Below are 56,720 nucleotides of genomic sequence, written 5' to 3' on the forward strand. Positions count from 1 at the left end.
CTAGGCTGTGTTCTTAAAGTGATGAAGATATAATCTCACATCTTCTCAACAGCTTAAGATCCATTCCGTGTCCCGCCGTTATCAGCTGACTGATGCACAATGGGGGCTTATCGAGCCCCAGTTTCCTTCTCGAAGCCTGATCGGGCGCCCTACCCGTGAACCGCGCCAAGTGCTCGATGGCATTCTCTGGATACTCCACACCGGAGCTCCTTGGCGAGACCTTCCAGAACGTTTCGGACCATGGAATTCGGTCTACAACACCTTCCGGCGTTGGCAGGATGCAGGCCGGATTGATGCCATTCTGGAAGCGCTGCAACTCAAGCTCAATGAAGAAGGGCTCATCGATTTCGACCTGTGGTGCCTGGACGGCTCCAATGTCAGAGCATCCAAAGATGCTGCCGGTGCACGTAAAAAAACACCTCAATGAATCAAGCCCTTGGCCGTTCGCGGGGAGGTTTCGGCAGCAAAATTCACTTGGTCACGGACCGTCATGGCTTACCACTGAGCTTCTGCCTGTCACCGGGGCAATCAGCAGAAATCAGCTATGCAACAAGCGCGTTGGCCATGGCGAGGATACCAACGTCATCAGGTCGCTACCGAACACGGCCAGCGCATCTTGCCGCAGACAAGGCCTATAGCAGCAAAGCCTTTCGAGCCGAGCTACGGCGGAGAAGGATAAAAGCGGTCATTCCGCAACGCAGCGACCAGCAACGGCGCCATAAGGGGCGTCCATTGGTACTGGACAAGGTGCATTACCGCAGGCGCAATGTCGTGGAGCGGTGCTTCGGTTGGTTGAAGAAGTTTCGCCGGTTTTCAACGAGATATGAAAAGCTAGCCAAGAGTTTTGCAGCCTTTATCAAACTGGCTTTTTGCCTTCGCTACTTGCGCGAGTTATGTGTGGACAGAAAACCAGCATTTTGAGAACACAGCCTAGAGCGAGTGCAATGCGTCGTGGATGGACTGGGCCAGCTCCTGGCTGATGCCGGGCACCTTGGCGAGTTCGTCCACCCCGGCTTTTTTCACCTCCTGCAAACCCCCCAGGTATTTGAGCAGCGCCTGCCGCCGTTTCGGCCCCACCCCGGGAATCTCTTCCAGGGTACTGGTGGTGCGGGCCTTTGCCCGCCTGGCCCGGTGGCCCGTGATGGCAAAGCGGTGGGATTCGTCGCGAATGTGCTGGATGAGGTGCAAAGCGGGCATGTCCGCCGGCAAATGCAGCTCTTCGTGGCTGTCCCCCAGGATCAGGGTCTCCAACCCCGCCTTGCGGGTCACCCCCTTGGCGATGCCCACCAGCAGCGGGTATTTGCCGCCGAGAAACTCCAGCTGGCGCGCCAGGATCTCCTCCGCGCGGCGCAACTGGCCGAGACCGCCGTCGATGAACAGCACATCCGGCACCTTGTCCGGCTCCTGCTGCTTGCCAAAGCGACGCTCCAGCGCCTGCTCCATGGCGGCATAGTCATCCCCGCCGGTGATACCGTCGATGTTGAAGCGGCGGTATTCCGAGGAGAGCGGCCCCTCCCGGTTGAACACCACGCAGGAGGCCACGGTGCGCTCCCCCATGGTGTGGGAGATATCGAAGCACTCCATGCGGGCGATGGGGCTCTCGAGCTCCAGCAGCTCCTCCAGCTGATCGTAACGGGCGGTGATGGTGCTCTTGTGGGCGAGGCGCGAGCGCAGCGCGGTCTGGGCGTTGATGGAGGCAAGCTTGATGAAGCGGGCCCGTTCGCTGCGCGTCCGGCTCACCACCCGCACCTTGTAGCCGGCGGTCTGGCTCAGGGTGTCGGCGATGACGCTCTCATCCTCCAGCGCCACGTCCAGCAGCACCTCGCTCGGGATCTGCCGTCCCCCCTGCCCCGACAGATAGAACTGCAGCAGGAAGGATTGCACCACCTCGTCAAGCGGGGTATCGGCCGGCACTTTCGGGAAGTAGCTGCGCGATCCCAGCACCTTGCCCTGGCGGATGAAGAGCACGTGGATGCAGGCGGTCCCCTGCTCGAAGGCCACCCCCACCACGTCGAGCTCGTCCAGCACGTTGCCGCTCACAGACTGCTGCTCGGTGACCCGGCGCAGGGCCTGGATCTGATCCCGGTAGCGGGCCGCCTCCTCGAAGCGCAGATCGCCGCTGGCGGACTCCATCTTGCCCACCAGTTCGCCGATCACCTGCTGGTTCTTGCCCGCGAGGAACAGCTTGGCCAGCGCCACCTGCTGGGCATACTCGGCCTCGCTCACCAGCCCCGCCACACAGGGGCCGGCGCAGCGCTTGAGCTGGTAGAGCAGGCAGGGGCGGGTACGGTTGGCATAGACGGCATCCTCGCACTGGCGCACCGGGAAGATCTTCTGCATCAGGTGCAGGCTCTCGCGTACCGCGCCACCGGAGGGGTAAGGGCCGAAATACTCCCCCTTCACCTTGCGGGCGCCGCGATGGACGCCGATGCGCGGGTGCCGATGGTCGGTGATGATGATCCAGGGGTAGGACTTGTCATCCCGCAGCAGCACGTTGTAGCGCGGCTGGTACTGCTTGATGAGGTTGTGCTCGAGGATCAGCGCCTCGGTCTCGGTGTGGGTGACCGTTACCTGCACATCGGCAATCTGGCGCACCAGGGTGCGGGTCTTGATGCTGTCGACGTTGGCCCGAAAGTAGGAGGCGAGCCGTTTCTTGAGATCCTTGGCCTTGCCCACGTAGATGACGGTGCCGCCGCTGTCGTACATGCGGTAGACACCGCTCTGGTGGGTGACGGCACTCAGGAATGCCTTGCTGTCAAAATGGGGCTCGGGAGAGAGGGTCATCGGCAACTCGACTCAACGGATGAATGCAAAAAGACGGGGAGAGCATACTGCCCACAGCCTGCAAAAAGCAAAAGGCGGCCGGTGCCGCCTTTGGTGTCCACACGCCCCCGTTACAGGGTATCGGCATCCAGCATGCCATAACGAATGGCCAGATGGGTCAGCTCCACGTCACCGTTGATCCCCAGCTTGCTGAACAGGCGGTAGCGGTAGCTGTTGACCGTCTTCGGGCTCAGGTTGAGTTGCTCGGAGATGTCGGTCACCTTCTGCCCCTTGGTGATCATCATCATGATCTGCAGCTCCCGCTCGGAGAGGGACTTGAAGGGGTTCTCGTCGGCGGAGGCGAACTGGCTCAGGGCCATCTGCTGGGCGATCTCCGGGGAGATGTAGCGCTGACCGGAGTGAACCAGGCGAATGGCGTGGATCATCTCGTCCGGCGCGGCCCCCTTGGTGAGGTACCCGGCGGCGCCCGCCTGCATCACCTTGGTGGGGAACGGATTTTCTGAATGAATGGTCAGCACTATGATGCGTACATCGGGGCGGATCCGCAGGATCTTGCGGGTCGCTTCCAGACCGCCGATGCCCGGCATGTTCATGTCCATCAGGATCACATCGGGGTGATGTTGCCGACAGAAGGCCACCGCGGTTTCCCCGCTCTGCGCCTCGCCCACCACCTTGATCCCGCGGACGTCTTCCAAAATGCGTCTTATCCCTGTACGCACCAACTCATGATCATCGACCAGGAATACATTAATCACCCAAACACCCCGTTTTTTATCTCGTTATATGCCAGTTAGGGTTAACACGGCGTCTTGCATCATAACCAAACTCGATGATTTGGCAAACCATGGGCGGGAAAAGTTTGAAATTGCTCGTAAAATCCGTTTTAAATCAAATTATTATACAAAGAATCAATTAAAAAACGGCGCCCTGGGGCGCCGTATTGCATCAAAGCCGTTCCGCCAGCCTCAACCGGCCAGCAGCGCTCGCACCTTGTCGAGATCGGCCTGGGTGTCCACCCCCACCGGCGGGGCTTGCAGCGCCTGGGCCACGTGGATCTTCTCCCCGTACCAGAGCACCCGCAGCTGCTCCAGGGCTTCGACCTGCTCGAGCACGCTCGGTGCCCAGTCCACGTAACGCTGGATGAAGCCGGCGCGATAGGCGTAGATGCCGATGTGGCGCTGGTAGTGATCGCCAATCTGCTCGCGGCTCTGGGCAAAGCGGTCCCGATCCCAGGGGATGCTGGCGCGACTGAAATAGAGGGCATACCCCTCCCGGTCGGTCACCACCTTGACGGCATTGGGATTGAACGCCTCTTCGGCATCCCTGATCGGCACCGACAGCGTCGCCATGGGCGCGCTGGCCGCGGCCAGGTTGTCCGCCACCTGGCGGATGATGACGGGGGGAATGAGGGGCTCGTCCCCCTGCACGTTGACGATGATGGTGTCGGCGGCAAAGCCGTAGTGACGGCACACCTCGGCCAGACGCTCGGTGCCGGACTGGTGATCCGGTGAGGTCATGCACACCTCGAACCCGGCAGCGGCGGCAAAGGGAGCCAGAGCCTGCTGCACCCGCTCGTCATCGGTGGCGACGATCACCCGATCGGCGCCCGATTGCAGGGCCTTCTCCACCACGTGCTGCACCATGGGCTTGCCGTGAATGTCGGCAAGCGGCTTACCCGGCAGCCGGGTGGAGGCGTAACGGGCAGGAATGACGACGACGAAACTCATGGCTTCAGCTCTTCCAGCGCCAGGTGACGGGCCCGGTTCTCCAGCAGCACCGGGATCCCCTCCTCCAGGGGATAGGCCAGTCTGTCGAAGCGGCAGATGAGCTCCTGAGGGCCCTCGGCGTGCGCTTGATAGTGCAGTTTCCCCTTGCAGACCGGGCAGGCGATGATGTCGAGCAGTTTAATATCCAGTGCCACAACGAAACTCCTTTAACGATTTCCCACAGGCGATCTTGCCTGGCATGTCAATGTGCAGGGCCAGCCCCCGAGTCCGGGCGCTGGCCGTCTGTTCCAATCCGGTGGCGCCCCGTCAGGGCGCCTGGTGCCTGTCCCCTCTTCCGGGCTGCGGACCCAGGGTGCGCAGCAGCGCCTCCCCCAGGGCATCGGGCAGCTCGGCGCTGACCGGCAGATACCACCAGTTGTCCGGGGCAAAGGGGCGGCACTTGACCGCATCCTTCTCGGTCATCAGCAAGGGGCGCTGGCCGAAGCGGGCCAGCAGCTCGGCGGCGTCGAACGCCTGGTGATCCCCGTAGCCGACGCTCTGCACCAACTCGTAACCAAGGGCGGTCAGGGTGGCGAAGAAACGGGGGGGATGACCGATGCCCGCCAGGGCATCCACCGGCCCCGAGAGGGGGGCCGTGAGAGGCGCATCGTCGCACACCCGGCGCAGGGTATCCGGCACCAGGCGCATGGCGTACTCGCCACGGGCGGGTTCGCCGCCGTTGCAGATGATGGCTTCTACCCGCTTGAGGCGGGTCGTGGGCTCGCGCAGCGGCCCCATGGGCAGCAGACAGCCATTGCCAAAGCGGCGCGCCCCGTCCACCACCACCAGTTCGATGTCACGGGCCAGGGCATAGTGCTGCAGGCCGTCGTCGGTGACGATGATGTCCACCTCACCGCTTTGCTCCAGCAACCGCACCGCATCGGCCCGTCTGGGGGCCACCGCCACGGGGCAGCCGCAGCGCCTTGCGATGAGCACGGGCTCATCCCCGGCCTCGGCCGGGGTGCTGCTCTCATCCAATCGATAGGGGTAATGGGGCGCCTTGCCGCCATAGCCGCGGCTGACCACGCCGGGGCGCCAGCCCCGGGCCTGGAGTTGTTCCACCAGCCAGACCACCACCGGGGTCTTGCCGTTGCCCCCCACCGAGAGATTGCCCACCACCACCACCGGCAGGGTGGCCCGATAGGCGCGGAACCAGCCCCGGCGATACCCCAGACGGCGGACGCCGCTGATCAGGGCAAACAGCAGGGCGAAGGGGGCCAGCCCCCAGCGCCAGAGGCTGTTCCCGTACCAGAGTCTGGCCAGCATCAGCCCTGGTTACCCGTGGCTGTATTACCAAACTGAATGGCCCGCAGCTGGGCATAAGTACCATGCATGTCCATCAGGGTTTGGTGGTTGCCGCGCTCGACGATGTGTCCCTCGTCGATCACCAGGATCTCGTCCGCCTTCTCGATGGTGGAGAGGCGGTGGGCGATCACGAGGGAAGTGCGCGCCTTGCACAGCTCGTCGATGGCCGCCTGGATGTGGCGCTCGGACTCGGTGTCCAGGGCCGAGGTGGCTTCGTCCAGCAACAGCACCGGGGAGTCCCGCAGCAGGGCGCGGGCGATGGCGATGCGCTGGCGCTGGCCGCCGGAGAGGGAGGCGCCGTTCTCGCCGATGACGGTGTCATAGCCTTCCGGCATCTTGCTGACGAAGTCGTCCGCATGGGCGATGCGGGCCGCCTGCTGGATCTCGTCGCGGCTGTACTTCTCTTCCGCCGCGTAGGCGATGTTGTTGGCCACGGAGTCGTTGAAGAGGTGCACGTGCTGGGAGACCAGGGCGTACTGCTTGCGCAGCTCGCTCAGGCGGTATTCGCGGATGTTGACGCCATCCAGCAGAATTTCCCCCTCTTCGATGTCATAGAAGCGGGTCAGGAGGCTCGCGATGGTGCTCTTGCCGGAGCCGGAACGACCCACCAGGGCCACCGATTTGCCTGCCTCCACCTTGAAGCTGATGTTGCGCAGCGCCGGTGTCTCCTTGGTCGGGTAGGTGAAGGTGACGTTGCGAAACTCGATTTCACCTCGGGCACGTTCCAGGGTACGGGTGCCGGTGTCCTGCTCCGGGGTGGAGTCCAGCAGACCGAACAGGCTCTGGCAGGCGGTGATGCCGCGCTGGAACTGGTTGTTCACGTCGGTCAGGCTTTTCAGCGGCTTGAGCAGCATCATCATGGAGGTGACCATGACGGTGAAGGTGCCCGCAGTCAGGGTCGCCTTGACGCTGTCGATGGTGGCGACATAGAGGAAGACCGCAAGGGCCACGGAGGCCACCATCTGGACGATGGGGCTGCCGATGGCGTCGGCGGCGACCATCTTCATGGTCTGCTGGCGCATCCGGTTGCTCACCTGGTAGAAGCGCTTGTCCTCCACCTCCTGGCCCCCGAACATCAGCACCTCTTTGTGCCCCTTGAGCATCTGCTCGGTGGAGGTGGTGATGTCACCCACCGCCTGCTGGATGTGGCGGCTTATCTTGCGAAAACGTCGGCTGATGATGCTGATGAGGATCCCGACCAGGGGCCCCACCACCAGGAAGATCACCGACAACTGCCAGGAGTGCCAGAACATCAGGCCCAGCAGGCCGATGACGGTGGCCCCTTCCCGCACCAGGGAGACCAGGGTCGAGCTCGCGGCGGACGACACCTGACCGGCGTCATAGGTCACCTTGGAGAGCAGGTTGCCGGTGTTCTGGCGGTCGAAGAAGCTCATGGGCATGGCCATCAGGTGGCTGAACACCTGCTGCTGCAGGCGCATCACCACGTGGTTGCCGACCCAGGCCATGCAGTAGTTGGAGAGGAAGGCGGCGCAGCCGCGCAGAGCCACGATGCCGAGGACGAAGAAGGGCATCCACTTGAGCACGCTGCTGTCGTTGCCGTTGAGCCCCTGATCGATAAGCGGTTTGATGGAGTAGACGAAGGTGGTATCCACGGCCGCGTAACCCAGCATGCCAATGATGCCGCCCACCAGACCCAGCTTGCGATCCCGGACATAACCGAGCAGGCGCTTGAAGACGGTCCAGCTCTCTTGTGAGGTTTCTTGTTGCATGAATAGCCGTTAATAAGGGAAATGACGGGCTATTCTAGCCAAACCTTGGAGCTACACCAAGCGCCGCTGGCGCGATGGCTACAACCCGGGTCACAAATGAAGGCCGCCCCTTGCCGGGCTGGCTCACCGGATCCTCACTCCCTTCCCCATACCTGCGGCTGCCACCAGGGGCCGCCACGCCGGTACCAGGGCCCCTGCTCCCGCTCGGCCCGGATCCTGAGCCCCGCGTCCCCCGGCTCGATCAGGATGGCGCCCGCCTCCCCCGTGACCCACTGCCGCGCCCCCTGGTATCGCGCCACCACCTCGGGGCGGGGAAAGCCCCACTGGTTCATGAAGCCTGCGCTGTGCACCACGAAAGCAGGTTTCACCGCCGCCACGAAGGGAGCCGTGGAGGAGGTGCGACTGCCATGATGCGGGCTCACCAGCAGGGTACTGGCCAGCCCCGCGCCCTCCACCTCCTCCAGCGCCAGCAGGCGGCGCTCCGCCTGCTGCTCGATGTCGCCGCTCAGCAGCAGCCGATGACGCCCATCGTCCAGCTGCACCACGCAACTGTCGTTGTTGCGCCCCGCCCCGGCTGCCAGGGGCCAGAGCACCCGCACATCCAGCCCCTGCCAATGCCACTGCTGACCTCGGCGGCAGGCCTGGGTAGCCGGTGTAAAGGGGAAGGAGGAGAGCTCCCGGCGCACCGCCATGCTCTGCAGCAGAGCCTGCCGGTTGCCCGCGTGATCCCTGTCTCTGTGGCTGATGATCAGGGTGTCGATCACCCGGATGCCGAGCCGGTTGAGCAGGGGCAGGATGGCCGCATCCGCCATGTTGTAGCCCCCGGGGTAGCGATCCCCGGTATCAAACAGGATGGCCCGCTCGCCCCGGGTGACGAGCACCGAGAGCCCCTGCCCCACGTCCAGCACCCGCACCTGCCAGGAAGCGGGAGCAGGCCAGAGGGCGAGCAGCAGGGCCGCCGCCACCGGTCCCCCCAGGGCGCGCCCTCCCGGCAGGTGCCATCCCGTCCACAGCAGGATCAGCAGGGCGCTGGCGGGCATCAGCCAGCCGGGCACCGGCCACCAGAGCTGCAGGCGATCCGCCAGCTGCGTGAGCCCCCACAGCACCCACTCCAGGCCGAAGGCGGAGACCCAGAGCAGGCCGTGGGCCAGCAACGTGGAGAGGGGCGCCACCAGCACGCCGATGAGCGCCAGGGGAATGATGACAAGGCAGAACAGCGGCAGTGTCAGCAGATTGAGCAGAAACGCCAGGGGCGCCATCCCCTCGAACAGCAGCAGTTGCAGGGGCAGCAATCCGAGCAGCAGCAGAAGTTGCAGCCGCACCAGGCCGGGGCGATCGTGCAGCAGGCTCGCCAGCAACAGCAGGGCCACCGCCAGAAAAGAGAGCCAGAACCCCGCCGAATAGAGGGCGAAAGGGTCCCACAATGTCAGCACCACAAAGGCCCACAGCCAGATCCGGTGGCTCGGCCAGTCCCGCTTTAGCCAGCGCAGCAGGCTCCACACCAGCACCATGATGAGGGCACGCTCGGTGGCCACCGCAAACCCCGCCAGCCAGCTGTAGGTGGCCGCGAACAGGAGTGACACGCAGATAGCCCCGCGCAGCCCGAACAGCCGCCCGAGCCACCAGCCGAGTACCGCCACCAGGGCGATATGCTGGCCCGAGATGGCGATGATGTGGGTCAGGCCGCTGCCGCGAAAGAGTTCCCACTGGGCATCCGTGATCCCCCCCTGTTCCCCGAAGGTGAGGGCCGCCAGCAGGGGGGCCTGCGCCATCCCCTCCCAGGCGCGACTCGCCGCCGCCAGCCAGCGATCGCGCACACCCGGGGGTACGGCATCCAGGGCGATGACCCGGCGCAGGTTGCCGGTGGCGGTGATCCCCTTGCCAAGGAGCAGGCGCCGCCCATCCATCCCCGCTTCGTTGGCCAGGCCATGGGCCGGCTTGAGAGAGGTCACCAGGGTGACGCGGCTGCCGGCAGGCAACGGCGGCAACACCTGATAGGCATTGACCCGCACCAGGGGTGGCACGATGAGGGGGCGATCGTCCAGGGTGTCGAGGCGCACCAGCAGGCGCGCAAATTTATCCCCCTCTTTCTCTCCCGAAGACTCCGTACTTTGCACGTGTGCGGTTATGATGTGGCTCGTTTTTTTGCCAAGCTGATCCAGCCAGGCAAGCCGGTAGTGCAAATTCACCTGCATCCAGAGGATGCCGAGCAGCAGAAACAGCAGCCGCCAGCAACGACCACCGGCGAGGGGGAGCGCGAGCAGCAGCATCAGGCCACCCCATTCCCATGAAGGCAGCCATGGCCAAAGCAGTGAGGAGCTTGCCCCCAGGGCAAACGACAACAGACGCAGATCCATGGAGCAAGTATTTAGCAAGGTTCAGAACATGCCCAAACGAATCATACAGCGCTGGCTACCCGACCCGGCGACCCTCAAGGAACACAAGCACTTGCGACTCTTTGGCAAGCTGCTGCTGGACGCCAATCTCTGGCATCTCAACCGGCGCTCCGCCGCCGGTGCCTGTGCGGTCGGCCTCTTCATGGCCTGGGTGCCCCTCCCCTGCCAGATGCTGCTGGCCGCTGGCGGCGCCATCGCCTGCCGGGTCAACCTGCCCCTCTCGGTGGCCCTGGTCTGGCTCTCCAACCCCCTGACCATGCCACCGCTGTTTTATGGCGCCTATCTGGTGGGCTGCCAGCTGCTGGGGCAACCCTCCCAGCACATCGAGATCACCTTCACCTGGGCCTGGCTGGTGTCGGTGTTCGAGACGGTGGCCCCGCCGCTCTTGCTGGGCTCCCTGGTGCTTGCCCTGCTGAGCGCCCTCGTCGGCTATCTCCTGGTTCGCGCGGGCTGGCGCCTGAGCACGGTGCGCCAGTGGCAAAAACGCAAGGTGGCGCGCCCATGCTGAATCGCTGGTTGGCCCGCTTCAAGATTGACCCCGATACCCTGCGCCAACAGAAGTGGTTCGCCCTCTTTGGCGAGCGACTGCTGACCCCCGCCCTCTGGCAAGGGGGAACGCGGGCCCTCTGTGGCGCCGTGGCGGCCGGGCTGTTCGCCAGCTGGGTCCCCATGCCCATGCACTCCCTGGTGGCCGTCGCCCTGGTGCTGGCGTTCAGCTTCAACCTGCCGCTGGCCCTCTTGGCGGTCTGGTTCAACAACCCGCTGACGCTCCCCTTCATGTACCTCTACGCCTATCGTACCGGTTGCCTGGTGCTGAACGAGACGCCAGCCCCCTTCCATCTCACCTGGTCCCTGCACTGGCTGGAGCAGGAGGCAGCCACCCTGGTGCCCCCCTTCCTGCTCGGCAGCCTGCTGCTGGCGGTGCTGAGCGCCGCCGCCGGCGCCTTGCTCACCCTGCTGCTGTTACAACTGGGCAAGCTGACCCGCCCCCGCTAGGTTGCCAGCACGCCGTCCTTGTCTCGGGCGGCGTGCCTTGCCATCGTCTGCCTCTGCCACCACACTCCTTGTAACCCGTTGTTTTTCGACCCCCATTCGAAACAAGGAGCCCACCATGGCCGAACCGCTCACGCTGGCCCATGCCAATGGCCACCCCCTCTCCCTGCTCCCCGCCATGGCCAATCGCCACGGCCTCATCACCGGGGCCACCGGCACCGGCAAGACAGTCACCCTGCAGGTGCTGGCGGAGGGGTTTTCCCGCCTCGGCGTGCCGGTCTTTCTGGCCGACGTGAAAGGGGATCTGAGCGGCCTGGGCGCCGCCGGCACCCCCTCTGCCAAGCTGGATGCCCGTCTGGCCCAGCTCGGCCTTCAGGCACCCGACTTTGCCGCCAGCCCCACCCTGTTCTGGGATCTCTTCGCCGAAGAGGGCCACCCGGTGCGGGCCACCGTCTCCGACATGGGGCCTCTGCTGCTTGCACGCCTGCTCGGCCTCAACGACACCCAAAGCGGGGTGCTGGAGCTGGTGTTCAAGGTGGCGGACGACGAGGGGTTGCTGCTGCTCGATCTGAAAGACCTGCGGGCCATGGTGCAGTTTGCGGGGGAGCACGCCAAGACCCTCACCACCCGCTACGGCAATGTGTCGACCGCCTCCATCGGCGCCATCCTGCGCAACCTCCTCACCCTGGAGAGCGCGGGGGGCGATCACTTCTTCGGCGAGCCCATGCTGGACATCCAGGATCTGATGCAGACCGACGAGGCGGGCCACGGCCATATCAATGTGCTGGCCGCCGGCAAGCTCACCCAGTCCAGCCGCCTCTATGCCTGCTTCCTGCTCTGGCTGCTCTCCGAGCTGTTCGAACAGTTGCCCGAGATAGGGGATCCGGAAAAGCCCGTGCTGGTGTTCTTCTTCGACGAGGCCCACCTGCTGTTCAAGGATGCGCCCAGGGCGCTGCTGGAGAAAATTGAGCTGGTGGTGCGCCTCATCCGCTCCAAGGGGGTGGGCGTCTATTTCGTGACCCAGAGCCCGGCCGACATCCCCGACAGCGTGCTGGGGCAGCTTGGCAACCGGGTGCAGCACGCCCTGCGCGCCTTCACCCCGAGCGATCAAAAGGCGGTGCGCATCGCCGCCAACACCCTGCGGGCCAACCCGGCCTTCGACGCCGCCGGAGCCATCACTGAACTGGGGGTCGGGGAGGCGCTCATCTCCCTGCTCGACGAGAAGGGGCGGCCCAGCGTGGTGGAGCGCGCCTTCATCGCGCCCCCGGCCAGCCGCATCGGCCCCCTGAGCGCGGCCGAGCGCCAGGCGCTTATTCAGGGCTCATTGCTCTACGGCAGATACGACACCCAGGAGGACAGGGAGTCCGCGTTCGAGCGGCTTCAGGAGGCATCGCCCGCCGCCGGTGACGAGACCGCTTCCCCACAGACCGACCAGGGCGGCGGTCTGCTGGATGCCTTGAATGGCATCCTGTTCGGTCGCACCGGCCCCCGTGGTGGCCAGCATGACGGGGTGGTGCAGACCGCCGCCAAGAGCGTGGCCCGCACCCTCGGCAACGAGGTGGGACGCCAGCTGATGCGCGGGGTGCTCGGCTCCCTGCTGGGGAGCAGCAAGCGGCGCCGCTGATGCCTGAAAATGAAAAAGCCCGCCGATACGGCGGGCTTTTTATTGCTGAAGCAAGGCGCTTGGCGCAGATGCTTCTCTCTTACAACACCTTGGCGATGGCGTCGCAGAGGGGATCAATGTTGGCGCGGGTGATGCCTGCCACGCTGATCCGGCCGGAGCCGACGATGTAGATGGCGAATTCGCTCTTGAGGCGCTCCACCTGATCCTTGGAGAGACCGGAGAAGGAGAACATGCCGTTCTGTTCGCGGATGAAACTGAAATCCTGGTTCACCCCCCGCTCGGCCAGCTTCTCCACCAGCAGCTCACGCATCTCGCGAATGCGCACCCGCATGGCGGCCACTTCTTCCACCCACTCCGCATAGAGGGCCGGGTCGCTCACCACGGTGGTGACAACGGCGGCGCCGTGTGACGGCGGGTTGGAGTAGTTGGCACGAATGACGGTCTTCACCTGGGTGAAGGCGACGTCGGCCACCGCCTTGGTCGCGCAGACCAGGGTGAAGGCGCCGACCCGCTCGTTGTAGAGGCCGAAGTTCTTGGAGAAGGAGCTTGCCACCAGCAGCTCGTCGTGGCACTCGGCGAAGATGCGAAGGCCTTCGGCATCCTCTTCGATACCCCGGGCGAAGCCCTGATAGGCGAAGTCAAAGAGCGGCAGCCAGCCGGCGGCGGCACTCTGCCTGGCCAGGGCGCGCCACTGCTCGGTGGTGGGGTCGATACCGGTCGGGTTGTGGCAGCAGCCGTGCAGCAGCACCAGATCCCCCGCCTGCGCGTCAGACAGGGAGGCCTGCATGGCGGCGAAGTCGAGCCCCTTGGTGGCGGCGTCGTAGTACTTGTACCACTTGACGGTCAAACCGGCCGCCTGGAACACGCTGACGTGGTTCGCCCAGGTGGGATCGGAGATCCAGATGGTCTTGGCGAGATTGTTGCGTACCACGAACTCGGCGGCGATGCGCAGGGCACCGGTACCGCCCGGCGCCTGCGCCGTCTTGGCGCGGCCGCTGGTCACCAGGGCGGCATCACGGCCGAACAGCAGTTGCTGTACGATGCGGCCGTATTCGATATTGCCTTCGATACCGAGGTAGTTCTTGGTCTTCTCGTCGGTCAAGAGCTTCTGCTCGGCTTGCTTGACGCAGTGAAGGATAGGAGTGGCACCGGTCTCATCCTTGTAGATACCGACCCCCAGATTGATCTTGTGGCTGCGAGTGTCGGCACGGAAGGCTTCGGTCAGGCCCAGGATCGGATCCGCTGGGGCGGCAACAACCTTTTCAAACATGGTATTCCCTGTAGTCCGTTGAGTTCGTTGGCTGGCAAAGTAGGTTGGCAAACAAAAGCGCCCGTCCAGGGAGCGCTTCGTCAGCTCTTTATACCACTGCCTTCCATAGGGGAAAACCGCTTTCTCGGCGCCGCCTCAACCAATCCCGTGCCAATCCGGTGCCAGGGCACACACCTCGACCGACAGACCCCGATTCGACTCCACCAGATCATTGCACTGCGCCAGCAGCGCACGGGGGATACGGCTCGGCTCCCAGGGCCGGCCATCCCCCAGGGGAGCCCCGTAAGCCGCCTTGATGGGCACCAGATCCCGGGGCAACCACCAGCTCGCCGGTCTCCCCAACCGCTGGGCCAATGCCAGTACTCTGTCGACCCCGACCGGATCCAGGGCAGTGAGGTGGCTCCAGAGGGTCTGGGGCGGCAAGGCAGCGATCAGGGGCTCCAGCGTGCCGGGATCCTCGGCGGGATACCAGACCAGCAGCGCGTCGGCGGGCAGTGGCAACTCGGCGAAGGCACCGACGGCATCGGTCGTGATCACCCGCTGTATCTCCCCCTCTCCCCAGAGGATCTTGCCAAGCTGCGCCAGGGTGCGGGCTGGCAGCGCCACCTCCCCCAGGGTCTGGAGCCAGGGGGCGGCATCCAGCAGGGTGCCGCCGCTGAGAAACAGGCTGAACGGCCGTGCGGCCCGCAGACGAAGGGGCAGATCACTGCAAAGCCGGATCCCCTTGTCTTCGAAGTCAATCTGCTCGATGGGGCTGAAATGACCCTCCCCCTTGCGATACAGGGCCGCCAGCACCCGCTCGTTGACCCTCTCCCCCAGTTGCCAACCGTGGGATTGCAGCCACTCCTCGGGTTCCGGCGGGGCACTGGCCATCTTCGCCAGCATCAGCTCCCGGGTCAGATAGCGGTGCCCGGCAGGGGTGAGCTCATAGTGATGATTGCCAAGGGCCAGCAGCAACTGGTTGTCCCGAAGCATGCCGATGAGCGGCTGCCATTGACGACCGCGAACAGCCTGGGAGCCGCCGCTCAGCAACTGCTGTGCCAGCGCGCGCCACTCGGGGTGGGTGAAATCGATCAAAGGCATCCTTCCCTGTCGGCCAATCTGCTTCAACAAATTGAATAATCTAGCGATTTACCAGAGGAGAACCAAGGGGGCAAGGAAGACAACGTGATATGGCGCAGGGCCAGAGGACGAAAAGTAGTGAAGGGGCCAAAAAACAGAACGGCCAAGCAAGCTTGGCCGTTCATCAACTAAATCAGCGCAGAGGCTAGATTAGAAGTTGTATTGCAGGGCAACAGTGAACTCGTCGTCCTTGTCGTTGATACCCTGGATTTTGTACTCGGTGTACGCCTTGAACTTGGAAGTGAAGTTGTACTGCACGCCCAGCAGGGTTTCGTCGACGATGTCTTCGTAAGAAGAACCGGCGGAGTTGGACAGTACCTTGCCTTCGGCGAAGTTGTAACCGGCCAGGAAGGTCCAAGCGTCAACGTTGTAGGAAGCAGCCAGCTCGTAGCCACGGCCCTTGTCCTTGTTGTTGCCTTGGGTGGTGTTGTCGTAGCTCAGGTCACCCTGGGTGTACATACCGGCGAAGTAGAAACCGTTGATGGCGTAGTGTGCGCCCAGGGCCCACTCTTTCTTGTCGCCAGAAGCGGTGCTGACGGTGCTTTCCAGGTCGGAGTAAGCGTAACCGGCGTTCAGGCCCAGACCGAAGTCGAAGTCATAGCCAGCAGCAGCGGCGTAGCCGTAGTTGCGCTTGACGTTCGGACCGTAGACGTCGGTTTCCTTGATGCCTTGACCGATGTCAGTAACCTTGACGGCTACGTCATCGTTGGTCTGGTAGGACACTTTGCCCTTGAAGCCACCGAAGGTGTTGGAGTAGATGATCTGGCCTTCTTGACGACCGTCGTAGAAGTTACCTACGTCACCCCATTCGTTGAAGATATCGGTCGGCTCCAGCACGTCGTAGAACGCGGTGTCGGTCTGGCCGAAGATGATCTTGCCGTACTGGGTACCGTCCAGGCCGACGTATACGTGACGGGAGTTGAACTTGTTGTCAGAGTTTTCGGCGGATACTTGCCACTCGGTCTTGGCGATACCGGACCAGGTGTTGTTCAGGCCGACTTTGCCGGACCAGCCCAGACGGGAGGAACCAACCAGTTCAGCGTCGGTATCGTCGTGTTCACCGTAGTAGTTGGCTTGAACACGGCCGTAAATGTCAAAAGAGGTGCCGTCTTTGTCGTAAACGACAGCAGCGTTGGCTGCGGATGCGAACAGAGCCGGGATAGCAATAGCCAGAATTGTCTTTTTCATAGTTTCCAATGCCTACTGTAATTAAACACTAAGTCCTTGTTATTCCCTGTGTTAGCGATGTTCTTTGCATCACTATGGCGCCGAGACTATCACCGGGTTTTCGAATCCGCAATGAAAAAACTTGGAACTTTTTATGAAAACCATAGTCACAGGGAAAAATTTGTGAGCTGAATCTCACAATGTTTGCCCCATCAGGGAAAACGTTTACAGCGATACTCTCTGCCTGAATCCCTCTTTTTTGGTGGTTTATTGCAACCCCCTGTTCCCTCATAACATATGTGCAAAGCCGGGGCTGACCCGACTGCTTCTCCCCTGCCTCGACCCGGGCCGCCTGTTGCGGGTATCCTGTTGCCATCCACACCGACACGGCCACACCTTCTTTATGCTATCGACTCGCCTCAAAGCCACCATCCGCAATACCTATCGCCAGATTGCCGATGGTTTACCCGGTTTTGTGCCGCGCAAGGAGCAGAATTTCCTGGTTGCCGAAATCGCCAAGACCCTGACAGGAGAATATGACAGGAGTCGCCGCATCCTGGTGGCCGAGGCAGGCACCGGCATCGGCAAGTCCCTCTCCTATGCCCAGGGGGCCATACCAGTGGCACGGCTGACCCAGAAGAAGCTGGTGATCTCCACCGCCACCGTGGCCCTGCAGGAGCAGCTCATCCACAAGGATCTTCCCTTTTATCACCGTCACAGCGAGCTACCGTTTCGTTTCATGCTGGTCAAGGGGCGCCAGCGCTACTGCTGCGAGCACCTGCTGGAGCAGGCGGCAAACGGCAGCGAGATGGCCAATTTCGAACTCGACTTCGGCGCATTGAGCAAACACAAGCCATCGGATGCTGACAAGGCGTGCTACCAGGGGCTGTGGCAGGCCTACACCGAAGGCAAGTGGGACGGGGATCGGGACAACTGGCCCAAACCCATTCCGGACCCGTGCTGGGATCGCATCGCCGCCGACCGCCACACCTGCAACAAGGCCCTGAGCCACCATCAGCACTGCCCCTTCCACCGCGCCCGCAACGACATGGACGCAGCAGATGTGCTGGTGGTCAACCACGCCCTGCTGCTCTCCGACCTCACCATGGGGGGCGGCATCATATTGCCGCCGCCGGACGAGTGCATCTATGTGCTGGACGAAGCCCATCACCTGCCCACCATCGCCCGGGATCACGGCGCCGCCAGCGCCAGTATCAAGGGATCCCGCCGCTGGCTGGAAAAGCTGGTGCAAAGCGCGGGCAAGCTGGCCAGGACGCTGAACAAGGAGAGCCTCCTCGACCCCCAGCTCAAACTGCAGGATGCCCTGGCCTCTCTCCAGCCGGATCTCAAGGCCCTCGAGCAGTGGCTCACCAGCAATGACCACCTCTTTGGCGGCGAGCCCCACCACAGATTCGCCGATGGGGTGCTGCCGGATCCCCTGCCCATGCTGGCGGAAAACCTCAAGGAGGCGAGCAAGAAGGCACTGAGGGCGCTGGACAGAATGCAGGGGGCCATCGGCGAGGCGCTCAAGGATGGCGAAATCCGTCGCAAGGAGGCCGAGCCTCTGCTGGCGGAGAGCGGTTTTCACCTGCAACGGCTCGAGAGCTTCTGCGCCCTCTGGGAGATGCTGAGCCGCCATGTTCCCACCGGCAAGACCCCCCTTGCCCGCTGGATGGCCAGAAGCGAGGACGGGGACATCTGGCTGCACGCCTCCCCCATCGAGGTGGGGTATCTGCTGGAGGAGTGGCTCTGGTCCCGCTGTCTCGGGGCCGTGCTGGTGTCGGCGACCCTCACCGCCCTCTCCTCCTTCAGTTATTTTCGCCACCAGGTGGGGCTCAAGGAGCATGACGGCACCCGCTATCTGCGGCTGCGCTCCCCCTTCGACTACCACAAGGCCGAACTCTATCTGCCCAAGATGGCCCATGAACCCAGTGCCCCCGCCTTCACCCAGGAGTTGATCGATACCCTGCCCCGCCTGCTGGCAGGCAAGGAGGCCAGCCTGGTGCTCTTCTCCTCCTATCGCCAGATGAACGAGGTGGCGGTGGGGCTGCGGGCCAAGGGGATGTCGCTCCTGGTACAGGGGGAAGCGTCCCGCAGCGCCCTGCTCCTCTTGCACAAACAGAAGTGCGACGGCGGCCAGGCCAGCATCCTCTTTGGCACCGGCAGCTTCTCGGAAGGGCTGGATCTGCCCGGCCACTACCTCACCAACCTGGTGATCACCAAGCTCCCCTTCGCGGTGCCCAACTCCCCCGTGGAAGAGGCGACCGCCGAGTGGATAGAGCAGCGCGGCGGCAACCCCTTCCTGCAACTGACGGTGCCGGAAGCGTCGCGCAAGCTCATCCAGGCCTGTGGCCGCCTCATCCGAAAAGAGGCGGATCGGGGGCGGGTCACCATCCTGGACCGGCGCCTGCTGACCAAGCGCTACGGCAAGGGGCTGCTGGACGCCCTCCCCCCCTTCACCCGACGCATCGAGTGACACGGCTGACGCCCGCCATGCGCTCCCCTGTCCCTCATGTCAGGAGGGGGCAGGAAGATAGAAGAGCACGCTGCCCGCAGGGCTCGGGGCAGCGGGATCCACACCCCGCACACCGGAAGGCGCCATAAACGGCTATTGCCGCTGTGGGGCAAACCTGTAAAAATGACTCCCTATTTTTCAGTGGGCAATTGCCTGACTGTTCAAGGAGATGAAATGAAACTGACTGTTCTGGTACCGGCCCTGGCTGGTCTGTTGTGGGCAGGTAGCGCCCTGGCCGCTAGCCAACTGGAAATTACGAATCCCTATGTCATCCAGCTGCTCGATGGCGAACCCGTCAACCCCCAGCTGCTCGACAAAGCCACCGTCTTCTCCCTGGAGCCCGGCAGGCACCAGGTCGTGGTCGCCTTCGAGGGCAACTACTCCAGCCGCAGTGAAACCAAGCTGGTCACCGCCGAGCCCCTGGTGATCAACTTCACCGCCGCCGACAACCAGCAACTCTTCCTCGACTTCAAGAAGCCCCGCAAGGAAGAAGAAGCCAAGCGTTTCGTCAAGGAACAGAACGTCGTTCTGAAAGACAAATCCACCGGCCAGGTCCTGAAATCCGAGCAGTTCGTCATGCCGACCGTGGGTGGCTTCCAGCTGACACGTGACTATCAGCAGGAGCTGCTGAAGATGGGCAAGGCCTTCAACCAGCCCAAGACCGTTTCCGTCTCCACCGCCGCCGTGATGGCTGCCGCCAGCGCACCGGTGGAAGTGGCCCCGAGCAAGGCCATGAGCAACCCGGAAGCCCTGACCCAGCTGCAAAGCTGGTACAACAAGGCCGATGCGGAGACCCGCAAAGCCTTCCAGATCTGGGTGATCCAGCAGCAGTAAGGCGCATCGCACGCCTGCATCGAGGGGAGCCTGGCTCCCCTTTTTCATACCCGTTCATGGCCGATGCTTCATGTCACTGCGCATCTTCTATCACCCCCACTACTCCGCCCTGACGCTGCCCGAGCGTCACCGCTTCCCCCTGGCCAAGTACCAGGCGCTGTTTGAACGCCTCGTCGCCCTCGACTATCCGCTGGCACAGGCCGCCCCTGCCAACCGTGAGCAGATAGAGAAGGTGCACGATGCGGCCTATGTACAGGCCGCCCTCGCCGGCACCCTCGATGAAGGGGCCATTCGCCGGCTCGGCTTTCCCTGGTCTCCCCTGCTGATTGAACGTACCCTGCACTCGGTCGGCGCCACCCTGGCCGCCAGCCGCCACGCCCTTGCGCAGGGCTGCGGACTGCAGATCTCCGGCGGCTACCACCACGCACACCGGGGGTTTGGCAGCGGCTTCTGCCTCTTCAACGATCTGGTGATCGCGGCGCGAACCTGCCTGGACGAGGGACTCTGCGAGCGGGTGCTGATCGTGGATCTCGATGTCCATCAGGGAGATGGCAGCGCCGCCCTGTGCACGGGCAGCCGTGACATCATCACCCTCTCCCTGCACGGGGAACACAACTTCCCCCGCCACAAGCCGGCCTCCCATCTGGACTTTCCCCTGCCAAGCGGCATGGAGGACGACGCCTATCTCGAGACCCTGGACCAGGCCCTCGCCCTGGCTCATCGCCTCTACGCCCCCGACTTCATCCTCTATCAGGCCGGGGTGGATGTGCACCGGGACGACGAGCTGGGCTACCTCTCCCTGAGCGACTCCGGCGTGCGCCAGCGCGATGCCATGGTCTTTGACTCTGCGCTTCGCCACGGGCTGCCCATCACCGCCGTACCGGGAGGGGGTTACCGGCGAGACTGGCAGCAGTTGATCCCGCTGCACCTCTCGCTCTTTGAAGTAGCAAGACACCGGTTTGGTTGAGCGGCACCACCCGGCCCATGACGAAAAAGAGGCGACCCTTGGGTCGCCTCTTCTATATACGTGCGCAGGGATGATGACGCCGTCTGCCCTCAGGCATGGGCCATCGGCGTCGGGTGCTCGCCCATCTTGCGCAGCAGCATCAGCAGATAGACCAGGGAGACCCCGGCAATCACCATGAACAGCAGATGATCCGAGTAGTGCTGCATCAAGAGCGCCGTCAGGGTCGGCCCGAGCAGGCTGCCGATGGTGTAGCTCAGCAGCAGCGCCTGGTTCATGGCCACCAGTTGATGCTGCTCCACCTTCTCGCAGGCCCAGGCCATGGCCACCGGATAGAGCGTGAAGCCCGCGGCCCCCAGAATGAACAGCGTCGGCCCCATGGCCGCGTTGCCGAGCATCGCCATGGCCCCCAGGATCACCACCAGCACCTGTACCCGCAGCACCGGCAGGCGCCCGAAACGATCCGCCAGACGCCCCACAGGCCATTGCCCCAAGATGCCGGCGCTCACCATCACCGCCATCCAGTAGCCGATGGCCCCGTCGCTCACCCCCTGGTGGTTCAGATAGAGCGGCATCAGACCATAAAGCACCCCCAGCACGATGCCGGAGAGGATGCAGCCGTTCACCCCCAGACGCGCCTGACGCAGGCGCAGCATCGGCCAGACCGGAGTCCTGGCCTGGTGGTTGCCTGACGGACTGGCGATGCGGGTGAACAAGAGCGGCAGCATGGCCGTCAACACCAGGGCAGTCACCCAGGGCAGCACCGCCATCAGCGACGTCGGTACCTTGCTCACCAGCAGTTGCCCAAGCACAGTGCCCACGTAATAGACCATCATGTAGGCGGCCAGCAGACGACCCCGATTGCGGGCGTTGCCGCTGCACATCAGCGCGCTCTCCACCACCACCCAGATCATGGCGCAGCCGACTCCGGCGATGAATCGCCAGGCGAGCCAGCTCCAGAACGCCAGGGTAATGCCGAGCCCGACGCAGCCTGCGGCAAAGAGCGCACTGGCCAGGTAGTAACTGCGATTGAAGCCGCAGCGGGCGATGAGTCTGCCCGCCAGCAGGGTTCCCAGCAGGTTGCCGGTGAAATAGGAGGAGCCGACCATGCCGACCTGCCAGGTGGGCAGATGCTCATGGGCGAGCCAGAGCGGCACCAGGGTATTCAATACCGCGATGGTCAGGGTCAGCAACAGCAGGCCACAGAGCAGGAGCAGCACCGGGCGGGAGTATGTGGTCATGGATAGAACCGTGGGGAGAGGCAAAATGCGAGCGCATCATGCCACCGCCTGTGCCTTTGTCAATCGGCACTGAGGCCGGGTCGCAAGGTTTTTCTGCCCACCGTGATGGCAACGCGGCACGGCCCTCCCCTGACGGGAGCCTCATCCCCTTGATTGGCCGGCACCTTGGTCATGATGAGGGGAAGCGGGCGGTTGAATATCGACTCTGTGCCTCCCTCACGCCAGAGCGCCATGACCAGAAGAGGCGGCCCAGGGCCGCCTCTTCTTGCTATCAAGCACAACCTATCGTGCACAACGCCGGTCAGCGCTGACGCTTTTTGGCGTACTTGCGACGAGCCCGGGCCTGGCGCTCCTCTTCCCGCTCCGCCTTCTCCCTGGCTTTCTGCTCAGCCTCGGCCTGGGCTTCCACTATCTCGACGCTCACCATCTCTGGCGTCTCCAGGGAGATCCGCCCCAGCATGCCGGACCGGAATTCATTGACCAGGATTTCCGAGGCCTTGTGCAGATCCGCAAGCCCCCCCTTGCGCATGAAGCCGCGCTGACGGGCAATGAGATCCAGCAGCTCGATCTCGGTCTCCGGCAGCTCGCTCAGCTGGTAGCGTGCCTTGATGCGCTCCGGATAGGCCTTGATGAAGTAGTCGGCGGCAAACATGGCGATGTCGGCGTAATCGAAGACGGTATCCTTGATGGCCGCCGTGATCGCCAGTCGATAACCGCAGGAGGGCGGGTTGAGCTTGGGCCACAGGAAGCCAGGGGTGTCCGTCAGGATGACGTGGTTGTCGAGCTTGATCCGCTGCTGGGACTTGGTCACCCCCGCCTCGTTGCCGGTCTTGGCGATGATGCGCCCCGCCAGGGTGTTGATCAGGGTGGACTTGCCCACGTTGGGGATGCCCATGATCATGGCGCGCACCCCGCGCAGCTCGAAGTTGCGCTCCGGCAGCATCTCGTGGCACAGGGTCAGCAGTTGCTTGATCATCGTAGGCTCCTGCTGGGTCAGGGGCAGAGCCTTGATCCCCTTCTCCTGCTCCATGTGGGCCACCCACAGCGCGGTGATCTCGGGGTCGGCAAGGTCTGCCTTGTTGAGCACCTTGATCACCGGCGTCTCCCCGCGCAGCTCCGGCACCAGGGGGTTCTCGCTGGAGAAGGGGATGCGGGCGTCGAGCATCTCGATGATGACATCGACCTGGGGCATGACCTCTGCAATCTCTTTGCGGGCCTTGTGCATGTGGCCGGGGAACCAGTTGATGGACATATCCGTTACTCTCTCATTGGCATGCGGTCCCCTCTCGGGGCTGCGGGCGCTCGGGGTTGCGGGTGCGTGGTGATGCGCCAGACCGCTGGCACTCATCGCAAGGGGGCGCATTTTACCTGCTGCGGCCCCGATTTGACAGGCTATTCTGGCCGGGTGTTGTCACCCGGGTGGCCGGATGCCCACCACGCCACCGGGAGGTGAGTGGCAAAACACAATCAACATAACCCATTGATATAAGATAACATTTGCAAGGCGCTTTCACCGTATTGTCATCTCTCTTCACTAAAAGTGTCATCTGCCCCCTCTAGGCTGCGCTCAGGTTTCACAAGGAGCGAACCCCAATGAGAAAGATGGCAGGACTTGCAGTGATGATAGGCGCCGCCCTGGCCGCCGGCTGCAACTCCAACAACGACAGCAACACCCCGGAATCCAGCGCCAAGAACGTGATCTTCTTCCTCGGCGACGGCATGGGTCTCAACACCCTCACCGCCTCCCGGATCTATGGCGTCGGCGAAGAGGGCAGCCTCACCATCGACACCCTGCCGGAAACGGCCTTCATCAAGACCTTCTCCCACGATGCCCAGGTGACCGACTCGGCCCCCTCCATGGCGGCCTACATGACCGGGGTCAAGAGCAACAACGGCGTCATCAGCATGGACAGCGACGCCACCCAGGAGAGCGATTGCAGCCAGAGCGGCGGCAAAGCGGTGACCACCCTGCTGGAGCTGGCCAAGGCCGATGGCCGCGGCACCGGCGTGGTCACCACCACCCGGGTCACCCACGCCACCCCGGCCGCCACCTATGCCCATATCTGCAACCGGGATCTGGAGGCTGATATCGCCGTCCAGATGGTGCCGGGGGGCAGCGGTTACAACAGCGCCCTGAAGGAGGGGCTGGACGTGGTGCTCGGGGGCGGCAGCAGCTTCTTCCTGCCCAGTGCCGACAAGGGCAAGCGGACCGATGGCCGCAACCTCATCGACGAGATGAAGGCGAAGGGCTATCAGTTTGCCGCCACCCTGGACGAGCTGAACCAGGCCGATGCGAGCAAGCCGCTGCTGGGCCTGTTTGGCTCAAGCCACATGAAATATGACCTGGACCGGCCCGCCAGCGAGCCGTCACTGGCCCAGATGACCCTGGCTGCCATCAAGCAGCTCAAGGGCAAAGAGAAGGGCTACTTCCTGATGGTGGAAGGGGGGCGTATCGACCACGCCCTGCACGACACCAACGCCAAGCGCGCCCTGCAGGATACCCTCGCCTTCGACAACGCCATCCTGGCCGCCATCAATGAAGTGAAGAAAACCGATCCCGAGCTGAAAAACACCCTGATCGTGGTCACCGCCGACCATGACCACACGCTTGTCCTGAATGGTTATGCCAAGCGCACCGGCAAGACCACGGCAGGCAATGCGGGCGTGCTCGGGCTGGTGAAGAACTACGAGACCGGCGAGCCGAGCAAGGATAGCGATGGCATGCCCTACACCATCATCGGCTTTGGCAACGGCTACAACCGGGTGGACGGCCCGCGCAGCAGCGTGGCGGCCCTCGACGACGCCACCACCTCCGCCGACGACTATCACCAGGAGGTGGTGGTCAAGGTGGGCGAGATAGGCAACGAGACCCACGGCGGTACCGATGTCTTCCTCGGCGCCATCGGCCAGGGAGCGGAGCGCTTCCACGGCTCTCTCGACAACACCGCCGTGTTCGGCAAGATCAAGGCTGCGGCCAAGCTGTAAGGGATTATCAGGATGAACATCACCATGAAAAAGACGCTGGTCTGCACCGCCCTGCTCGGCACGCTTGGCGGCCTCTCCCAGGCGCACGCCGCCGATGCCAAGAACGTCATCCTCTTTATCGGTGACGGCATGGGCCCCACCGTGCTCACCGCCACCCGCCTGTTCAAGGTGGGGGAAGAGGGGGATCTCGAGATGATGAAACTGCCCCAGAGCGCGCGCATCAAGACCTTCTCCCACGATGCCCAGACCACGGACTCAGCCCCCTCCATGGCGGCCTACACCACCGGCGTCAAGATGAACAACGAGGTGATCGCCATGAGCAGCGACACCAGGGCCGTGGCACCGTCCAAGGATGCCAACGGCAACAAGGGCATCAACAACTGCACCAGCGACAACGGGAGCCCGGTGCCCACCCTTCTCGAGCTGGCCAAGGCGGCGGGCAAGTCGGTGGGGGCCGTCACGACCACGGAGCTGACCCATGCCACCCCGGCGGCGACCTATTCCCATATCTGCCACCGGGATGCGGCCTACGCCATCGCCGAGCAGGCGGTACCAGGCGGAGCCGGCTTCAACCAGGCGCTGGGGGATGGGGTCGATGTGCTGATGGGGGGCGGCGCCAACCACTGGACGCCCTACAGCGCCAGCAATAAGGGCGGCCGGGCCGACGGCCGGGATCTCACCGCCGAGCTGACCGCCCGGGGCTACCGCTATGTCACCACCAAGGATGAGCTCTCTGCCGTCAACTCGGGCAAGGTGCTGGGGCTGTTCAGCACCAAATCCCACCTCGACTACGAACTGGACCGCGTCGCCAAGGGGGCGGCCAGTACCCAGCCGTCCCTCTCCGAGATGACCGCCAAGGCGATCGATCTGCTCAGCCAGAACAGCCAGGGCTACTTCCTGATGGTGGAGGGGGGGCGTATCGACCACGCCCTGCACGCCACCAACGCCAAGCGATCCCTGACCGATGCGGTGGCGCTGGACGAGGCGGTCAAGACGGCCCTCGGCAAAGTGGATTTGAGCGATACCCTGATCGTGGTTACCGCCGACCACGACCACACCATGACCATCAACGGCTATTCCGCCAAGGGCAACAAGGTGCTGGATCTGGTCAAGAACGCCGATGGTTCGACCCAGAACGACGCGGACGGCAAGCCGTTCACTACTCTGGTATTCGGCAACGGCCCCAACCGCCAGGACCAGCGCCCCACCCTCACCAGCGATGAGGTGATGGCGGATGACTACCTGCAGGAGACCGGGGTCAAGCTCGGCTCCGAGACTCACGGCGGCGGCGATGTGATGCTGTTCGCGGGCGGCGCAGGCAGCAGCCAGTTCAAGGGCACCCTCGACAACACCCGGGTGTTCGGCAAGCTCAGGGAGGCCCTCGGCCTGTGATAAAGGGGCCCGGCACTGCGCCGGGCACCTTTTCCGTCGAGCGAGAGACGATGATGAAATATCTGCTTTCTTTATGGCTGCTGGGCAGCGCCCTCTCCTTCCCCCTCCTGGCCGACGAGGTGCCCGATCTGGCCGCCCGCATCCGCTACGTGGACAGGGTGACCGGCAGCGACGGCATCACCCGGGAGAGCCAGTGGCAGGAGAAGTGGCTGCGGGTCGGTGACCAGGTGTGGAGCCAGCGGCTCATTCCCGTTCCCCTGGCCCGTGCCTATCACGCCACCCACGATGCCCGCCCCGGCCACAAGCACTTCACTCACCAGATGGCGGCGCGCTGGGTCACCCGCAGCGAGGGAGACGCACTCCAGTTGCGCTACGCCGATGCCTGGCACAACCAGCTGGTGGAGGTGCCGCAGGAGGAGTACGGTCAAGTGGCCTTCAAGCCCGACTGGCCGCGGATCCGCCACCTCATCAACCCTTCCCTGTTAGAGGGAATGACACCGCTGGATGAGGCCGCCCCCGACCAGGCGAACTGGTATGAGACCCGCGAAGGTCGCCAGCGTACCCGCATCCTCTGGTCGAGCCGCTGGCAGTTGCCCCTGGTGGTGGAGTCGGCAAGCCTCGACGGTTATCGCAGCTACCGGATGGAGGTGACGCTCAAGCCGCTGCCAAAGACCCTCCCCTGGCAGCAACTGGCAGGGTACCAGACCCTGGATCTGCGGGATTTCTTCGACTGATCCCCCCAGGCGGCAATCGCCTGGCTGACATGACGTAACGGGATGTTACACTCTCTGTACTCATCCCGGACCCGAACATCCATGCGCCTTGTTACTCTGCTTCTTCTGCTCTCCCCTCTGATCGTCTGCGCCTTTTCGGCCCGTGCCGTGGTCGTCGTGGCCGCGGACATTCCCCCCTATGTGATCCGCGCCCAGCAGGGTGCGCCGAGCGGCATGGCCATCGAGGTGCTGGAGGAGGCTGCCCGCCGCCTCGGGGAACCGCTCGAGATCGAGTTGATGCCGCTGGCTCGCGCCCTCAGCCAGGCCAGCCACCGCCCGGATGTCCTGTTGTTGCCCCCGGCCCGAAATCCCCAGCGCGAACCACTGTTTCTCTGGATTGCCCCCCTGCTGGAGGAGGCCTTCGTGCTGGTCAGCCATCGCCGTCACCATCCAGCGCCGCTCTCCATGAAGACGCTGCCTGGCCTCACCGTTGGCGTGATGCGTGGCTCCCATAGCCAGAGCCTGATCCAGCCGCTGACAGGGGTGACCCAGGAGCTGGTCACCGAGGAGGTCAGCAACGCCAGCAAGCTGGCGCGCGGCCGCATCCAGGCCTGGGCGGTGGCCTGGAACACCGCCCGTTACAACCAGCAGCGGGCGGGTCTGCCGCTCCCGGATCTGGTGCGGGGCGAGACCTTGCAGCAGAGCACCCTCTACCTGGCCGCCAGTCCCCGCTTCTCCCGCAGCGAGGCGCTGCGCTGGCGCCGGGTCATTCAGGAAATGAGGGAAGATGGCAGTCTCGCGCGCATCCTGCACCAGTACGATTACCAGGCTCCCTGATGAGAAAGTCAGCCCAATTGCCAAACCACCCCAGAATGGTTATGGTATCTCCATGAAAGCAATCATGATTTTTTCCAGTACGCTCACACCCCGCTGAGCCCCCGCCCTCGCCCCGCTGCGCGAGTCGCTCGGGGGCATCGCTTTTGCTGTCTGCTTTTTACCCTTGCACCGTTTTTTGTCGACCAGTCTGCCCGTCATCCTGGTCCCTTCAGTCATTGATAAGGAAATACCCTATGAAACAGCCTCATCTCGTCATCTCCAGCCTGGATCTGGATCGCATCGAACAGCTGCTTGGCAACCACCCCCAGCACCTTGCCCTGCAAGAGGAGCTGGATCGCGCCGAGATCCGCGAACCCGCCGACATGCCGCCGGACGTGGTGACCATGAACAGCACGGTGCGCTTCAAGATGCAAAACAGTGGCAACGACTTCTGCCTGACGCTGGTCTATCCAAAGGATGTACAGGGGGACGAATCGAAGATCTCCGTGCTGGCGCCAGTGGGCAGCGCCCTGCTGGGGCTCAAGGTGGGTGACAGCATCGCCTGGCCTGGGCCGGCCGGTCGCACCATCCAGGTGGAGATCCTGGAAGTGGTCTATCAGCCGGAACGCGCGGGGGAGTTGCACCGCTGACAGGCTGCCATTCAGATCTGATGCGACCAGGTGGCTGACTCGGTATGCCTTTGTCCGGTCGGAGCCGACGGCAACCGGCCGGGCATGACCTGACGGGGGATCAGGCCCCCTGACAGATCCGGTTCTTGCCCTCCCGCTTGGCCTGATAGAGAGCGCGATCTGCCTGGCTGAACAGGGTGTCAAAGTGCCATTCACGGGCGCTGGGCACCCACCCCAGGCTGGCCGTCACCCGGACCCCCTTCAGCCCCAGCGTTTCTATTCCCTGGCGGATCTGCTCGCAGCGCGCCTGCTGGGCCAGGGGGTCCCGCTCGGGCAACAGCAACACAAACTCTTCCCCGCCGAAGCGGCTGGCCACCAGATCCCGCTGGCCAGCAAGATAGCGACCCACCGCCTCCAGCACCCTGTCCCCGGTCTCGTGACCGTGGCGATCGTTGATCTGCTTGAAGTCGTCGAGATCCAGCACCACCAGCGCCCCCTGCTTTGCCATCGTCACGCAGTGATCCATGAAGCCGCGTCGGTTCAGGAGGCCGGTCAGGGGATCCTGGCTGGCCTGTCGCCGCAGGGCCAGGGCCCGGTACTGGGTACAGAGCAGCAGCACCCCGAAGGTCGACAGATAGTTGCCCATCAGCATGGAGAGGAAGGGGAGCACATTGACCACATGCTGATCCATCAGGACCCGCACCTCGCCGCCGAGCAGGGCCCCCATGCGCACCAGATTGAAACCGTAGAGCAGGATGTTGACCACGGTGAACACCAGCACCGCGGGCAGATAGTCAGGGTAGCCATGGCGCCATATGAGCCAGACAATCACCGCCCCCACCATCATGTAGCTCAGGCAGGCCAGCAGCACCCGGGGGGCCATCTTGTCGTTGAAGATGACGCTCCAGCAGAGGATCAGCAGGTAGACCAGCATGAAGAGGGTGAATGCCCGCCAGTTTGGCGGCTCCCCGAAGAAGCGCTGGATGGCGAGTGGCATCAGGGCGAGGCAGAAGGTGATGAGCAGGTTGGCCAGCCAGATCCCCGCGATATGGGGGGCAAATGCCTGCATGAAGAAGAGCGATTGCGCCGCCAGGGCACAGAGGCTGGACCACCACCAGAGCCCGAGACCGGGTATTTCCCTGTGGGTCCACCAGATGATGGAGAGGGTGATGAATCCCAGGCTGTAGCCCCCGAGGGCCATCAACATCAGGGTAAATACGTCCAGATTGAGCAGAATTGAGGCGTCCATTCCCGAACCTTCCAATGGGGATGGCTGAGTATATGGGAAGCCCATGACAAGACACAGAGGGAGCCTATGGGCCGGGCAAAAATATTTGACCGGCTCGCACGCCCCATTCCCCGTGAAGCGTGCCGGACAACGCCCTGTCTGTGCCCGGATTTTCCACCGAGACGGCCGCCGGATATTTTGCACTTGAACCGGCGCCATTAGATAGATATGTTGTTTTCATGTGGTTTTATGAGTCACCACGAGGGATAAAAGTCTCCATAACTTATTGAGTCTTCTGGCACAAACAGGTTTTGGTACATTTTTCATCCAACGAACCATTCATAGAATCTCATATGGGGCTTTTGCCCCGACCAAGACAATAATCCTGTCTTGCCTGCTGCCGGATGCAGCAGTCTCTTGTGCCATGGAGTCGCACGGGAGCAGGTTCAAGGCCGACCACATTTACGACAGAGACGTCATTTATGATCAAAAAACTCATTCTCTTTACCCTGCTGCTGTGCGGGCTGGCCAACGCCGCGCCCACTTCCACCCTGGATGCCGTGCTGGAACGCGGTGTGCTGCGGGTCGGCTTCGATGCCGGCTATCAACCCTTCGAGATGACCAACAAGCAGGGCCAGTACATCGGCTTTGACGTGGATCTTGCCAAGATGGTCGCCAAGGAGATGGGCGTGAAGGTGGAGTTCGTCAACACCGCCTGGGATGGCATCATCCCCGCGCTCTTGACCGACAAGTTCGACGTCATCATGGGCGGCATGACCGTCACTCCCCAGCGCAACCTGCGCGTGAACTTTGCCGATCCCTACATCGTCGTCGGCCAGACCATCGTGCTTCGCAAGGACAAGGCGGGCGAAATCAAATCCTTCCAGGACCTCAACGATCCCAAATACAAGATCGCGGTCAAACTCGGCACCACCGGCGAGCAAGCGGTCAAGCGCATGATCCCCAAGGCCACCCTGCTGCAGTTTGAAACCCAGGATGACGCCAAGCTGGAAGTGATCAACGGCAAGGTGGATGCCTTTGTCTACGACCTGCCCTACAACGCCATCTTCGCGTCCCAGAACCAGGGCGCCGTGGTGCACCTCGACAAGCCGTTCACCTTCGAGCCGCTGGCCTGGGCCATCCGCAAGGGGGATCAGGACACCCTCAACTGGTTCAACAACTACCTGCGCCAGATCAAGGGCGACGGCAGCTACGACCGTCTCTACAAGAAGTGGTTTGAATCCACCGCCTGGCTGAACCAGCTCAAATAACCTCTCAAAGGGGCGGCATGCCGCCCCTTCACGCAGACTCCCCACACGATAACGACAAAAGAGGTTGTGACAGTGATCAACCCCAAACTCACAAGACAGATGGAAAAGAAGCCCAATCAGCTGCTCTGGCACGGGATCTTCCTGCTGCTGGTGCTGGCCGCCATTTTCGGCATCTACAAGGCAGTGCAGGCAGTGGATTACACCTGGCGATGGGAACGCATTCCCCAGTACATCGCCTATCAGGCAGAACAGAAACACTATGCCGAGTTTGACGGCACCGTGGTCGCGGACAAGGGACAGCTCTTCCTGCAAGACGATCTCGACCCCAGCCGCCGTCAGGCCATCGCTCCCAAGGGCTCCCAGCTGGCTGAAGGGGATACCGTCTTCCTCGGCGATACCTTGGATGTGCAACTGAGCTGGACCGCCGGCCCCATCGCCTGGGGCGTCTGGGTCACGGTCAAGCTCTCCCTGGTGGCGGGCATCTTCGCCATCCTGCTTGGCACCCTGGCCGGGCTCGCCCGCCTCTCCCCCAATCCGGCCCTGCGCAACCTGGCCGTGACCTATGTGGAGCTCATCCGTGGCACCCCGTTGCTGGTGCAGATCTTCATCGTCTATTTCTTTATCGGCACCGTGCTGAACCTCGACCGATTCACCGCTGGTGTGGCGGCGCTCGCGGTCTTCACCGGCGCCTACGTGGCGGAAATCGTGCGCGCCGGCATCAGCTCCATTCACAAGGGGCAGATGGAAGCGGGCAGAAGCCTTGGCATGACCTCGGCCCAGACCATGCGCTACGTCATCCTGCCCCAGGCCTTCAAACGGGTGCTGCCACCGCTCGCGGGCCAGTTCATCAACCTCATCAAGGACTCCTCTCTGGTCTCCGTCATCTCCATCACGGATCTCACCAAGGCGGGGCGCGAAGTCGTCAGCTCCACCTTCAGCCCGTTCGAGGTGTGGTTCACCGTGGCTCTGCTCTATCTGGTGCTGACCGGCACTCTCTCCTTCCTGGTGCGTCGTCTGGAGGTGAAATATGCGCGCAGCAACTGATCCCGTTATCAAGACGCCATCGGTGTCGAAACGTTCTGCCATCACCGGCACTCCCTGCCCCTTCCCGGTGCGTCGTCTGGAGGTGAACTATGCGCGCAGCAACTGATCCCATCATCAAGGCGACCGGTGTAGAGAAGTTCTACGGCACCGAGGTGCACGCCCTGAAAAACGTCAGCACCCAGGTGGCCGAAGGGGAAGTGGTGGTGATCGTGGGGCCGAGCGGCTCGGGCAAGTCCACCTTCCTGCGCACCCTCAACCAGCTGGAGACCATCAACGATGGCAATATCGTGGTCGACGGCATCAGCCTCACCGAACCCGGGGATGTCAACAAGCTGCGGGAAGAGGTGGGCATGGTGTTCCAATCCTTCAACCTCTTCCCTCACCTGACGGTGCTGGACAACATCACCCTGGCCCCCCAGAAGGTGAGAGGGCTCTCTCGCCAGGAGGCTGAGGAGCGGGCCAAGGCCCTGCTGCTCAAGGTCGGTCTCTCCAACAAGGCCCAGAGCTACCCCTCCCAGCTCTCCGGCGGCCAGCAGCAGCGGGTGGCCATCGCCCGGGCGCTCGCCATGCAGCCGCGCATCATGCTGTTTGACGAGCCCACCAGCGCCCTCGACCCAGAAATGGTGGGAGAGGTGCTGGACGTCATGAAGGGGTTGGCCCGCGAAGGGATGACCATGGTGGTGGTGACTCACGAGATGGGCTTTGCCCGGGAAGTGGCGGACAGGGTGCTCTTCATGGAGAGCGGCGAGTTGCTGGTGGACGAGAAACCCGCCGACTTCTTCGACAATCCCCCCTCCCCGCGCCTGCGCCAGTTCCTGAGCCAGGTACTCTGACGAGCGCACCGATATTGGCAATCCGGTAAAGGGGCAAACCCGGGCTCGATCAACCGCGCAGCGGTGTCATGCAAATCAAGAAGAGGGAGCCCAGGCTCCCTTTTTTGTTCCAGGTGGCTCGCCCTAGAATCGATACATGCCCGTCAGGCCGGCGAAGTGCTGCTCGGGCAGCACCACGGGTGCCAGCAGCCAGCGATCCGTCCCGTAGGCACCGGCGGCGGCCCCCAGCGCATTGGCCCCCGCATCCAGGGCGGAGAAGGGCCCCTGACCACTGGCCCGCTCGATCAGCTCTGCGGCGATGCCGATGCCGGTCGAGATGCCAAAACCAATCCAGCCCCTGTGCTCCCGATAGCCATAGTGATCCGCGATGGCCGTAAAGCCCGCCCCCATGGCCGCACCACCGACAACATGGCTCAACTCGCTGTTGAAACTGTCATTGGCCATCGCACTCGCACTGAGCAGGCCGAGCATGAGAAAAACAGGCGTCCCGTTCATTTTCTCTCCCTCCCAAGGTACTGCCGCTTGCGGTAGATGCCGCGCGCGCTCCTTCTTCAGTGTAAACAGGGAGGGCAAGGCCGGGCCGCGTCAGACAGGAGGATCACCATCAAATGTTAATGAGTTTCTAACATCATCCGGTATGCTGACATCCAACTGGTCCAACCGGATGGCTCACATGGATGTGCAACTGCTCCTGCTCTACCTCTCGCCCCTCTTTCTGGTTTTCATTGGCTGGGAGATGCTCTACCTGCGAAAACACGGTGCCGCCTATCCCACGGCGGGCTACCAGTGGAAGGATCTCTTCGCCAATGCCACCCTGGCACTGATGCATCAGGGGGGCGATGCCCTGGCCGCCATTGCCATCGCCTATCTCTATGACACCCTCTGGGGCTGGCGACTATTCGATATCGAGCTGAACCTCTGGAGCCTCTTGCTGCTCTTTCTGTTGCAGGATCTCTGCTACTGGCTGTTCCACTTCGCGAGCCACCATGTGCGCTGGCTCTGGGCCTCCCACGTGGTGCACCACAGCTCAGAGCGGCTCAACCTCTCCACCGCCTTTCGCCAGAGCCTGATGTATCCGGTCTCCGGCATGTGGCTGTTCTGGATCCCCATGATCCTCATCGGCTTCCCCCCCGAGGCGGTGGTGGCCACCGTGCTCTTGAGCCTGGGTTTTCAGTTTTTCGTCCACACCCAGGTGGTGGGCAAGCTGGGCAAACTTGAATGGATCTTCAACACCCCGTCCCACCACAGGGTGCACCACGCCAGCAACGCCAGATACATCGATCGCAACTTCGCCGGCGTGCTCATCATCTGGGACCGGCTGTTTGGCACCTTCGTGGAAGAAGACTTGGGCGAGCCGTGCCGTTTCGGCATCACCAAGCCAATCCACAGCTTCAACCCGCTCACCCTCACCTTCCACGAGTGGCGCGACATGCTGCAAGAGGCCCGTGGCCTCCCCTGGCGGCAAAAGCTCGCCGTGCTGTTTGGCAAACCGGCGGGCCCCACCAGCGGTTGACCCACCGACCAGGATAAAAAAAGAGCGCCCAGGGGCGCTCTTTTTCATGACAGGGACACCCCCCGGGTCAGACGTGAACGAAGGACCAGACGGCGGGGATCAGGCTCAGCAGCGTCACCCCGGCCAGCAGCCGTTCGCGCCCGCTGAGCCGCTGTTCGGCGCCGAGCTGGCGACGGCTGTAGAGAAACAACAGCAGACCCGGCCCGTAGAGCAGAAGCGACAGCAGCAGGTACTCCACCCCGGCGGCGTAGAGCAGCCAGAAACCATAACCGCTCGACACCAGCGCCACCACCCGCATCAGGCCGCGGCCCTGCCCACCCTTGCCACTGAAGACCAGCTTGAGCAGGAAGAGGCCGATCAGCAGGTAGGGCACCAGGATCATGGAGGTGGAGATGAGCAGCAGGTTGGTGTACCCCTTGCCAAGCAGCCACACCAGCAGCAAGCAGCCCTGCACGGTCAGGCTGGTGAGCCAGAGCGAGGCGATGGGGGTGCCGTTGCGGTTCTCGCGCCGGAAGATGGCCGGGAAGGCCCCGTGACGCGCCGCGCTGAACGGCACCTCGGCCGAGAAGAGGGTCCAGCTCACGTAGGAGGCGAGCACCGACACGATGAGGCCGGCGCTGATGAGCAACTTGCCCCAGGAACCCGTCATCTGGGCCATCAATCCCGCCATGGAGGGGTTGGGCAGGGCCGCAAGCTCCGGGCGGCTCAATATTCCGAGCGCCAGCACCGAGATGAGCACATAGAGCAGCAGCGCCAGCACCACGCCGAGCACGGTGGCGGTGCCCACATCCCGCTTGTTTCTCGCCCGGGCCGAGAGCACCGCTGCCCCTTCGATGCCGGTGAAGACCCAGAGGGTGATGAGCATGGTGTTGCGCACCTGCTCGGAGACCGGTACCGCCAGGGTGCTACCCTCCTGATCCGTCGCAAAGGTGACCGGATCGAACCAGTAGCAGGCGAACAGGATGAACAGCAGCAGCGGCAGGCTCTTGGCCAGGGTCGCCACCAGATTGAACAGGGCCGCCTGCTGCACGCCGCGGGCCACCAGCAGGTGCACCGCCCAGAGGATGCAGGACTCGCCGACAAAAGCTGCCAATGTGTTGCCCTCGCCAAACCAGACCCGCTCCGGCGTATCGACAAAGCTGCCCAGGGCCGCGAAGGCGATCACCAGATAACCCACCACGCCGATGGTGGCACAGAGCCAGTATCCCCAGGCGGAGAAGAACCCCACCAGCTCGCCAAAGCCGGCCCGGGCATAGCTGTAGATGCCGCCGTCGAGCTCGGGTTTGAGCCGCGACAGGTAGAGGAAGCTCATGGCCAGCGCCAGTATGCCGACCCCGGTGACGGCCCAGCCGATCAGCACGGCGCGGGCGCCCGCCACATCGGCCATGTTCTGGGGCAGGCTGAAGATGCCGGCCCCCACCATGGAGCTGAACACCAGCGCAGTGAGGGACCAGAGCCCGATCTTGCTCTCTTTCATGGGCGCTCCTTAACGCAGCCGGCTGGCCAGCGCCTCGATGTGTTCCGGGCCGATGCCACAGCAGCCGCCGATGAGGTTTGCCCCGGCTCTGCGCCAGCGCTCGGCCCAGCCGAGGTAATCCAGCGGCCCCAGATCGCCGCGGATCTCGTCCAGACCGTCATTGGCAGTCGCCTCCTTGGGCTGGGGCGGGAAGGCGTTGGCATAGGCGCCGAGGCGAACGTCGGTGCGCCCCTGAACCTGCAACGCGGCGACGGCCACCTTGAGCGCCCCTTCAATCACCTCGGGCTGGCAGCAGTTGAACAGGATGGCATCCACCCCGGCCGACGCCAACGCGGTCACGGCATCCGCCACCCGCTCGCCGGAGCGCAGGGTGGGCTCGCTGCCCGGCGCCTCGTCTTCCAGAGTAAAGGAGACCCAGAACGGCTTGCCGTCCTCGGGCAACAGGGCCTTGAGGGCCAGGGGCTCGGCGATGAGGCTCATGGTCTCCGCCAGCCAGAGATCCACATGGGGTGACAGGGCACGGATAAGCGGTGTCGCCAGCTCGCTCACCCGCTCGGCCTGATAGAGGTCCGCACGATAGGAGCCAAAGAGCGGCGGCAAGGAACCGGCCACCTTGACGGCTCCCCCCTGCTCGTCGGCCACGTCTCTGGCCAGTTGCCCGGCCAGAGCCGCAAGTGCCTCCCCTTGGGCGGCAAAGCGCGCCTCGCCGATATGGAAGGGCACCAGGGCATAGCTGTTGGTGGTGATCACCCGGGCACCGCTCGTCGCATAAGCCTGGTGTACCTCGCGCACCGTCTCGGGCGCTTCCATCAACGCCAGCGCCGACCACTCCGGTTGACGGAACGGCGCACCACGCCGCGCCAGTTCACGGCCCATACCGCCATCGAGTACCCACAAATCCTGCTTGTCCATCTCTGTCTCTCTGCGTCTCCCCGCCATGACGGGTGTTTATTGTGTGAAACCACATTAAGCCATCAAAACATCTAGACGGCTAGAAATCCCAAATATCATGACCCAAAGTAGAACAAGAGGCAATCGGGGGCTACGAACAAATCCGGGCAAGCTCAGGATGATGGCGGCAAAGGGAGATCTCCCCGGCACAGGCATCACCTGGCCAGGCACTGAAACGACAAGAGGCCACCCCGGGGGGTGACCTCTTGTGAAACAGGGGATCAAGGCGGACACAGCCGCCGATAACCAGAGGGACTCAGCGCCCGGCCAGCACCCGCTTGGTCTGCTTGACCCAGTCGGAGACCCGACCCTGCTGGGGATAGCCCTGCCAGATCTGCTCCCACTGGGCGGGGCTGAGCGGGCGGCCCAGCCGACGCTGCACCCCGGCATAGAGGTAGTCGTGGGCCGTGGTGCGTGCCTGGGCCGAGGTGAGGAACTTGGCAACAGGGTCGGTGAGACGCACGTCCCGCATGCCGAGCAGCGGATAGTCGCTGTGCACCGCCGCCAGCATGGTCTCGCGCATGGCCGATTCGATGTAACCCCGGGCAAACAGGGCGGTGACCGATTCAAGCGACCCTTGATCCGGGCCGTGATACTCCTCGTCGAACACCGGGCTGGGCTCTGCCACGGCGCTTTGCACCACCGCATCGGGATCCTGCTGCGGGACCACCACCGCAGGCTGGGGAGCGACGGGTTTGGCAGGCGTCACCGGCTTGCGCGGTGCGCTCTGGCTGCAGGCACCCAGTGCCAGGGCGAGCGCCACACAGGCCAGCGCACGGGAATGAGTCTTCATCTTCATGATTGCTAACGAACTCCTTTAGGATTCCTGAGCGGGCTTCTCATTGCTCGCAGGTTCTACCCGGGTGACCAGCAACTGGTCAATCTTGTAACTGTCGATGTCCACCACTTCGAACTTGTAACCGGCATATTTGACCGAGTCGGTGCGCTTGGGGATCTTGCGCAGCATGTACATGATGAAACCGGCGATGGTCTCGTAGTTCTGGTTTTCCGGGAACTCCTCGATGTCGAAGGCGCGCATCACGTCGGAGATGGGGGTCACCCCGTCCACCAGCCAGGAGTTCTCGTCCCGCTGGACGATCTGCTCTTCCACCACGTGGGTGGCCCACTCCCCCATGACGGTACTCATCAGGTCATTCATGGTGACAATGCCCACCACCAGGGCGTATTCGTTCATCACCACCGCAAAATCGCCACGATGGTTCTTGAAGTACTCCATCGCCTCGTAGAGGTTGAGGGTGTCGGGAATAATGATGACGTTCTGAACCAGGGAGCCGCTGTTGAGATCGATGCTCTGGCCGCTGATGACGCGGATCAGCAGCTCCTTGGCATCCACGAACCCCTTGATGCTGTCGAGGTTGTGGTCGCACACCAGGAACTTGTTGTGGGGGTGCTCGGCGATCTTCGCCTTGATGCTCTCCTCCCCCTCTTGCAGGGTGAAGTAGATGAGGCTCTCCCGCGCCGTCATGGCGGAAGTGACACCCAAGGACTGGAGCTCGAACACGTTCTCGATGAGCTGGTGCTCCTCGCGCTGAATGACACCGGCTTCGGCACCTGCATCCATCACCGCATAAATATCGTCGGAGGTGATCTCGTCGTTGCGCACCATGGAGATGCGCATCAGCCGGAACAGGCCGTTGGCCATGCCGTTGAACAGCCACACCAGCGGCATCAGCAAGGTGACGCACAGCATCATGGGACGCACGACCACCACGGCGATCCGCTCGGGCATGGTCATGGCAAGGCGCTTGGGCATCAGGTCCGCTATCAGGATGAACATGCCGGTGACGAAGACGAACGAGGCCGCGGAGCTGATCTCGCCAAGCCAGGGCCCCTGATAGAACTCGGAGATAAACGCCTTGATGGCCGGGTTCAGGGCAGACTCGCCCAGGATACCGCCCAGGATGGCGACGGTATTGAGGCCTATCTGCACCACGGTAAAGAAGTTGCCCGGCTGGGCCTGCAATGCCAGCACCTTCTCGGCGTGGCGGTTGCCCTCGTCGGCCATCACCTGCAACTTGATCTTGCGGGAGGCGGCAAGGGAGATCTCGGAGAGTGAGAAGAACACGCTGCCGGCGACCAGCAGCATCAGAAAGAACAAACTATCGGCAAAACTCATGATTAACCTATTGCTACAGCCGCCTTAGCACAAGACGGCAAACTGGGCCCGGGAAACCGGACCGTGACTCCATCCGGGACTCACACAGGGGCCATATTCTAGCAGAAAAGCGCCCGCCGGGTGGCGTTATCTTGAACTGCCGTGCCATGCAATGAAAAAGGCGCTCAAAGCGCCTTTTTATTCAATCAGAGTTGGATTCCCGTCCTGCAGCCGCGACGGGAGCTCCACCCAAGGCGCCCCATCAGCCCTTGCCCAGCAGATCGCTCAGGTCATCGGCCTTGGTGTGGCGCACATCCTTGCCCTTGACGTAGTAGACGATGTACTCGCAGATGTGCTGGCAGCGATCACCGACCCGCTCGATGGCCCGTGCCGCCCAGAGCACGTTGAGCACCTGGGGGATGGTGCGCGGATCTTCCATCATGTAGGTCATCAGCTCGCGGATGATGGACTCGTACTCCCGATCCACCTTGTCATCTTCCTTGTAGACCGCGAGCGCCGCGTCCAGATCCATGCGGGCGAAAGCGTCGAGCACGTCGTGGAGCATCTTGATGGTGCGACGCCCCATGTTCTCCAGCGACACCAGCGGTGGCTGGGGCTTGTTGGCGTTGTCGGTCAGCATGCGGGCAATCTTGTCCGCCACGTCGCCAATCCGCTCCAGATCCGTGATGGTCTTGATGATGGCCATCACCAGCCGCAGGTCGGACGCGGTGGGCTGACGCTTGGCGATGATGCGGGTGCACTCCTCGTCGATCGCCACTTCCATGGCGTTGACCTTGTGGTCGTTGGCCACGATCTTGCGCGCCGCATCCAGATCCTGGCCATGGATGGCGGCGATGGCGTCGGTGAGTTGCTTCTCCACCAGCCCCCCCATCACCAGTACCTGATTGCGCACGCTCTCAAGCTCGGCATTGAACTGACCGGAGATGTGTTTGTTGAGGTTCATATTGTCCATACCAGTAATCCTTGTTGCTCCGATTATGCCTTAGCCGTTGAACTGACTGCCAATCTGTTTGTTGATGCTCATCTTGTTCATCTCAATCACCCTTGTTGCACCAACATGCCTTAGCCGTTGAACTGACTGCCAATCTGCTTGTTGATGCTCAACTTGCTCATCTCAATCAGCGGCATCCCTTAGCCGTAACGACCGGTAATGTAGTCTTCGGTCTTCTTCTTGGCCGGGGTGGTGAAGATGGTGTTGGTATTCGAGTACTCGATGAGTTCCCCCATGTACATGAACGCGGTCTGATCCGAGACCCGCGCCGCCTGCTGCATGTTGTGGGTCACGATCACCACGGTGAACTGGCTCTTGAGCTCGTTGATGAGCTCCTCGATGGTGAGGGTGGAGATGGGGTCCAGCGCCGAGGTCGGTTCATCGAGCAGCAGCACTTCCGGCTCGATGGCGATGGCACGGGCAATCACCAGACGCTGCTGCTGACCGCCGGAGAGGCCGAAGGCGTTGTCATGCAGACGATCCTTCACTTCCTCCCACAGGGCAGCACCGCGCAGGGAACGCTCGGCGGCCTCGTCCAGGGTACGGCGGTCATTGATGCCCTGCAGACGCAGGCCGTAGACCACGTTCTCGTAGATGGACTTGGGGAAGGGGTTGGGGCGCTGGAACACCATGCCCACCTGACGGCGCAGGGCGGAGACATCCACGCTCTTGTCATAGATGTTGTGGCCGTGCAGCTGGATCTCCCCCTCGATGCGGCAGATCTCCACCAGATCGTTCATCCGGTTGATGCAGCGCAGCAAAGTGGACTTGCCGCAACCGGACGGGCCGATGAAGGCGGTGACCTGACCCTTGGGGATCTTCATGTTGACGTTGAACAGCGCCTGCTTGTTGCCGTAGTACAGGTTGAGATCCTTCACCTCCAGCGCAGTCTGCTCCGGGGTCAGGTTGAGCAGGTCGGTGGCGGTGTGCGGGGCCGAACTCGGTGTTACGTTGATCATCTGTTTACCTCAAATTCTCTTGGTGGCAGCGGGCAAACGTCTTGCCCGCTGCCGGAATATCTGGTTGGCAGGGAAGGTCCCTGCCCGTCTCTGTAATGGCTGGATTAATGTTCCAGCGACCGGAATTTCTCGCGCAGGTGGTTACGAATACCGATCGCCGTCAGGTTGAGGCCGACGATCACCGTCACCAGCAGGAAGGAGGTGGCGTAGACCAGAGGACGCGCCGCCTCGACGTTCGGGCTCTGGAAGCCCACGTCATAGATGTGGAAGCCCAGGTGCATGAACTTGCGCTCCACGTGCAGGTACGGGAAGTTGCCATCCATCGGCAACGTGGGAGCAAGCTTCACCACCCCCACCAGCATCAGCGGCGCCACCTCGCCCGCCGCACGGGCGATGGCCAGGATAAGGCCGGTCATGATGGCCGGGCTGGCCATGGGCAGCACGATGCGCCACAGGGTCTCGGCCTGGGTAGCACCCAGCGCCAGCGAACCCTGGCGAATGGTGCTCGGGATCCGGGCCAGCCCCTCTTCGGTTGAGACGATCACCACCGGCAGGGTCAGGATGGCCAGGGTCAGGGCTGACCAGATGACACCGGGGGAACCGAAGGTCGGGCTCGGCAGCGCTTCCGGGTAGAAGAGGCGGTCGATGCTGCCCCCCAGGGTGTAGACGAAGAAGCCCAGGCCAAACACGCCGTAGACGATGGAGGGCACCCCCGCCAGGTTGATCACCGCGATGCGGATGATCTTGGTCAGGCTGTTCTTGCCTGCGTACTCGTGCAGGTAGACCGCCGCCACCACCCCAAGCGGGGTCACGATGATGGCCATCAGGATCACCATGAAGACGGTGCCGAAGATGGCAGGGAAGACGCCGCCCTCGGTGTTCGCCTCCCGGGGGTCATCGGAGACGAACTTGCCTATCTGGTGGAACCAGTGACCCACCTTGGCCATCAGGCTCATGTCGTTGGGCCAGACCACATCCAGTACCTTGGACATCGGCATGGTCACCAGTTCGCCGCGCATGTCCTTGACGGTGATGCTGTCTCTGTCCGCCTGGGTACGCAGGGAGAAGAGCTCTTTCTCCAGCACCTGATAACGGTCGTTGAGGGCCTGACGCTCGCTCGCCAGCTCGGCTTTAAGCTGATCGGTCAGCTTGTCATCCAGCTCGGCCTTGCGCTCTTTCAGGCGCAGGCGCTCCAGCTGATAGTTGATGCTGCCGATGGCCCCTTTTTGCAGGTCGTTGGCTTGGCTTGAGAGGCCGTTGGCACGGGCCAGCACCCGCTGCAAGGCGGGATGCAGATCCGTGGTCAGCTCCTGGCCATCTTCCTTCACCGAGGTGATGTAACCATAGAAGTTGCCGTTGGTGGCACGCTCCACCATGGCGATCTCCGCCGGCTGGGTGCGCGATTTGATATCGGTCTCCAGCACCCAGCGAAAATCGAGGTCGACGAACTCCCGGTTGCCGGTTTTGACCAGATAACGGGTAATCTCTTCGCGATCCTCCCCTTCCAGCGCCTGGCCTGCGGCGCGCAGGCGCTCCACCGGCACCAGCTCCCGGTCGTTGATCTCGCCAATCAGGACGCTCTTGTTGCCGCTTGCATCTTCAAGTTGCCACTCATAGATGGGATGGGGCCAGAAATAGACCAGACCACGCCAGCCAATCAGCAACAACAGACCCAGTACGGCCACCAGACTCAGGCTGACGGCGCCCCCCGTCATCCAGATCCAGGGGGCCCCCGATTTAAACCACTTACCCATTGTCGATTCCTTAGTCCTTACAGAGAGCTGTACTTTTCACGCAACCGCTGGCGGACGAATTCGGCCAGGGTATTGAACAAGAAGGTGAACACAAACAGCACGAAGGCGGCGAGGAAGAGCACCCGGTAGTGGGAGCTGCCCACTTCCGATTCCGGCATCTCCACCGCGATGTTCGCCGCCAGGGTCCGTAGCCCCTGGAACATGGAAAAGTCCATGATGGGGGTGTTGCCTGTGGCCATCAGCACGATCATGGTCTCGCCCACGGCGCGGCCAAGGCCCATCATCACCGCCGAGAAGATGCCCGGGCTCGCGGTGAGGATCACCACCCGGCTCAGGGTCTGCCACGGGGTCGCCCCCAGCGCAAGCGAGCCCTGGGTCAGGTGCTTGGGCACCGAGAAGACCGCGTCTTCGGCGATGGAGAAGATGGTGGGGATGACCGCAAAGCCCATGGCGATACCGACCACCAGGGAGTTGCGCTGGTCAAACTTGATGCCCATGTCGTGGGTCAGCCAGATGCGCGAATCACCGTGCATGAAGGCGTTCTCGATGATGGGGCTCAGGGCGAAGGCGCCCCAACCGATGAACAGCAACACAGGGATAAGCAGGATGGCGTGCCAGCCTTCCGGCAGCCAGGTGCGGCCTCGCTCCGGCAGATAGTTCCACACCAGGGCGGTGAGCAGCATGCCCATGGGCAGCAGGATCAGCAGCAGGATCACCCCGGGCAGGGCCCCTTCGATGATGGGCGCAAGCCACAGACCCGCCAGGAAGCCGAGGATGACGGTCGGCAGCGCCGCCATGATCTCCACCGTCGGCTTGACGTATTTGCGCAGCCCCGCCGACATGAAGTAGGCGGTGTAGATGGCACCGGCGACACCCAGGGGCACCGCGAACACCATGGCATAGAAGGAGGCTTTCAAGGTACCGAACACCAGGGGCACCAGGCTCAGCTTGGCTTCGAAGTCGTTGCTGGCGGAGGTGGACTGCCACACGTACTGGGGCTCGGGATAGCCTTCATACCACACCTGTTGCCAGAGGGCAGACCAGGTTACCTCGGGGTGATCGTTCTCGACGTCAAAGACCTTGAAGTCATCCCCCTGCTGGGTCAACAGCAGGTTGTGGCGAGGAGAGATGGCAACAGCAGCCAGGTTGCCCCCGTCAATCTTCTCGCCAAGCAGCTTGGCTTCGCCGGTGGCATGGAAGAAGTTGATGGTGCCGTCGCTGCCTGCGCTGATGAAGCCCTTGCGAAAGTGCTCGGGGGTCAGCAGGGCGACCGGCGCGTCACTCTTGAAGTCACGGATCTGGGTGAACTGGCGCTTGCCATCCTTTGCCACCTCGAACCACTGGGAGATGACGCCGTTGTCGTTGCCCACCAGCAGGGAGGACGCACCGGAGAGCAGGGCCACCTGGGTCACGCTGGCATTGGGGGCGTTGATCTCCATGACATTGCGCAGGGAGATGTCGCTCAGGTTGTGGATGTCATAGACCGACAGGCGGTTGCCCTCGCGCACGAACAACAGGCGCAGGTTCGGGGTCAGCAGCATCTGGTCAACATGGCGTGGCAGGGACGGAATGGTGTAGGTCTGGTTGCTCCACTCGATTTCGCCGGAGAGGAAATTCTCCTCGCCGCTCATCACCATCAGCACACCACGACCATCTTCGGTCACGGCCGCGGTCGCCATCTTGTCCTTGGTCGCCTCGAAGACCATGCGCGTCAGCGCCTTGCCCTGGGGATCGATCACCACGGGGGTCTCGCCGAAGGGATATTGCAGGCTGGGCTCAATGACGCGCACGTCATTGGGATAGGAGATCTTGAAATAGGGTTGCACCACCTGAGCCTTGCCGTCGGCAAACCCATAGGCGATGAGTTTCTGGCCCGGTGCAGGCGGCGCGACCGCCGTGATCTCGCCGTTCACCTGTGCCTCGCCAATCACCTGTCCGGTCTTGATCTTGCCATCCGGTTGCACGGCAAAGAACTTGACCTTTCCCAGGTCGCTGAAGCGGTAACCTATCTCGTTTTGCTCCTCGACCCCGAGCCAGGCGGTCTTGCCCTTGATGGGCAGGGTGAAGGAAGCGGTGCTCTCCATGCTGGCGCCATTGAAGATGGGCTTCACCACATAGAGCAGGTAGAAGAAGATAAGCAACAGCGCCACCAGCACCAGGGCTCCCCCTGTGGTGACGCCATATTTGGCCAATTTATCCTTGATCCGGCGTTTTCGACTGCCCGCCATGACCAGATTTAACGATTCCGATGACATGCAAGACCTCAATGTGAGCTAGGCTTGGCGGCATTATATGGCGGATGCATGACAGTTTTGTTACATCAACAGCGGCAAAGAGCGCGGGCTTCATCGCAGGGGTGGCAGTTGGTATTCGGGGGGAAGCAGGCCGCCGGTCTGGCAGTGAAATAAAAGCAAACGGGGCCATCAGGCCCCGCTGTCATCTTGAGGAAGCGCCTCTTTCGCGGCGAGTCTGGCCGCCTTCTTCTCGGCGCGGCGCCGTTTGAAGAAATCCGACAGCTGGGCCGAGCAGGCGTCGGCGAGCACCTCCCCCGTCAGTGCCACCTGGTGGTTGTGGCGGGGATCCAGCAGGATGTCGAACACAGACCCTGCCGCCCCCGTCTTCAAATCCCGGGCACCATAGACCACCCGCTTGACCCGGCTGTGGATGAGGGCGCCGGCACACATGCAGCAGGGCTCCAGCGTCACATAGAGGGTGGTGTCGAGCAGGCGATAGTTTTCAAGCTGCTTGCCCGCTTCCCGAAGCGCCATCACCTCGGCATGGGCGCAGGCGTCGTGCTCGCTGATGGAGCGATTCCACCCCTCTGCCACTATCTTGTCCCCCAGCACCAGCACGGCGCCCACCGGGATCTCGCCTATCCCCTCTGCCCTGGCTGCCAGGGCCATGGCATGGCGCATCCAGCGTTCGTCCTGCTCGCGCTGGCTGATCTGTGCTGCAACTTCAGATGGTTTCACGCCCTGATCCTCTCGTCGATATGATGTCGGCTTGCCTGGCCCCTGCACGGCATCGGCCGCGCACTTCCGGATTGCTGCGTCCCGGCCCTGGGCACACCGGGCCCCTTCCGCCTCGCGCTGGCCGGTAGCCGGTAGCCCACGACAGAAGATGCAGTCAATGAAAGAGAGGCCAAAGGCCCCGGCGACATAAGAACGCCCCGAGTTGGGTGTTCGCCACCCTGTGCCCACCTAAGGGGGCGGCGATTATGCCAAAACTCCGGCCAGGGCCCAAGTTGCATCTTCGCTGAACAATAAAGAAGCAGTCGGCATCTCCCTGATAAAAAAGGAGTTGCGCCCGCCAAATCATCCGATTAGACTTCCTCCCCGTCAGCCGAGCTGACTCCGTCGGTGTGTAGCGCAGCCAGGTAGCGCATCTGCATGGGGTGTAGAGGGTCGGAGGTTCGAATCCTCTCACACCGACCAAATTCCCCGAAAATAGCCCAGTCAAACGACTGGGCTATTTTTTTGCCTGCACGCCCGACGCTCGCCTCTTTTTCCTCTCGCCTCCCCCGTTCATCGGGTCGCCGCTTTTTATTGGCATGAATTTTATACAGAACCACTTGAAGCTTTTACAAAGTGCCGCTAGGATACGCAACTTTTCCGCCGGCCAGAAAACAGGGAGGTGGGCGTTAGGGTGATGGACTCACCGACCGGCTTGCAATCAATGAGGCAAGCATCCATGACCCAAGCAGTTGACACTCAGCCCGTTCAGCCCCTGCTCTCCCCCGCCGATCTCGATCCCGCGGAGCACGAATTCGGCGGTTCAGTGCATCTCGATGTGATCGATCTCGCCGCCCCGGATGAAGATTACTGAGACGAACAGGCCCCAAGTTGCGGTTCAAGACGCCGGTTTTGCTGTCCGGCACCGCCTTCTACCCCTGACGAGACACCGCCCTCACAAATAACGATAAAATGCCATAAAAAGATAAAACTCTGGTTTTATTCACTAGCCGATAACGATGCACATCCCTCCCTCGGGCTCCCGTTCCCTGATACAAACCTACGTTATTGCGCGTCATTTCCCTGCTATCCCCGTTTCCCCTCCCTCTTCACATCTTTTCCTGATTCGGTTTTAAACAACAGTTCATCAACCAGTCTCCTTGCAGGCCAGATGAAAGCTGCATTGAAAGGATGCATTTCATACAGATGTTTTTTCCAAGCCTGGAGTAAGGTCGGGATTTCTTTTTGCATTTGTAATTTTATTACGTAATTAATTACATTTCCGACACCCGCTTGCCGGCCCATTCATCCTCCCTGAGGGGCGGCGCAACCAAGAGCATAACTATCTGTGTAGAGCTTTTATGCTAATCAAGTAAATCCTTTTAAAACATCATCTTAACAACCACACCAAAACACCTGTTTTAAAAATCAAGTTGACGAACCCCCCATTCTTTTGCACCTTATGAGTCGTGTTACCCCGCTGTTACGGGGAGTTTAAGAGAAACGAATATAGACGTTAGTCGTAGTTAGTAAGTTCAAAATGTAACTTTCAAAGGAGTGAACCCTATGTCGGCACCGGCCCAGACCATCAGCAGCCCCCGCCTGCACATCCAAGGCGAGATGCTTCCCGATTACGCGCAGATCCTGACGCCGGATGCGGTGGCCCTGGTATCCGAGCTGGTGGAACGCTTCGCTCCCCAGCGCAATGAACTGCTCAAACAACGGGTCGCCCGTCAGGCCCGCACCGACGCAGGTGAGCTGCCGGACTTCCTGCCCGAAACCGCTCACATCCGCGACGGCGACTGGACCATTCGTGGCATCCCCGCCGACCTGCAGGACAGGCGTGTGGAGATCACCGGCCCGGTCGAGCGCAAGATGGTGATCAACGCCCTCAACGCCAACGTCAAGGTGTTCATGGCCGACTTCGAAGACTCCCTGGCGCCGGCCTGGAACAAGGTGATCGAGGGTCAGATCAACCTGCGCGACGCCGTCAACGGCACCATTGCCTACCAGAGCCCGGAGGGGAAGGCCTATACCCTGAGTTCCGATCCGGCCGTTCTCGTCTGCCGGGTGCGCGGCCTGCACCTGCCGGAGAAGCACATCACTTTCGACGGCGAGCCCATCCCCGGCGGCCTGTTCGACTTCGCGCTCTACTTCCTGCACAACCACAAGGCGCTGCTGGCCAAGGGCTCCGGCCCCTACTTCTATGTGCCCAAGCTGCAGAGCCATCTGGAGGGGCGCTGGTGGAGCGAGGTGTTTGCCTGGACCGAAGACAGGTTCGGCCTGCCCCGCGGCACCATCAAGGCGACCGTGCTCATCGAAACCCTGCCGGCGGTGTTCGAGATGGACGAGCTGCTCTATCAGATGAAGGACCACATCGTCGCCCTCAACTGCGGCCGCTGGGACTATATCTTCAGCTACATCAAGACCTTGAAGAACCACCCGGATCGCGTTCTGCCGGACCGCCAGGTGGTCACCATGGACAAGCCGTTCCTGTCCGCCTACTCGCGGCTGCTCATCAAGACCTGCCACAAGCGCGGTGCCCTGGCCATGGGCGGCATGGCCGCCTTTATCCCGGCCAAGGATCCGGCGGTCAATGCCGAGGTATTCGCCAAGGTGAAGGCAGACAAGGAGCGTGAGGCAAACAACGGCCACGATGGCACCTGGGTGGCCCACCCCGGCCTCGCCGATACCGCCATGGCGGTCTTCAACGCCGCCATCCCGGCCGACGCCAGCAACCAGATCCATGTGCTGCGCGAGCAGGATGCCCCCATCACCGCCACCGATCTGCTGGCTCCCTGCGAGGGGGAGCGCACCGAGGCGGGCATGCGCACCAATATCCGGGTCGCCCTGCAGTATCTGGAGGCCTGGATAGGCGGTAACGGCTGCGTGCCCATCTACGGCCTGATGGAAGATGCGGCGACCGCCGAGATCTCCCGCACCTCCATCTGGCAGTGGATCCGCCACGGAAAATCCCTGTCAAGCGGCCAGGTGGTGACCAAGGCGCTGTTCCGCCAGATGCTGGCCGAGGAGCAGGAGGTGGTCAGACGCGAAGTGGGCGAGGCGCGCTGGCAGGCTGGCCGCTTCGCCGAGGCGAGCGCCCTGATGGAGGAGATCACCTGCGCCGACACCCTGATCGATTTTCTGACGCTGCCCGGCTACGAGCGGCTGTGAAACCCGGGCCGGTGACGGCCCCCATAACAAGTCAATGGAAACGTGAAATCAATGAAAGAGGGAACTGATATGGCACTGACCCGTGAGCAACAGATCCAGGCTATCGAGAAAGACTGGGCAGAAAACCCCCGCTGGAAAGGGATCAAGCGCGGCTACAGCGCCGAGGACGTGGTGAACCTGCGTGGCAGCCTGCAGCCGGCACACACCCTGGCCCAACGCGGTGCCGACAAGCTGTGGGAACTGATCCACGGCGGCGCCAAGAAAGGCTATGTGAACTGCCTCGGCGCCCTGACCGGTGGTCAGGCGGTGCAGCAGGCCAAGGCCGGCATCGAGGCCATCTACCTCTCCGGCTGGCAGGTGGCGGCGGACAACAACCTCTCCTCCACCATGTACCCGGATCAGTCCCTCTACCCGGCCAACTCCGTGCCCTCGGTGGTGGAGCGCATCAACAACTCCTTCGCCCGTGCCGACCAGATCCAGTGGGCCAACAAGGTGGGCCCGCAGGACAAGGGCTTCATCGACTACTTCCTGCCCATCGTCGCGGATGCGGAAGCCGGCTTCGGCGGCGTGCTGAACGCCTTCGAGCTGATGAAGGGGATGATCGAGGCGGGCGCCGCCGGCGTGCACTTCGAGGATCAGCTGGCCTCAGTGAAGAAGTGCGGCCACATGGGCGGCAAGGTGCTGGTCCCGACCCAGGAAGCGGTGCAGAAACTCATCGCGGCCCGCCTCGCGGCGGACGTCTGCGGCACCACCACCCTGGTGATCGCCCGCACCGACGCCAACGCGGCGGATCTGCTGACCACGGATGCGGACCCCTACGACGCCGGCTTCCTGACCGGTGAGCGCACCAGCGAGGGCTTCTACAAGGTTCAGGCCGGCATCGAGCAGGCCATCTCCCGCGGCCTGGCCTATGCTCCCTACGCCGACATGGTGTGGTGCGAGACCGCCAAGCCCGATCTGGACGAGGCGCGCCAGTTTGCCGAGGCCATCAAGGCCCAGTACCCGGACAAGATACTGGCCTACAACTGCTCCCCGAGCTTCAACTGGAAGAAGAACCTGGACGATGCCACCATCGCCCGCTTCCAGCAGGAGCTCTCCGACATGGGCTACAAGTACCAGTTCATCACCCTCGCGGGCATCCACAACATGTGGTTCCACATGTATGAGCTGGCCTACCAGTACGCTCGCGGCGAGGGCATGAAGCACTACGTCGAGATGGTGCAGCAGCCTGAGTTCGCGGCCGCCGAGCGGGGCTACACCTTCGTGGCGCACCAGCAGGAGGTGGGCACCGGTTACTTCGACAAGGTGACCACCGTCATCCAGGGTGGCCAATCCTCGGTGACCGCTTTAACGGGCTCCACCGAAGAGGACCAGTTCCACTAAGGTGATGGCTAGAATGGCGCCGACCAGGTGACCCTTTCAGCCAGCTATCCAGGGTGGGCAATCCTCGGTGACCGCGCTGACCGGCTCGACCGAAGAAGATCAGTTCCACTGATAAGCAGAATCCCTTGAGATAGCAAAACCCCGGCCAGTGGCCGGGGTTTCTTTTTATCCGTGGCCTCGGCGTCGCCGAGCCTCAAACCAGCTTGACGGGCTCAGAGCTCGAGTATCTCTTTGACAAAGGGAATGGTCAGCTTGCGCTTGGCGCGGAAGGAGGCGTTGTCGAGCCGGTTGAGGGTGGCGAGCAGGGTGCGCATGTCGCGCGACAGCCGGTTGAGCAGGAAGCGGCCCACGTCGATAGGCAGCTTGAAGCCCCGCAGCTCGGCGCGCAGTTGCAGGGCACTGAGCTTGCCTTCGTCATCGAGCTCATCGAGGTGGAAGCTCACTCCCCAATCCAGGCGGGAGGCGAGATCCGGCAGCTGCAACCCCAGCTTGCGCGGCGCACTGCAGCCGGTGACCACCAGGGTCCCCTCTCCCTTCTCCTTCCAGCGGTTGTAGAAGTCGAACAGGGCCCGCTCCCACAGGGCGTTGCCGGCGATCGCCTCCAGGCTGTCGAGGCAGACCAGGGGCAGGCTCTCCAGGGCATCCAGCATGCTGGGGTCGAGCTGTTCGAACTGATCGAGGGAGAGATAGGCAGCGGCGGCGTCGCGGGCGTTGACCTCGGCGCAGGTGGCGTGCAGCAGATGGGAGCGGCCCGAGCCTTTGGCTCCCCAGAAATAGAGGAAGGGCGAGCCCTGACCGATGGCCGCGTTCTTGAGGGCGGTGATCAGATGGGCATTGTTGCCGGGATAAAAACTGACGAAGGTTTCATCATCCGGTAGTTGTACGGCGAGAGACAGTTGGGCCGGTTGCTTCACTCGTTGGGCTTTGACTGTGATATTTGCGGGCAAGTGTATCACCAGAGCGGCAGATAGAGAACCGCCCGGGTCATGCCGGGCGGTCTGGAACATCCTCTGGGCTCAGGGCTGCGACCATTGGTAGCGCAGGCCGCTCTCGTTGTCTTCCACCTGGCGCAGACGGCTCTCAAGCTGCAGACCCCGCACCAGCTCCGCCTTGTCTCCCTGCAACGAGAGATTGAAGGTGACCTTGTCTCCCTCCAGCTTGCCGATCGCCACTTTGGTAACGCTGGCCATGCCTTGCAGCATCTTCTGTATCTGGATCATGCCGTCGATGTCGGACAACCCCTCCACCACCAGGGTCTGGCTGGAGGCGACCCCGGAGAGGCGGGTGCCGTACTGCTGCACCAGCCAGCCGGCCAGGGCATCGGCAAACCCCTTGGCCACCTCGGCCTGGGACCCCGAGCCAGACCCCTTGGTCAGTTCGGTCAGCTCCCCGGCCTGGGCACCCGGCTTGACGCCATAGAGGCCCCAGTCGATGCTCCAGCTCTCTCCCTCCGGCGTCAGCTTGCCCAGCACCACCATTTCGGCGCCATAACGCTGGCTCGCCTTGAGCACGGGATCGGCGAAGCGACCCCAGACGTCGGTGGCGTTGACCGCCATGTTGTCGTCGAGATCCATCAGCGGGATGCTGATGGGCAGCCCCATGGCCTGGGCCTGGGTACGCAGGGCGGCGGCCCAGCCATCGCCGGACTGATCCGGCAGGATGCGGCGCTCCCCTTCGTCGACAACCAGCCAGACGCCCAACTGAGGACGCACGGGCCCCAGCAGGGCAAACTTGCTCTGGGCGACCAGGGCGTTGACCTTGGCCACGTCGAAATCGGCCTTGAGAAACTTCACCGGCCCCACGTCCTGATAGCCGTAGTGCTGCACATAGTCACCGGGCGCGGCCAGCGCCTTGACCACGTCCGGCTGGGTCAGGATGTCCCGCTTGCCCGTCACCTTGACGAGCACATCCCCCAGGGCCTGAGCCTGAGCGGCCGTCATGTCGCCGCTGGTGGGTGCCTTGCCCTGATAGAGGTCGGTCACCTGGGCGGCCGACGCCACGAATGGCAGACAGCAGCAGAAGAGCATCGCTAAGCGTTTCAGCATAAAGAAGATTCTCGAAATGGGGGATGGTGCTTATGGTAGCGGCAAGGCCCAGGTGGCAGCAAGCCGGCGGGGGGCATAAACCACGAAGCCGGCGAGAGGCCGGCTTCGCTTGCGCTCTTTTTGAAAGAGCGCCGATGACATCAGGACTTATTTGGTGCCGAAAATCTTGTCACCGGCATCGCCCAGACCCGGGACAATGTAGCCCTTCTCGTTCAGGCCCTGATCGACGGCGGCGCAGTAGAGCTCCACGTCCGGGTGGGCCGCTTCCAGCGCCTTGATCCCTTCGGGGGCGGCAACCAGCACCAGCACCTTGATGGACTGGCAGCCCTTCTTCTTCAGCAGATCGATGGTGGCGATCATGGAGCCGCCGGTGGCCAGCATGGGGTCGATCACCAGGGCCAGACGCTCTTCGATGTTGCTGACGATCTTCTCGAAGTAGGGGACCGGCTGCAGGGTCTCTTCATCGCGATAGATACCGACCACGCTGACGCGGGCGCTCGGCATGTGCTCCAGCACCCCGTCCATCATGCCAAGACCGGCACGCAGGATGGGCACGACGGTGACCTTCTTGCCCTTGATTTGGTCAACTTCCACTGGCCCGTTCCAGCCATCGATGGTAACTTTCTCGGTTTCGAAGTCAGAGGTCGCTTCGTAGGTCAACAAACTGCCCACTTCCTTGGCCAGTTCACGGAAACGCTTGGTGCTGATGTCGCCTTCGCGCATCAGGCCGATCTTGTGCTTGACCAGGGGGTGTTTGACTTCAACGACTTTCATTATTATCTCCTCTAACTGCCGCCAAAAAAATCGCGGAATCATACAACAAAAGCCGCCCCTTGTAGAGCTTTTCCATCCAAAAACGCGCAAACGATTTTCTTTCTGCTTTTCCCTGCCCGCTGATAGAATACGCCCCGAATTTTACCCTCCACTTCTTTATATGACGGGGAATACGCGTGACTGACAAAACCTCACTGAGCTACAAGGATGCTGGCGTGGATATCGATGCCGGCAATGCACTGGTTGAACGTATCAAGGGCGTGTCAAAGCGCACTCGTCGTCCTGAAGTCCTTGGTGGTCTTGGCGGCTTTGGGGCCCTGTGTCAAATCCCTGCAGGCTACAAGGAACCGGTACTGGTCTCCGGTACCGACGGGGTGGGCACCAAGCTGCGTCTGGCCATCGATCTGAAGAAGCATGACACCGTGGGGATCGATCTGGTGGCCATGTGCGTCAACGACCTCATCGTCCAGGGCGCCGAGCCCCTCTTCTTCCTCGACTACTATGCCACCGGCAAGCTGGACGTGGACACCGCCGCGGCCGTGGTCACCGGCATCGGCGTCGGCTGCGAGCAGTCCGGCTGCGCCCTGGTGGGTGGCGAGACCGCCGAGATGCCCGGCATGTATGAAGGGGAAGACTACGACATCGCCGGTTTCTGCGTCGGCGTGGTGGAGAAGAGCGAGATCATCGACGGCAGCAAGGTCGGCGAAGGGGATGCCCTGATCGCCCTGGCCGCGAGCGGCCCCCACTCCAACGGCTTCTCCCTCATTCGCAAGATCCTGGAAGTCTCCAAGGCAGACGTCCACCAGCCGCTGGGTGACACCACCCTGGCCAACGCCCTGCTGGAGCCGACCCGCATCTACGTCAAGCCCGTGCTCAAGCTCATCGAGGAGTGCGAGATCCACGCCCTGTCCCACATCACAGGCGGCGGCTTCTGGGAGAACATCCCCCGCGTGCTGCCCGCCAATACCCAGGCGGTGATCGACGAGCAGAGCTGGCAGTGGCCGGCGGTGTTCAGCTGGCTGCAGCAGGCCGGCAACGTCACCCGCCACGAGATGTATCGCACCTTCAACTGCGGCGTCGGCATGATCATCGCCCTGCCGGCGGATCAGCTGGACAAGGCCCTGGCCCTGCTCAAGGCGGAAGGCGAGAACGCCTGGCACATCGGCCACATCGCCAAGGCGGCCGATGGCGAGGAGCAGGTCATCATCAAATGATGCGGATCCTGGTTCTGATCTCCGGCAGCGGCAGCAACCTGCAGGCGATCCTCGACGGCTGTGCCAGCGGCAAGATTGCAGGCCAGGTGGTGGGCGTCATCAGCAACAGGGCCGATGCCTATGGTCTGGTTCGCGCCAAAGAGGCGGGGGTGGCCACCGCCATCCTGGCCCAGCAGCAGTTCGCCAGCCGGGAGGAATATGATGCCGCCCTGCTGGCCCTGATGCAGGACTACCAGCCGGATCTGGTGGTGCTGGCCGGCTTTATGCGGATCCTGAGCGGCGATCTGGTGCGCCACTTCGCCGGACGGATGATCAACATCCACCCCTCCCTGCTGCCGAAGTACCAGGGGCTGCACACCCACCAGCGCGCCATCGAGGCCGGTGACGACGAGCACGGCGCCAGCGTCCACTTCGTCACCGAGGAGCTGGACGGCGGCCCGGTGATCCTGCAGGCTCGCGTGCCCATCTTCGAGGGGGACAGCGCCGACGAGGTCGCTGCCCGGGTCCAGGTCCAGGAGCACTGCATCTACCCCCTGGTGGTGCAGTGGTTCTGCGAGGGGCGCTTGCAGATGCGAGAAGGGTCTGCCTTCCTCGATGGCAAGCAGCTTGGCCTGGCAGGCTATGCCAGCGAGTAACCGCTAGCAGCAGTAAGACACAACAAGGGAGGCTCAGGCCTCCCTTGTCATTTCTATCTACCAGCGCAATTGCTGCCATCACGTCCGATTACGCCGCTGCGCGGCTAATCGGCCCTACACCGGATTGTCGATATCGATAAAGGTGACCTCCAGCCCGTGTACGGTGGCGAGCCACTCTCCCAGCGCCTTGACGCCGTAGCGCTCGGTGGCGTGGTGGCCTGCGGCGTAGAAGTGCATGCCCATCTCCCGGGCGGTGTGAATGGTCTGCTCCGAGGCTTCGCCGGAGATGAAGGCGTCTATGCCCTGCTCCGCCGCCTGGCTGATGTAGCTCTGGCCACCGCCGGTGCACCAGGCCACGGAGCGGATGAGCTCGGGCCCGCTGTCGCCGCAATGAAGCGGCTCGCGGCCGAGGCGCTCGGCGATGAGCCTGGCAAAGTCGGCCCCGCTCACGGGCTCTTCCAGCTTGCCCACCATGGCGACGCTCTTGCTGTTCCAGGGTTCGAGGCCGCGACGCACCTTGATGCCGAGCAGCCTGGCGAGCTGGGCGTTGTTGCCCACCTCGGGGTGCACATCCAGGGGCAGGTGATAGGCGAACAGGTTGATGTCGTGGGTCAGCAGGGTCTTGAGGCGGCGCTGTTTCATGCCGGTGATCTGGGCCGGCTCGCCGCTCCAGAAGTAGCCGTGGTGAACCAGGATGGCGTCGGCATCGGCGGCCACGGCCGCATCGATCAGGGCCTGGCTGGCGGTCACACCGGTCACCACCTTGCGAATGCGCTCGCGCCCCTCCACCTGCAGGCCGTTGGGGCAGTAGTCCTTGATGGCATGGGGTTCGAGCAGGTGGTTGAGCAGGCTTTCCAGTTTTCGATGAGAGATCATGGGCGTCTCCTAACAGGGCTCCCCGCACAGGATCGCAGGGAGCCGGATTCCGATCGTCAGGGGCCCATGATAATCGAGCCGGACCGGCAAGGCCATGGCACCGGCATCAAGCCTAGGCGGGCAGCTCTATGCCGGCGTCACGCATCTGGGCCAGCTTGTAGCGCAGGGTACGCGGGCTGATGCCGAGCTTGTCGGCCACCGCCTTGCGACTGCCATTGCACTCCTGCAGGGTGTCCAGGATGATCTGGTGCTCCTGCAGCTTGAGCTCGCCGCCGAGCCCCTCCCCCGACAGCCGCTCGAGGGGGCGTACCAGCGTCTCGTCCGTCTCCTCCAGGATCAGGTGCTCGCACCCGATGAGCCCGTCTGGACAGAGGATCAGGGCGCGCTGCACCACGTTGTCGAGCTCGCGCACGTTACCGGGCCAGGAGTGGGCCATCAGACGCTCTCGGGCCTCCTCCGCGAGCCGCGGCGTCGGCAGCCCCATCTGGCTGGCGTGAAGCGCCAGCAGATGCTCCGCCAGGGGCAGAATGTCCCCCGGACGCTCCCAGAGCGCGGTCCAGCGCAGGGGGAAGACGTTGAGGCGGTAGTAGAGATCCTCGCGGAACAACCCGTCCTGCACCGCTTTTTTCAGATCCCGGTTGCTGGTGGCGATGACCCGCACATCGAGGGGGATCATCTTGCGGCTGCCGAGCCGCTCCACCTCTTTCTCCTGCAAGACCCGCAGCAGCTTGGCCTGGAGCCCCAGATCCATCTCGGTGATCTCGTCGAGCAGGAGTGTGCCTCCCTGGGCCTGCTCGAACTTGCCGGGACACCCCTGCACTGCCCCAGTGAAGGCCCCCTTCTCGTAGCCGAACAGGGTCGCCTCCAGCATGTTCTCCGGAATGGCGGCGCAGTTGATGGCAACGAAGGCCTGCTCGGCACGGCTGGAGTTGTCGTGAATGTAGCGGGCCAGCACCTCCTTCCCCGTCCCGCTCGGGCCGGTCACCATCACGGTGGCCTCGCTCCTGGCGACCCGGGTCGCCAGCTGGAACAGCTCGGCGGTCCTGGGATCCCCGTATACCACGGCCCGCCTCTCCACCTTCTGGGCCGGCACATAGCGGCTGACCTGGTTGAGCAGCACCTCGGGGGAGAAGGGTTTGGCCAGGTAGTCGATGGCCCCCTCGCGCATGGCGCGCACCGCGCCGTCGATGTTGGCGTAGGCGGTCATCAGGAGCACAGGCACCTGGGGATATTGCTGGCGGATATTGGCCAGCAGGGTGAGGCC

Annotated in this window: 51 protein-coding genes and 1 tRNA gene (1 of these 52 running past the window's edge); 23 read left to right on the forward strand and 29 right to left on the reverse strand. The window is 62.8% G+C overall.

Going from position 1 to position 56,720, the window contains the following annotated elements; genetic code table 11:
• The first annotated feature begins 67 nt into the window (after positions 1–67).
• Positions 68–921, forward strand: a protein-coding gene (locus tag AB5Y68_RS01985; protein WP_368206892.1) for an IS5 family transposase whose coding sequence is annotated in 2 segments (ribosomal slippage) — positions 68–410 and positions 410–921 — 855 coding nt in all. Because the reading frame shifts where the segments join, the coding sequence is not laid out codon by codon here.
• A 9-nt stretch (positions 922–930) separates the two neighbouring features.
• On the opposite strand, the gene uvrC is transcribed toward AB5Y68_RS01985, so the two are convergent.
• The 7 genes from uvrC to AB5Y68_RS02020 all read right to left on the reverse strand — a co-directional run bounded on the left by uvrC (position 931) and on the right by AB5Y68_RS02020 (position 9,855).
• Positions 931–2,784: an excinuclease ABC subunit UvrC gene (gene uvrC / locus AB5Y68_RS01990; protein WP_039040279.1), complete on the reverse strand. Its 1,854-nt coding sequence runs from the start codon at positions 2,782–2,784 to the stop codon at positions 931–933.
• A gap of 110 nt (positions 2,785–2,894) precedes the next feature.
• Complete coding sequence (uvrY, locus tag AB5Y68_RS01995; RefSeq protein WP_010675231.1) at positions 2,895–3,539, reverse strand: UvrY/SirA/GacA family response regulator transcription factor; 645 nt, start codon at positions 3,537–3,539, stop codon at positions 2,895–2,897.
• A gap of 210 nt (positions 3,540–3,749) precedes the next feature.
• Entirely contained in the window at positions 3,750–4,511 is a 762-nt protein-coding gene (gene kdsB / locus AB5Y68_RS02000) for a 3-deoxy-manno-octulosonate cytidylyltransferase (protein ID WP_039040278.1), read from the reverse strand.
• Positions 4,508–4,705 carry a Trm112 family protein gene (locus tag AB5Y68_RS02005; RefSeq protein ID WP_010675233.1) on the reverse strand — a complete coding sequence of 66 codons (198 nt, stop codon included), beginning with the start codon at positions 4,703–4,705 and terminating at the stop codon, positions 4,508–4,510. The genes kdsB and AB5Y68_RS02005 overlap by 4 nt, the downstream gene beginning before the upstream one ends.
• 112 nt (positions 4,706–4,817) lie before the next feature.
• Positions 4,818–5,816: a tetraacyldisaccharide 4'-kinase gene (gene lpxK, locus AB5Y68_RS02010; protein ID WP_039040277.1), complete on the reverse strand. Its 999-nt coding sequence runs from the start codon at positions 5,814–5,816 to the stop codon at positions 4,818–4,820.
• Positions 5,816–7,585, reverse strand: a complete 1,770-nt coding sequence (gene msbA / locus AB5Y68_RS02015; protein ID WP_039040276.1) for a lipid A ABC transporter ATP-binding protein/permease MsbA — start codon at positions 7,583–7,585, stop codon at positions 5,816–5,818. The genes lpxK and msbA overlap by 1 nt, the downstream gene beginning before the upstream one ends.
• 134 nt (positions 7,586–7,719) lie before the next feature.
• Positions 7,720–9,855: a DNA internalization-related competence protein ComEC/Rec2 gene (locus AB5Y68_RS02020; RefSeq protein WP_234704027.1), complete on the reverse strand. Its 2,136-nt coding sequence runs from the start codon at positions 9,853–9,855 to the stop codon at positions 7,720–7,722.
• Between the two features lie 115 nt (positions 9,856–9,970).
• Here AB5Y68_RS02020 and AB5Y68_RS02025 point away from each other — a divergent pair, with 115 nt between their 5' ends.
• The 3 genes from AB5Y68_RS02025 to AB5Y68_RS02035 all read left to right on the forward strand — a co-directional run bounded on the left by AB5Y68_RS02025 (position 9,971) and on the right by AB5Y68_RS02035 (position 12,598).
• Positions 9,971–10,489, forward strand: a complete 519-nt coding sequence (locus tag AB5Y68_RS02025; RefSeq protein WP_039040274.1) for a DUF2062 domain-containing protein — start codon at positions 9,971–9,973, stop codon at positions 10,487–10,489.
• Entirely contained in the window at positions 10,483–10,977 is a 495-nt protein-coding gene (locus AB5Y68_RS02030; protein ID WP_039040273.1) for a DUF2062 domain-containing protein, read from the forward strand. Before AB5Y68_RS02025 ends, AB5Y68_RS02030 begins: the two co-directional genes overlap by 7 nt.
• Before the next feature lie 115 nt (positions 10,978–11,092).
• Positions 11,093–12,598, forward strand: a complete 1,506-nt coding sequence (locus AB5Y68_RS02035; protein ID WP_039040272.1) for a helicase HerA-like domain-containing protein — start codon at positions 11,093–11,095, stop codon at positions 12,596–12,598.
• 79 nt (positions 12,599–12,677) lie between these two features.
• On the opposite strand, the gene AB5Y68_RS02040 is transcribed toward AB5Y68_RS02035, so the two are convergent.
• From AB5Y68_RS02040 to AB5Y68_RS02050, 3 genes are all read right to left on the reverse strand, one after another.
• Entirely contained in the window at positions 12,678–13,868 is a 1,191-nt protein-coding gene (locus tag AB5Y68_RS02040; RefSeq protein ID WP_010675240.1) for an amino acid aminotransferase, read from the reverse strand.
• Between the two features lie 135 nt (positions 13,869–14,003).
• Positions 14,004–14,945 carry a hypothetical protein gene (locus AB5Y68_RS02045; protein ID WP_039040271.1) on the reverse strand — a complete coding sequence of 314 codons (942 nt, stop codon included), beginning with the start codon at positions 14,943–14,945 and terminating at the stop codon, positions 14,004–14,006.
• 195 nt (positions 14,946–15,140) lie between these two features.
• Positions 15,141–16,178 (reverse strand): porin, encoded by a 1,038-nt coding sequence (locus AB5Y68_RS02050; protein WP_039040270.1) that lies wholly within the window; start codon positions 16,176–16,178, stop codon positions 15,141–15,143.
• A 382-nt stretch (positions 16,179–16,560) separates the two neighbouring features.
• On the opposite strand from AB5Y68_RS02050, the gene dinG reads away from it, so the two are divergent.
• The 3 genes from dinG to AB5Y68_RS02065 all read left to right on the forward strand — a co-directional run bounded on the left by dinG (position 16,561) and on the right by AB5Y68_RS02065 (position 20,473).
• On the forward strand, positions 16,561–18,633 hold the full coding sequence (gene dinG / locus AB5Y68_RS02055) for an ATP-dependent DNA helicase DinG (protein WP_039040269.1): 2,073 nt from the start codon (positions 16,561–16,563) through the stop codon (positions 18,631–18,633).
• Between the two features lie 213 nt (positions 18,634–18,846).
• Positions 18,847–19,506, forward strand: coding sequence for a DUF2057 domain-containing protein (locus tag AB5Y68_RS02060; RefSeq protein WP_039040268.1), 660 nt, complete (start codon positions 18,847–18,849; stop codon positions 19,504–19,506).
• Between the two features lie 70 nt (positions 19,507–19,576).
• Entirely contained in the window at positions 19,577–20,473 is an 897-nt protein-coding gene (locus AB5Y68_RS02065) for a histone deacetylase (RefSeq protein ID WP_039040267.1), read from the forward strand.
• Positions 20,474–20,562: 89 nt separating this feature from the next.
• On the opposite strand, the gene AB5Y68_RS02070 is transcribed toward AB5Y68_RS02065, so the two are convergent.
• Together AB5Y68_RS02070 and ylqF are read right to left on the reverse strand one after the other, a co-directional pair.
• On the reverse strand, positions 20,563–21,711 hold the full coding sequence (locus AB5Y68_RS02070; RefSeq protein WP_039040266.1) for an MFS transporter: 1,149 nt from the start codon (positions 21,709–21,711) through the stop codon (positions 20,563–20,565).
• A gap of 301 nt (positions 21,712–22,012) precedes the next feature.
• A complete protein-coding gene (ylqF, locus tag AB5Y68_RS02075; RefSeq protein ID WP_039040265.1) occupies positions 22,013–22,963 on the reverse strand; it encodes a ribosome biogenesis GTPase YlqF in 951 nt (316 codons plus the stop codon).
• Positions 22,964–23,304: 341 nt separating this feature from the next.
• Between ylqF and AB5Y68_RS02080 the strand changes: the two genes are divergently transcribed.
• From AB5Y68_RS02080 to rnk, 5 genes are all read left to right on the forward strand, one after another.
• Positions 23,305–24,696: an alkaline phosphatase gene (locus tag AB5Y68_RS02080; protein ID WP_039040264.1), complete on the forward strand. Its 1,392-nt coding sequence runs from the start codon at positions 23,305–23,307 to the stop codon at positions 24,694–24,696.
• Positions 24,697–24,720: 24 nt separating this feature from the next.
• Positions 24,721–26,088 carry an alkaline phosphatase gene (locus tag AB5Y68_RS02085; protein WP_171865824.1) on the forward strand — a complete coding sequence of 456 codons (1,368 nt, stop codon included), beginning with the start codon at positions 24,721–24,723 and terminating at the stop codon, positions 26,086–26,088.
• Positions 26,089–26,138: 50 nt separating this feature from the next.
• Positions 26,139–26,822 (forward strand): hypothetical protein, encoded by a 684-nt coding sequence (locus AB5Y68_RS02090; RefSeq protein ID WP_039040263.1) that lies wholly within the window; start codon positions 26,139–26,141, stop codon positions 26,820–26,822.
• An 81-nt stretch (positions 26,823–26,903) separates the two neighbouring features.
• Positions 26,904–27,638, forward strand: coding sequence for an ABC transporter substrate-binding protein (locus AB5Y68_RS02095; RefSeq protein WP_180321339.1), 735 nt, complete (start codon positions 26,904–26,906; stop codon positions 27,636–27,638).
• Between the two features lie 233 nt (positions 27,639–27,871).
• Positions 27,872–28,267, forward strand: a complete 396-nt coding sequence (rnk, locus tag AB5Y68_RS02100; protein ID WP_010675253.1) for a nucleoside diphosphate kinase regulator — start codon at positions 27,872–27,874, stop codon at positions 28,265–28,267.
• 100 nt (positions 28,268–28,367) lie between these two features.
• Here rnk and AB5Y68_RS02105 read toward each other — a convergent pair whose 3' ends face one another.
• Complete coding sequence (locus AB5Y68_RS02105) at positions 28,368–29,495, reverse strand: GGDEF domain-containing protein (RefSeq protein WP_039040261.1); 1,128 nt, start codon at positions 29,493–29,495, stop codon at positions 28,368–28,370.
• A 461-nt stretch (positions 29,496–29,956) separates the two neighbouring features.
• Between AB5Y68_RS02105 and AB5Y68_RS02110 the strand changes: the two genes are divergently transcribed.
• The 4 genes from AB5Y68_RS02110 to AB5Y68_RS02125 all read left to right on the forward strand — a co-directional run bounded on the left by AB5Y68_RS02110 (position 29,957) and on the right by AB5Y68_RS02125 (position 32,622).
• Positions 29,957–30,745: a transporter substrate-binding domain-containing protein gene (locus AB5Y68_RS02110; RefSeq protein ID WP_039040260.1), complete on the forward strand. Its 789-nt coding sequence runs from the start codon at positions 29,957–29,959 to the stop codon at positions 30,743–30,745.
• Between the two features lie 99 nt (positions 30,746–30,844).
• Positions 30,845–31,789 (forward strand): amino acid ABC transporter permease, encoded by a 945-nt coding sequence (locus AB5Y68_RS02115; protein ID WP_039040284.1) that lies wholly within the window; start codon positions 30,845–30,847, stop codon positions 31,787–31,789.
• On the forward strand, positions 31,773–31,895 hold the full coding sequence (locus tag AB5Y68_RS02120; RefSeq protein ID WP_267882649.1) for a hypothetical protein: 123 nt from the start codon (positions 31,773–31,775) through the stop codon (positions 31,893–31,895). The genes AB5Y68_RS02115 and AB5Y68_RS02120 overlap by 17 nt, the downstream gene beginning before the upstream one ends.
• A complete protein-coding gene (locus AB5Y68_RS02125) occupies positions 31,879–32,622 on the forward strand; it encodes an amino acid ABC transporter ATP-binding protein (RefSeq protein ID WP_010675257.1) in 744 nt (247 codons plus the stop codon). The genes AB5Y68_RS02120 and AB5Y68_RS02125 overlap by 17 nt, the downstream gene beginning before the upstream one ends.
• A gap of 123 nt (positions 32,623–32,745) precedes the next feature.
• Here AB5Y68_RS02125 and AB5Y68_RS02130 read toward each other — a convergent pair whose 3' ends face one another.
• Entirely contained in the window at positions 32,746–33,117 is a 372-nt protein-coding gene (locus AB5Y68_RS02130; protein WP_039040259.1) for a hypothetical protein, read from the reverse strand.
• Between the two features lie 178 nt (positions 33,118–33,295).
• Between AB5Y68_RS02130 and AB5Y68_RS02135 the strand changes: the two genes are divergently transcribed.
• Complete coding sequence (locus AB5Y68_RS02135) at positions 33,296–34,135, forward strand: sterol desaturase family protein (protein ID WP_039040283.1); 840 nt, start codon at positions 33,296–33,298, stop codon at positions 34,133–34,135.
• A gap of 67 nt (positions 34,136–34,202) precedes the next feature.
• Here the strand turns inward: AB5Y68_RS02135 and AB5Y68_RS02140 are convergent, their stop codons facing one another.
• The 9 genes from AB5Y68_RS02140 to tadA all read right to left on the reverse strand — a co-directional run bounded on the left by AB5Y68_RS02140 (position 34,203) and on the right by tadA (position 45,376).
• Entirely contained in the window at positions 34,203–35,612 is a 1,410-nt protein-coding gene (locus AB5Y68_RS02140) for a basic amino acid/polyamine antiporter (RefSeq protein ID WP_039040258.1), read from the reverse strand.
• A 9-nt stretch (positions 35,613–35,621) separates the two neighbouring features.
• Positions 35,622–36,524 (reverse strand): homocysteine S-methyltransferase family protein, encoded by a 903-nt coding sequence (locus tag AB5Y68_RS02145; RefSeq protein WP_039040257.1) that lies wholly within the window; start codon positions 36,522–36,524, stop codon positions 35,622–35,624.
• A gap of 295 nt (positions 36,525–36,819) precedes the next feature.
• The gene (locus AB5Y68_RS02150; protein ID WP_039040256.1) at positions 36,820–37,362 is read right to left on the reverse strand and encodes a hypothetical protein; all 543 of its coding nucleotides are present in this window, start codon (positions 37,360–37,362) and stop codon (positions 36,820–36,822) included.
• 18 nt (positions 37,363–37,380) lie between these two features.
• The gene (locus AB5Y68_RS02155; RefSeq protein WP_039040255.1) at positions 37,381–38,700 is read right to left on the reverse strand and encodes a hemolysin family protein; all 1,320 of its coding nucleotides are present in this window, start codon (positions 38,698–38,700) and stop codon (positions 37,381–37,383) included.
• A 241-nt stretch (positions 38,701–38,941) separates the two neighbouring features.
• A complete protein-coding gene (phoU, locus tag AB5Y68_RS02160) occupies positions 38,942–39,652 on the reverse strand; it encodes a phosphate signaling complex protein PhoU (RefSeq protein WP_029314752.1) in 711 nt (236 codons plus the stop codon).
• A 179-nt stretch (positions 39,653–39,831) separates the two neighbouring features.
• Complete coding sequence (pstB, locus tag AB5Y68_RS02165) at positions 39,832–40,650, reverse strand: phosphate ABC transporter ATP-binding protein PstB (protein WP_010675264.1); 819 nt, start codon at positions 40,648–40,650, stop codon at positions 39,832–39,834.
• A 104-nt stretch (positions 40,651–40,754) separates the two neighbouring features.
• Positions 40,755–42,404, reverse strand: coding sequence for a phosphate ABC transporter permease PstA (pstA, locus tag AB5Y68_RS02170; RefSeq protein ID WP_039040254.1), 1,650 nt, complete (start codon positions 42,402–42,404; stop codon positions 40,755–40,757).
• A 17-nt stretch (positions 42,405–42,421) separates the two neighbouring features.
• Positions 42,422–44,659 (reverse strand): ABC transporter permease subunit, encoded by a 2,238-nt coding sequence (locus AB5Y68_RS02175; RefSeq protein ID WP_039040253.1) that lies wholly within the window; start codon positions 44,657–44,659, stop codon positions 42,422–42,424.
• Positions 44,660–44,827: 168 nt separating this feature from the next.
• Positions 44,828–45,376, reverse strand: coding sequence for a tRNA adenosine(34) deaminase TadA (tadA, locus tag AB5Y68_RS02180; protein WP_080770013.1), 549 nt, complete (start codon positions 45,374–45,376; stop codon positions 44,828–44,830).
• A 385-nt stretch (positions 45,377–45,761) separates the two neighbouring features.
• On the opposite strand from tadA, the gene AB5Y68_RS02185 reads away from it, so the two are divergent.
• Together AB5Y68_RS02185 and AB5Y68_RS02190 are read left to right on the forward strand one after the other, a co-directional pair.
• Positions 45,762–45,838 (forward strand) — tRNA-Pro (locus AB5Y68_RS02185).
• 256 nt (positions 45,839–46,094) lie between these two features.
• Positions 46,095–46,229, forward strand: a complete 135-nt coding sequence (locus tag AB5Y68_RS02190; protein ID WP_267882648.1) for a hypothetical protein — start codon at positions 46,095–46,097, stop codon at positions 46,227–46,229.
• 212 nt (positions 46,230–46,441) lie between these two features.
• Here AB5Y68_RS02190 and AB5Y68_RS02195 read toward each other — a convergent pair whose 3' ends face one another.
• The gene (locus AB5Y68_RS02195) at positions 46,442–46,660 is read right to left on the reverse strand and encodes a hypothetical protein (protein WP_368206893.1); all 219 of its coding nucleotides are present in this window, start codon (positions 46,658–46,660) and stop codon (positions 46,442–46,444) included.
• 261 nt (positions 46,661–46,921) lie between these two features.
• Between AB5Y68_RS02195 and aceB the strand changes: the two genes are divergently transcribed.
• Positions 46,922–48,529 (forward strand): malate synthase A, encoded by a 1,608-nt coding sequence (aceB, locus tag AB5Y68_RS02200; RefSeq protein ID WP_039040252.1) that lies wholly within the window; start codon positions 46,922–46,924, stop codon positions 48,527–48,529.
• A gap of 69 nt (positions 48,530–48,598) precedes the next feature.
• Positions 48,599–49,912, forward strand: a complete 1,314-nt coding sequence (gene aceA, locus AB5Y68_RS02205) for an isocitrate lyase (RefSeq protein WP_039040251.1) — start codon at positions 48,599–48,601, stop codon at positions 49,910–49,912.
• Between the two features lie 212 nt (positions 49,913–50,124).
• On the opposite strand, the gene hda is transcribed toward aceA, so the two are convergent.
• From hda to upp, 3 genes are all read right to left on the reverse strand, one after another.
• Positions 50,125–50,826, reverse strand: a complete 702-nt coding sequence (gene hda / locus AB5Y68_RS02210; RefSeq protein ID WP_039040250.1) for a DnaA inactivator Hda — start codon at positions 50,824–50,826, stop codon at positions 50,125–50,127.
• A 102-nt stretch (positions 50,827–50,928) separates the two neighbouring features.
• Positions 50,929–51,957 carry a DUF2066 domain-containing protein gene (locus tag AB5Y68_RS02215; RefSeq protein WP_039040249.1) on the reverse strand — a complete coding sequence of 343 codons (1,029 nt, stop codon included), beginning with the start codon at positions 51,955–51,957 and terminating at the stop codon, positions 50,929–50,931.
• 147 nt (positions 51,958–52,104) lie between these two features.
• Positions 52,105–52,731 carry a uracil phosphoribosyltransferase gene (upp, locus tag AB5Y68_RS02220; protein WP_039040248.1) on the reverse strand — a complete coding sequence of 209 codons (627 nt, stop codon included), beginning with the start codon at positions 52,729–52,731 and terminating at the stop codon, positions 52,105–52,107.
• 176 nt (positions 52,732–52,907) lie between these two features.
• On the opposite strand from upp, the gene purM reads away from it, so the two are divergent.
• Together purM and purN are read left to right on the forward strand one after the other, a co-directional pair.
• Complete coding sequence (purM, locus tag AB5Y68_RS02225) at positions 52,908–53,945, forward strand: phosphoribosylformylglycinamidine cyclo-ligase (protein ID WP_039040247.1); 1,038 nt, start codon at positions 52,908–52,910, stop codon at positions 53,943–53,945.
• Entirely contained in the window at positions 53,942–54,580 is a 639-nt protein-coding gene (purN, locus tag AB5Y68_RS02230; protein WP_039040246.1) for a phosphoribosylglycinamide formyltransferase, read from the forward strand. Before purM ends, purN begins: the two co-directional genes overlap by 4 nt.
• Positions 54,581–54,694: 114 nt before the next feature.
• Here purN and AB5Y68_RS02235 read toward each other — a convergent pair whose 3' ends face one another.
• Together AB5Y68_RS02235 and AB5Y68_RS02240 are read right to left on the reverse strand one after the other, a co-directional pair.
• Positions 54,695–55,456 carry a Nif3-like dinuclear metal center hexameric protein gene (locus tag AB5Y68_RS02235; protein ID WP_039040245.1) on the reverse strand — a complete coding sequence of 254 codons (762 nt, stop codon included), beginning with the start codon at positions 55,454–55,456 and terminating at the stop codon, positions 54,695–54,697.
• Positions 55,457–55,568: 112 nt separating this feature from the next.
• Positions 55,569–56,720, reverse strand: the 3' portion of a protein-coding gene (locus tag AB5Y68_RS02240) for a sigma-54 dependent transcriptional regulator (protein WP_039040244.1). Its footprint extends 183 nt past the window's final position; 1,152 of the gene's 1,335 nt are visible here — the last part of the coding sequence; its start codon lies off the right edge, out of view; its stop codon occupies positions 55,569–55,571.

Origin of the sequence: Aeromonas sp. R6-1 (genome assembly GCF_040908165.1) — a bacterium.
Lineage (GTDB): Bacteria > Pseudomonadota > Gammaproteobacteria > Enterobacterales > Aeromonadaceae > Aeromonas > Aeromonas caviae.

Bases quoted from the DNA above. Each gene is read 5' to 3' on its own strand.
- msbA (WP_039040276.1), bottom strand. From the start codon at position 7,585: ATGCAACAAGAAACCTCACAAGAGAGCTGGACCGTCTTCAAGCGCCTG.
- AB5Y68_RS02145 (WP_039040257.1), bottom strand. From the start codon at position 36,524: ATGGACAAGCAGGATTTGTGGGTACTCGATGGCGGTATGGGCCGTGAA.
- AB5Y68_RS02025 (WP_039040274.1), top strand. From the start codon at position 9,971: ATGCCCAAACGAATCATACAGCGCTGGCTACCCGACCCGGCGACCCTC.
- AB5Y68_RS02115 (WP_039040284.1), top strand. From the start codon at position 30,845: ATGGAAAAGAAGCCCAATCAGCTGCTCTGGCACGGGATCTTCCTGCTG.
- AB5Y68_RS02030 (WP_039040273.1), top strand. From the start codon at position 10,483: ATGCTGAATCGCTGGTTGGCCCGCTTCAAGATTGACCCCGATACCCTG.
- ylqF (WP_039040265.1), bottom strand. From the start codon at position 22,963: ATGTCCATCAACTGGTTCCCCGGCCACATGCACAAGGCCCGCAAAGAG.
- purN (WP_039040246.1), top strand. From the start codon at position 53,942: ATGATGCGGATCCTGGTTCTGATCTCCGGCAGCGGCAGCAACCTGCAG.
- pstB (WP_010675264.1), bottom strand. From the start codon at position 40,650: ATGATCAACGTAACACCGAGTTCGGCCCCGCACACCGCCACCGACCTG.
- AB5Y68_RS02080 (WP_039040264.1), top strand. From the start codon at position 23,305: ATGAGAAAGATGGCAGGACTTGCAGTGATGATAGGCGCCGCCCTGGCC.
- kdsB (WP_039040278.1), bottom strand. From the start codon at position 4,511: ATGAGTTTCGTCGTCGTCATTCCTGCCCGTTACGCCTCCACCCGGCTG.
- AB5Y68_RS02085 (WP_171865824.1), top strand. From the start codon at position 24,721: ATGAAAAAGACGCTGGTCTGCACCGCCCTGCTCGGCACGCTTGGCGGC.
- AB5Y68_RS02060 (WP_039040268.1), top strand. From the start codon at position 18,847: ATGAAACTGACTGTTCTGGTACCGGCCCTGGCTGGTCTGTTGTGGGCA.
- AB5Y68_RS02190 (WP_267882648.1), top strand. From the start codon at position 46,095: ATGACCCAAGCAGTTGACACTCAGCCCGTTCAGCCCCTGCTCTCCCCC.
- AB5Y68_RS02095 (WP_180321339.1), top strand. From the start codon at position 26,904: ATGCGCCTTGTTACTCTGCTTCTTCTGCTCTCCCCTCTGATCGTCTGC.
- AB5Y68_RS02150 (WP_039040256.1), bottom strand. From the start codon at position 37,362: ATGAAGATGAAGACTCATTCCCGTGCGCTGGCCTGTGTGGCGCTCGCC.
- AB5Y68_RS02020 (WP_234704027.1), bottom strand. From the start codon at position 9,855: ATGCTGCTGCTCGCGCTCCCCCTCGCCGGTGGTCGTTGCTGGCGGCTG.
- AB5Y68_RS02140 (WP_039040258.1), bottom strand. From the start codon at position 35,612: ATGAAAGAGAGCAAGATCGGGCTCTGGTCCCTCACTGCGCTGGTGTTC.
- rnk (WP_010675253.1), top strand. From the start codon at position 27,872: ATGAAACAGCCTCATCTCGTCATCTCCAGCCTGGATCTGGATCGCATC.
- AB5Y68_RS02105 (WP_039040261.1), bottom strand. From the start codon at position 29,495: ATGGACGCCTCAATTCTGCTCAATCTGGACGTATTTACCCTGATGTTG.
- AB5Y68_RS02235 (WP_039040245.1), bottom strand. From the start codon at position 55,456: ATGATCTCTCATCGAAAACTGGAAAGCCTGCTCAACCACCTGCTCGAA.
- AB5Y68_RS02195 (WP_368206893.1), bottom strand. From the start codon at position 46,660: ATGGGCCGGCAAGCGGGTGTCGGAAATGTAATTAATTACGTAATAAAA.
- AB5Y68_RS02125 (WP_010675257.1), top strand. From the start codon at position 31,879: ATGCGCGCAGCAACTGATCCCATCATCAAGGCGACCGGTGTAGAGAAG.
- pstA (WP_039040254.1), bottom strand. From the start codon at position 42,404: ATGGGTAAGTGGTTTAAATCGGGGGCCCCCTGGATCTGGATGACGGGG.
- lpxK (WP_039040277.1), bottom strand. From the start codon at position 5,816: ATGCTGGCCAGACTCTGGTACGGGAACAGCCTCTGGCGCTGGGGGCTG.
- AB5Y68_RS02135 (WP_039040283.1), top strand. From the start codon at position 33,296: ATGGATGTGCAACTGCTCCTGCTCTACCTCTCGCCCCTCTTTCTGGTT.
- aceA (WP_039040251.1), top strand. From the start codon at position 48,599: ATGGCACTGACCCGTGAGCAACAGATCCAGGCTATCGAGAAAGACTGG.
- AB5Y68_RS02040 (WP_010675240.1), bottom strand. From the start codon at position 13,868: ATGTTTGAAAAGGTTGTTGCCGCCCCAGCGGATCCGATCCTGGGCCTG.
- uvrC (WP_039040279.1), bottom strand. From the start codon at position 2,784: ATGACCCTCTCTCCCGAGCCCCATTTTGACAGCAAGGCATTCCTGAGT.
- AB5Y68_RS02215 (WP_039040249.1), bottom strand. From the start codon at position 51,957: ATGCTGAAACGCTTAGCGATGCTCTTCTGCTGCTGTCTGCCATTCGTG.
- AB5Y68_RS02035 (WP_039040272.1), top strand. From the start codon at position 11,093: ATGGCCGAACCGCTCACGCTGGCCCATGCCAATGGCCACCCCCTCTCC.
- AB5Y68_RS02090 (WP_039040263.1), top strand. From the start codon at position 26,139: ATGATGAAATATCTGCTTTCTTTATGGCTGCTGGGCAGCGCCCTCTCC.
- AB5Y68_RS02050 (WP_039040270.1), bottom strand. From the start codon at position 16,178: ATGAAAAAGACAATTCTGGCTATTGCTATCCCGGCTCTGTTCGCATCC.
- AB5Y68_RS02175 (WP_039040253.1), bottom strand. From the start codon at position 44,659: ATGTCATCGGAATCGTTAAATCTGGTCATGGCGGGCAGTCGAAAACGC.
- AB5Y68_RS02120 (WP_267882649.1), top strand. From the start codon at position 31,773: ATGCGCGCAGCAACTGATCCCGTTATCAAGACGCCATCGGTGTCGAAA.
- aceB (WP_039040252.1), top strand. From the start codon at position 46,922: ATGTCGGCACCGGCCCAGACCATCAGCAGCCCCCGCCTGCACATCCAA.
- AB5Y68_RS02130 (WP_039040259.1), bottom strand. From the start codon at position 33,117: ATGAACGGGACGCCTGTTTTTCTCATGCTCGGCCTGCTCAGTGCGAGT.
- phoU (WP_029314752.1), bottom strand. From the start codon at position 39,652: ATGGACAATATGAACCTCAACAAACACATCTCCGGTCAGTTCAATGCC.
- AB5Y68_RS02070 (WP_039040266.1), bottom strand. From the start codon at position 21,711: ATGACCACATACTCCCGCCCGGTGCTGCTCCTGCTCTGTGGCCTGCTG.
- upp (WP_039040248.1), bottom strand. From the start codon at position 52,731: ATGAAAGTCGTTGAAGTCAAACACCCCCTGGTCAAGCACAAGATCGGC.
- dinG (WP_039040269.1), top strand. From the start codon at position 16,561: ATGCTATCGACTCGCCTCAAAGCCACCATCCGCAATACCTATCGCCAG.
- AB5Y68_RS02110 (WP_039040260.1), top strand. From the start codon at position 29,957: ATGATCAAAAAACTCATTCTCTTTACCCTGCTGCTGTGCGGGCTGGCC.
- AB5Y68_RS02155 (WP_039040255.1), bottom strand. From the start codon at position 38,700: ATGAGTTTTGCCGATAGTTTGTTCTTTCTGATGCTGCTGGTCGCCGGC.
- AB5Y68_RS02065 (WP_039040267.1), top strand. From the start codon at position 19,577: ATGTCACTGCGCATCTTCTATCACCCCCACTACTCCGCCCTGACGCTG.